Annotated in this window: 53 protein-coding genes and 1 pseudogene (1 of these 54 cut by a window edge); 30 read left to right on the plus strand and 24 right to left on the minus strand. The window is 68.8% G+C overall.

The features are described 5' to 3' along the window. A pseudogene (locus Q8N19_RS06300) lies at nt 1-285 on the plus strand (hypothetical protein); the annotation flags it as partial. 143 nt (nt 286-428) lie between these two features. Then, nucleotides 429-2,129 (plus strand): glycosyltransferase family 4 protein, encoded by a 1,701-nt coding sequence (locus Q8N19_RS06305; protein ID WP_305588734.1) that lies wholly within the window; start codon nt 429-431, stop codon nt 2,127-2,129. A gap of 227 nt (nt 2,130-2,356) precedes the next feature. Here Q8N19_RS06305 and Q8N19_RS06310 read toward each other — a convergent pair whose 3' ends face one another. Together Q8N19_RS06310 and Q8N19_RS06315 are read right to left on the minus strand one after the other, a co-directional pair. Further along, nucleotides 2,357-3,373 (minus strand): M23 family metallopeptidase, encoded by a 1,017-nt coding sequence (locus tag Q8N19_RS06310; protein WP_305588735.1) that lies wholly within the window; start codon nt 3,371-3,373, stop codon nt 2,357-2,359. A 58-nt stretch (nt 3,374-3,431) separates the two neighbouring features. Then, nucleotides 3,432-4,274 (minus strand): sulfotransferase domain-containing protein, encoded by an 843-nt coding sequence (locus Q8N19_RS06315; RefSeq protein ID WP_305588736.1) that lies wholly within the window; start codon nt 4,272-4,274, stop codon nt 3,432-3,434. A gap of 53 nt (nt 4,275-4,327) precedes the next feature. On the opposite strand from Q8N19_RS06315, the gene Q8N19_RS06320 reads away from it, so the two are divergent. From Q8N19_RS06320 to Q8N19_RS06350, 7 genes are read left to right on the plus strand one after another with little or no spacing between them, the layout of a single operon-like run. Continuing rightward, the gene (locus tag Q8N19_RS06320) at nt 4,328-5,095 is read left to right on the plus strand and encodes a cephalosporin hydroxylase family protein (RefSeq protein WP_305588737.1); all 768 of its coding nucleotides are present in this window, start codon (nt 4,328-4,330) and stop codon (nt 5,093-5,095) included. A gap of 26 nt (nt 5,096-5,121) precedes the next feature. Beyond that, the gene (gene rfbF, locus Q8N19_RS06325) at nt 5,122-5,895 is read left to right on the plus strand and encodes a glucose-1-phosphate cytidylyltransferase (RefSeq protein ID WP_305588738.1); all 774 of its coding nucleotides are present in this window, start codon (nt 5,122-5,124) and stop codon (nt 5,893-5,895) included. Beyond that, complete coding sequence (rfbG, locus tag Q8N19_RS06330) at nt 5,892-6,950, plus strand: CDP-glucose 4,6-dehydratase (RefSeq protein ID WP_305588739.1); 1,059 nt, start codon at nt 5,892-5,894, stop codon at nt 6,948-6,950. The genes rfbF and rfbG overlap by 4 nt, the downstream gene beginning before the upstream one ends. Then, nucleotides 6,950-8,188 (plus strand): class I SAM-dependent methyltransferase, encoded by a 1,239-nt coding sequence (locus tag Q8N19_RS06335; RefSeq protein ID WP_305588740.1) that lies wholly within the window; start codon nt 6,950-6,952, stop codon nt 8,186-8,188. The genes rfbG and Q8N19_RS06335 overlap by 1 nt, the downstream gene beginning before the upstream one ends. Then, a complete protein-coding gene (locus tag Q8N19_RS06340; RefSeq protein WP_305588741.1) occupies nt 8,188-8,739 on the plus strand; it encodes a dTDP-4-dehydrorhamnose 3,5-epimerase family protein in 552 nt (183 codons plus the stop codon). The genes Q8N19_RS06335 and Q8N19_RS06340 overlap by 1 nt, the downstream gene beginning before the upstream one ends. Continuing rightward, nucleotides 8,739-9,233, plus strand: coding sequence for a DapH/DapD/GlmU-related protein (locus Q8N19_RS06345; RefSeq protein WP_305588742.1), 495 nt, complete (start codon nt 8,739-8,741; stop codon nt 9,231-9,233). The genes Q8N19_RS06340 and Q8N19_RS06345 overlap by 1 nt, the downstream gene beginning before the upstream one ends. Next, nucleotides 9,230-10,045 carry an NAD(P)-dependent oxidoreductase gene (locus tag Q8N19_RS06350; protein WP_305588743.1) on the plus strand — a complete coding sequence of 272 codons (816 nt, stop codon included), beginning with the start codon at nt 9,230-9,232 and terminating at the stop codon, nt 10,043-10,045. Before Q8N19_RS06345 ends, Q8N19_RS06350 begins: the two co-directional genes overlap by 4 nt. Here the strand turns inward: Q8N19_RS06350 and Q8N19_RS06355 are convergent. From Q8N19_RS06355 to Q8N19_RS06370, 4 genes are all read right to left on the minus strand, one after another. Beyond that, the gene (locus Q8N19_RS06355; RefSeq protein WP_305588744.1) at nt 10,037-12,352 is read right to left on the minus strand and encodes a glycosyltransferase family 41 protein; all 2,316 of its coding nucleotides are present in this window, start codon (nt 12,350-12,352) and stop codon (nt 10,037-10,039) included. The genes Q8N19_RS06350 and Q8N19_RS06355 overlap by 9 nt on opposite strands. 61 nt (nt 12,353-12,413) lie before the next feature. Beyond that, nucleotides 12,414-12,746 carry a SemiSWEET family sugar transporter gene (locus tag Q8N19_RS06360; RefSeq protein ID WP_305588745.1) on the minus strand — a complete coding sequence of 111 codons (333 nt, stop codon included), beginning with the start codon at nt 12,744-12,746 and terminating at the stop codon, nt 12,414-12,416. Nucleotides 12,747-12,749: 3 nt separating this feature from the next. Beyond that, nucleotides 12,750-13,211, minus strand: a complete 462-nt coding sequence (locus tag Q8N19_RS06365; RefSeq protein WP_305588746.1) for a response regulator — start codon at nt 13,209-13,211, stop codon at nt 12,750-12,752. A 13-nt stretch (nt 13,212-13,224) separates the two neighbouring features. Next, a complete protein-coding gene (locus Q8N19_RS06370) occupies nt 13,225-14,277 on the minus strand; it encodes a histidine kinase dimerization/phosphoacceptor domain -containing protein (protein ID WP_305588747.1) in 1,053 nt (350 codons plus the stop codon). A 188-nt stretch (nt 14,278-14,465) separates the two neighbouring features. On the opposite strand from Q8N19_RS06370, the gene Q8N19_RS06375 reads away from it, so the two are divergent. From Q8N19_RS06375 to Q8N19_RS06410, 8 genes are all read left to right on the plus strand, one after another. Beyond that, nucleotides 14,466-15,908 (plus strand): cell wall metabolism sensor histidine kinase WalK, encoded by a 1,443-nt coding sequence (locus tag Q8N19_RS06375; protein ID WP_305588748.1) that lies wholly within the window; start codon nt 14,466-14,468, stop codon nt 15,906-15,908. A 115-nt stretch (nt 15,909-16,023) separates the two neighbouring features. After that, on the plus strand, nt 16,024-17,466 hold the full coding sequence (pstC, locus tag Q8N19_RS06380) for a phosphate ABC transporter permease subunit PstC (protein WP_305588749.1): 1,443 nt from the start codon (nt 16,024-16,026) through the stop codon (nt 17,464-17,466). Beyond that, nucleotides 17,459-18,760: a phosphate ABC transporter permease PstA gene (gene pstA / locus Q8N19_RS06385; protein ID WP_305588750.1), complete on the plus strand. Its 1,302-nt coding sequence runs from the start codon at nt 17,459-17,461 to the stop codon at nt 18,758-18,760. The genes pstC and pstA overlap by 8 nt, the downstream gene beginning before the upstream one ends. 40 nt (nt 18,761-18,800) lie before the next feature. After that, on the plus strand, nt 18,801-19,610 hold the full coding sequence (gene pstB / locus Q8N19_RS06390) for a phosphate ABC transporter ATP-binding protein PstB (RefSeq protein ID WP_305588751.1): 810 nt from the start codon (nt 18,801-18,803) through the stop codon (nt 19,608-19,610). Between the two features lie 16 nt (nt 19,611-19,626). Next, nucleotides 19,627-20,325: a phosphate signaling complex protein PhoU gene (gene phoU, locus Q8N19_RS06395; protein WP_305588752.1), complete on the plus strand. Its 699-nt coding sequence runs from the start codon at nt 19,627-19,629 to the stop codon at nt 20,323-20,325. A gap of 14 nt (nt 20,326-20,339) precedes the next feature. After that, complete coding sequence (phoB, locus tag Q8N19_RS06400) at nt 20,340-21,029, plus strand: phosphate regulon transcriptional regulator PhoB (protein ID WP_305588753.1); 690 nt, start codon at nt 20,340-20,342, stop codon at nt 21,027-21,029. Between the two features lie 44 nt (nt 21,030-21,073). Next, on the plus strand, nt 21,074-22,345 hold the full coding sequence (gene purD, locus Q8N19_RS06405) for a phosphoribosylamine--glycine ligase (protein WP_305588754.1): 1,272 nt from the start codon (nt 21,074-21,076) through the stop codon (nt 22,343-22,345). A gap of 142 nt (nt 22,346-22,487) precedes the next feature. After that, complete coding sequence (locus Q8N19_RS06410) at nt 22,488-23,564, plus strand: phosphotransferase (RefSeq protein ID WP_305588755.1); 1,077 nt, start codon at nt 22,488-22,490, stop codon at nt 23,562-23,564. A 9-nt stretch (nt 23,565-23,573) separates the two neighbouring features. Here Q8N19_RS06410 and lpxK read toward each other — a convergent pair whose 3' ends face one another. From lpxK to Q8N19_RS06435, 5 genes are read right to left on the minus strand one after another with little or no spacing between them, the layout of a single operon-like run. Then, nucleotides 23,574-24,596, minus strand: a complete 1,023-nt coding sequence (lpxK, locus tag Q8N19_RS06415) for a tetraacyldisaccharide 4'-kinase (RefSeq protein ID WP_305588756.1) — start codon at nt 24,594-24,596, stop codon at nt 23,574-23,576. After that, nucleotides 24,593-25,888, minus strand: a complete 1,296-nt coding sequence (locus Q8N19_RS06420; protein ID WP_305588757.1) for a 3-deoxy-D-manno-octulosonic acid transferase — start codon at nt 25,886-25,888, stop codon at nt 24,593-24,595. Before Q8N19_RS06420 ends, lpxK begins: the two co-directional genes overlap by 4 nt. Then, nucleotides 25,885-26,865: a cation diffusion facilitator family transporter gene (locus Q8N19_RS06425; protein ID WP_305588758.1), complete on the minus strand. Its 981-nt coding sequence runs from the start codon at nt 26,863-26,865 to the stop codon at nt 25,885-25,887. The genes Q8N19_RS06420 and Q8N19_RS06425 overlap by 4 nt, the downstream gene beginning before the upstream one ends. Nucleotides 26,866-26,870: 5 nt before the next feature. Next, nucleotides 26,871-27,593: a lysophospholipid acyltransferase family protein gene (locus Q8N19_RS06430; protein WP_305588759.1), complete on the minus strand. Its 723-nt coding sequence runs from the start codon at nt 27,591-27,593 to the stop codon at nt 26,871-26,873. Then, nucleotides 27,590-29,371 (minus strand): ABC transporter ATP-binding protein, encoded by a 1,782-nt coding sequence (locus Q8N19_RS06435; protein WP_305588760.1) that lies wholly within the window; start codon nt 29,369-29,371, stop codon nt 27,590-27,592. Before Q8N19_RS06435 ends, Q8N19_RS06430 begins: the two co-directional genes overlap by 4 nt. Before the next feature lie 119 nt (nt 29,372-29,490). Between Q8N19_RS06435 and Q8N19_RS06440 the strand changes: the two genes are divergently transcribed. Beyond that, on the plus strand, nt 29,491-30,156 hold the full coding sequence (locus Q8N19_RS06440) for a protein tyrosine phosphatase (RefSeq protein ID WP_305588761.1): 666 nt from the start codon (nt 29,491-29,493) through the stop codon (nt 30,154-30,156). A 17-nt stretch (nt 30,157-30,173) separates the two neighbouring features. Here the strand turns inward: Q8N19_RS06440 and Q8N19_RS06445 are convergent, their stop codons facing one another. Continuing rightward, nucleotides 30,174-30,449, minus strand: coding sequence for a hypothetical protein (locus Q8N19_RS06445; protein ID WP_305588762.1), 276 nt, complete (start codon nt 30,447-30,449; stop codon nt 30,174-30,176). Between the two features lie 351 nt (nt 30,450-30,800). Between Q8N19_RS06445 and Q8N19_RS06450 the strand changes: the two genes are divergently transcribed. Then, entirely contained in the window at nt 30,801-31,541 is a 741-nt protein-coding gene (locus tag Q8N19_RS06450) for a hypothetical protein (RefSeq protein ID WP_305588763.1), read from the plus strand. A 10-nt stretch (nt 31,542-31,551) separates the two neighbouring features. On the opposite strand, the gene Q8N19_RS06455 is transcribed toward Q8N19_RS06450, so the two are convergent. Both Q8N19_RS06455 and Q8N19_RS06460 read right to left on the minus strand, forming a co-directional pair. Continuing rightward, on the minus strand, nt 31,552-32,454 hold the full coding sequence (locus tag Q8N19_RS06455; protein WP_305588764.1) for a PIG-L deacetylase family protein: 903 nt from the start codon (nt 32,452-32,454) through the stop codon (nt 31,552-31,554). Continuing rightward, nucleotides 32,444-33,691 (minus strand): pyridoxal-dependent decarboxylase, encoded by a 1,248-nt coding sequence (locus tag Q8N19_RS06460; RefSeq protein ID WP_305588765.1) that lies wholly within the window; start codon nt 33,689-33,691, stop codon nt 32,444-32,446. The genes Q8N19_RS06455 and Q8N19_RS06460 overlap by 11 nt, the downstream gene beginning before the upstream one ends. 155 nt (nt 33,692-33,846) lie before the next feature. Here Q8N19_RS06460 and Q8N19_RS06465 point away from each other — a divergent pair, with 155 nt between their 5' ends. Continuing rightward, nucleotides 33,847-35,127, plus strand: coding sequence for an MFS transporter (locus Q8N19_RS06465; RefSeq protein ID WP_305588766.1), 1,281 nt, complete (start codon nt 33,847-33,849; stop codon nt 35,125-35,127). A gap of 259 nt (nt 35,128-35,386) precedes the next feature. Beyond that, entirely contained in the window at nt 35,387-36,175 is a 789-nt protein-coding gene (locus Q8N19_RS06470) for a hypothetical protein (RefSeq protein WP_305588767.1), read from the plus strand. Between the two features lie 308 nt (nt 36,176-36,483). Here the strand turns inward: Q8N19_RS06470 and Q8N19_RS06475 are convergent, their stop codons facing one another. Continuing rightward, nucleotides 36,484-37,518, minus strand: a complete 1,035-nt coding sequence (locus Q8N19_RS06475; RefSeq protein ID WP_305588768.1) for a serine hydrolase — start codon at nt 37,516-37,518, stop codon at nt 36,484-36,486. 107 nt (nt 37,519-37,625) lie between these two features. Between Q8N19_RS06475 and Q8N19_RS16940 the strand changes: the two genes are divergently transcribed. The 3 genes from Q8N19_RS16940 (at nt 37,626) to Q8N19_RS06485 (ending at nt 41,786) form a co-directional block, all read left to right on the plus strand. Then, a complete protein-coding gene (locus Q8N19_RS16940; RefSeq protein ID WP_371133803.1) occupies nt 37,626-38,627 on the plus strand; it encodes a phosphoenolpyruvate carboxylase in 1,002 nt (333 codons plus the stop codon). A gap of 32 nt (nt 38,628-38,659) precedes the next feature. After that, nucleotides 38,660-40,336, plus strand: a complete 1,677-nt coding sequence (locus Q8N19_RS16945; protein ID WP_371133804.1) for a phosphoenolpyruvate carboxylase — start codon at nt 38,660-38,662, stop codon at nt 40,334-40,336. 73 nt (nt 40,337-40,409) lie between these two features. Then, nucleotides 40,410-41,786, plus strand: coding sequence for an L-serine ammonia-lyase (locus tag Q8N19_RS06485; RefSeq protein ID WP_305588769.1), 1,377 nt, complete (start codon nt 40,410-40,412; stop codon nt 41,784-41,786). 67 nt (nt 41,787-41,853) lie between these two features. On the opposite strand, the gene Q8N19_RS06490 is transcribed toward Q8N19_RS06485, so the two are convergent. The 4 genes from Q8N19_RS06490 to Q8N19_RS06505 all read right to left on the minus strand — a co-directional run bounded on the left by Q8N19_RS06490 (nt 41,854) and on the right by Q8N19_RS06505 (nt 45,563). Further along, nucleotides 41,854-42,312, minus strand: coding sequence for a chemotaxis protein CheW (locus tag Q8N19_RS06490; protein ID WP_305588770.1), 459 nt, complete (start codon nt 42,310-42,312; stop codon nt 41,854-41,856). A 188-nt stretch (nt 42,313-42,500) separates the two neighbouring features. Beyond that, the gene (ahpF, locus tag Q8N19_RS06495) at nt 42,501-44,087 is read right to left on the minus strand and encodes an alkyl hydroperoxide reductase subunit F (protein ID WP_305588771.1); all 1,587 of its coding nucleotides are present in this window, start codon (nt 44,085-44,087) and stop codon (nt 42,501-42,503) included. Nucleotides 44,088-44,318: 231 nt separating this feature from the next. After that, nucleotides 44,319-44,882 (minus strand): alkyl hydroperoxide reductase subunit C, encoded by a 564-nt coding sequence (ahpC, locus tag Q8N19_RS06500; RefSeq protein ID WP_305588772.1) that lies wholly within the window; start codon nt 44,880-44,882, stop codon nt 44,319-44,321. Nucleotides 44,883-45,026: 144 nt separating this feature from the next. Further along, nucleotides 45,027-45,563 carry a hypothetical protein gene (locus Q8N19_RS06505; RefSeq protein WP_305588773.1) on the minus strand — a complete coding sequence of 179 codons (537 nt, stop codon included), beginning with the start codon at nt 45,561-45,563 and terminating at the stop codon, nt 45,027-45,029. 218 nt (nt 45,564-45,781) lie between these two features. On the opposite strand from Q8N19_RS06505, the gene Q8N19_RS06510 reads away from it, so the two are divergent. Continuing rightward, nucleotides 45,782-46,327 carry a hypothetical protein gene (locus tag Q8N19_RS06510; protein WP_305588774.1) on the plus strand — a complete coding sequence of 182 codons (546 nt, stop codon included), beginning with the start codon at nt 45,782-45,784 and terminating at the stop codon, nt 46,325-46,327. Between the two features lies 1 nt (nt 46,328). On the opposite strand, the gene Q8N19_RS06515 is transcribed toward Q8N19_RS06510, so the two are convergent. Then, nucleotides 46,329-47,678, minus strand: a complete 1,350-nt coding sequence (locus Q8N19_RS06515; RefSeq protein ID WP_305588775.1) for an NAD(P)/FAD-dependent oxidoreductase — start codon at nt 47,676-47,678, stop codon at nt 46,329-46,331. A gap of 257 nt (nt 47,679-47,935) precedes the next feature. Beyond that, the gene (locus tag Q8N19_RS06520; RefSeq protein WP_305588776.1) at nt 47,936-48,700 is read right to left on the minus strand and encodes a hypothetical protein; all 765 of its coding nucleotides are present in this window, start codon (nt 48,698-48,700) and stop codon (nt 47,936-47,938) included. 249 nt (nt 48,701-48,949) lie between these two features. Here Q8N19_RS06520 and Q8N19_RS06525 point away from each other — a divergent pair, with 249 nt between their 5' ends. Continuing rightward, complete coding sequence (locus Q8N19_RS06525; RefSeq protein WP_305588777.1) at nt 48,950-49,501, plus strand: OmpA family protein; 552 nt, start codon at nt 48,950-48,952, stop codon at nt 49,499-49,501. 112 nt (nt 49,502-49,613) lie between these two features. Next, complete coding sequence (locus Q8N19_RS06530; RefSeq protein ID WP_305588778.1) at nt 49,614-50,408, plus strand: DUF2189 domain-containing protein; 795 nt, start codon at nt 49,614-49,616, stop codon at nt 50,406-50,408. 5 nt (nt 50,409-50,413) lie between these two features. Here the strand turns inward: Q8N19_RS06530 and Q8N19_RS06535 are convergent, their stop codons facing one another. Then, entirely contained in the window at nt 50,414-51,205 is a 792-nt protein-coding gene (locus tag Q8N19_RS06535) for an EAL domain-containing protein (protein WP_305588779.1), read from the minus strand. A gap of 96 nt (nt 51,206-51,301) precedes the next feature. Beyond that, a complete protein-coding gene (locus Q8N19_RS06540; protein WP_305588780.1) occupies nt 51,302-52,333 on the minus strand; it encodes a hypothetical protein in 1,032 nt (343 codons plus the stop codon). Between the two features lie 179 nt (nt 52,334-52,512). Here Q8N19_RS06540 and zigA point away from each other — a divergent pair, with 179 nt between their 5' ends. From zigA to Q8N19_RS06555, 3 genes are read left to right on the plus strand one after another with little or no spacing between them, the layout of a single operon-like run. Beyond that, on the plus strand, nt 52,513-53,730 hold the full coding sequence (gene zigA / locus Q8N19_RS06545; RefSeq protein WP_305588781.1) for a zinc metallochaperone GTPase ZigA: 1,218 nt from the start codon (nt 52,513-52,515) through the stop codon (nt 53,728-53,730). A 29-nt stretch (nt 53,731-53,759) separates the two neighbouring features. Next, nucleotides 53,760-54,134, plus strand: coding sequence for a MerC domain-containing protein (locus Q8N19_RS06550; protein ID WP_305588782.1), 375 nt, complete (start codon nt 53,760-53,762; stop codon nt 54,132-54,134). Continuing rightward, nucleotides 54,118-54,759, plus strand: coding sequence for a DUF3299 domain-containing protein (locus tag Q8N19_RS06555; RefSeq protein WP_305588783.1), 642 nt, complete (start codon nt 54,118-54,120; stop codon nt 54,757-54,759). Before Q8N19_RS06550 ends, Q8N19_RS06555 begins: the two co-directional genes overlap by 17 nt. Here the strand turns inward: Q8N19_RS06555 and Q8N19_RS06560 are convergent. Then, nucleotides 54,756-55,657, minus strand: the 3' portion of a protein-coding gene (locus Q8N19_RS06560; protein ID WP_305588784.1) for an acyl-CoA dehydrogenase. 847 nt of this gene lie beyond the right edge of the window; 902 of the gene's 1,749 nt are visible here — the last part of the coding sequence; its start codon lies beyond the right edge, outside the window; it ends in the stop codon at nt 54,756-54,758. The two genes, Q8N19_RS06555 and Q8N19_RS06560, sit on opposite strands and share 4 nt — an antisense overlap.

Consider the following 55,657-nt stretch of genomic DNA (forward strand, 5'->3'; position numbering starts at 1 on the left):
TCGATCGACCGGATCACCGACTTCACCGCGGCTGATGACACCATCGGCTTCGGGATCACCGGTTCGGCCACGAACTACGCCGAGATCAGCGTGGGCACCTACGCCCAGGCCCTCTCGGACGCCTCGGCTCTGATCACCTCCGGCTCGCGCGACATCGTCGCGGTCCAGGTCGGCGCCGACGTCTTCGTGTTCGCTGACATCTCCAGCAACAACACGGTGACCGGCACCGTCCAGCTGATGGGCATCACGCTCGCCGGCGTCTCGGAAACCAACTTCACCGCCTAAGGCGAAGCTGCTTCGAGACAAGACTATGGGGGCCGTCCTTCGGGGCGGCCCCTTTCTTGTGTGTTGAGCCCTGCTCCATACGACACCAGGCGCCCGCAAGCCTGACCTTGCGCCGACGCGCCAAGCCGCTAAGCCAGTCCCCTATGACCAATGCGGCCATCTATCTGCATCCCGACGGCTACCGGACCGATCGCGCCACCCTGATGGGCCGCCACTCGGCCGGGGAGAGCTTCCTGCGGGGCTTCCTCCGCCACGCCGAGGTCGACCGATTCCATTTCTGGAAGGGCGGCGCCCTGGAGCATGAGGCCTATGACGCCCTGCTCGCGGGCTCTCTGCCCCTGCGTCGAGACGGCCGCTGGATCGCCCCGCGCAACCGCCAGGGTCTGTCCGACCCCGGCTGCGTCTTCATCCCCAGCCCGACCATTGGCCAGGAATCCTGGTGGCGCCGGCGCTACGGTCCGGCCCACTACAGCCTCTGCGGCCTGACCCACACCACCGCAACCCACCGGGCCATCGCCGCCCTGGAGGAGCTGCTCACCTGCCCGACTGAAAGCTGGGACGGCCTGATCTGCACCTCGGCCGCGGTCCGCGCCGCGGTGGAGACTCAGCTCGCCCTGATCGCCGATGATCTGCGGGGCCGCCTGGGCGCCAGCCGCCTGCCAAGCCCGCAGCTGGCGACCATTCCTCTGGGCATCAATGGCGACGACTTCGCCTTCGACCCCGCCGCCCGCGCCGCCTGGCGGACCCGCCTCGACATCCCAGAAGACGCCGTGGTCGCCCTCTATGTCGGCCGCCTGAACGCCCGCACCAAGATGAACCCGGCCCTGATGGCCATGGCCCTGGAACAGGCCGCCCAACAGACGGGCAGGCCCGTCTATTGGATCGTGTCCGGCTGGGCCGGGACACAGGAGGCCTGGGACAGTTTCCACGCCGCCACCCAGGCCTTCTGCCCGTCGGTCGCCTACCGCCCCATAGATGGCCGGGAGCCCGCCACCCGCTTCTCCATCTGGTCGGCCGCTGACCTCTTCATCTCCTTCTCCGACAACATTCAGGAGACCTTTGGCCTGACTCCGGCCGAGGCCATGGCCGCAGGTCTGCCCTGCGTCGTCACCGACTGGGACGGCTACCGCGACACGGTCCGCCACGGGGTCGATGGGTTCCGTATCCCTACCTATGCCCCACGCCCCGGACTGGGGGAGGACCTGGCCTTCAATCACGACAATGGCTGGGTCAGCTATGACAACTATGTGGGCGCCGCGGCCCAGATGACGGCCATGGACCTGCCGGCCGCGGCCAACGCCCTGACGGCCCTTATCAACAGCCCCGACCTGCGCCGGCGGATGGGGGAGGCCGGCCGCCAGCGCATAGCCAACGACCTCGACTGGTCGCAGGTCATCCCCCGCTACCAGGCCTTCTGGGGGGAGCTGGCTGAGCGCCGCGCCGCCGCCGCGCCAGAGGCCGCCGACCAGGCCCGGCGCCGGGTCAATCCCCGGCGCAGCGACCCCTTCGTGCTGTTCGCTGGCTATCCCACCCGCGCCCTGCAGGCGAGCGACCGCCTCGTCCCGGGCGCAGCGTCTGACTGGGCGGCCGCCAGGGAGATCCTGTCGCGCAACCTCGCCATGACCGGCCGCTGGGCCCTGGCGCAAGACGAGGAATGCGAAGCCGCCTTTACGGCCGTGAACGCCACCGCCCGCGCCACCGTAAGCGAAATCCTGGCCGGGTTTCCCATCCCCCGGCGCCCCTATGTGGAGCGGTCCCTGCTCTGGCTGATGAAGTTCGACATCCTGCGGCTGGCTGAGGCCGCGCCCATTGTCCCCCTGGACGACGAACAGGGCCCAGCCTGAACCGCTGAGCGACCGGGGCCTGCCATCGCAATGTCATGATGAGGGGATAGTCAGCGAGGCCGCAAAGGCCGGGCCATAGCTGGCATGGATGCTATGGCCCGGCCGAAGCGACACAGCCCTGGAGAGCTAGGCTGACACTAAACTGTAGCTTACTCCGAGGCGCCGGGAAAGGCCCTGAGCCCCGCCGCGGCAAGATCACGCAAATTTGTGCCGCTCGCTGGCCACCCTCAGAAGCGGATCTGAAACACCTGCTCCAGGGCGCGGCGTCCGCCCCGCTCGACCCAGTATTCGGCCCTGTAGGTCCCCGTCTTCCAGCCCTCGGCCGGCGTGCGGCGGCCGGCATAGAGCAGGTACTGGGCCTTGGCTCGGTCCAGGGGATCGATGCGGGTCTCGGCCACCAGATCGCCATTGGGCGCTGTGACCTTCAGGTGCTGAACATCGCCCGCCTCCAGGCCGATGGCCCGCACATAGGCGACCAGGGCCGGGGCGGACCCCGAGGCCTGCGGAATGACCGCCTCTTCCACCGACTCCATGGAGACGGCGCCCGAGGCGAATCCGAAATTCAGCACCGCGCCGCGACGATAGACCATGCGGTCGCCGGCTTCCCGCGACCAGAGGGCGCCGCGGGCTTCGCAGACCCCAGCGTCGGCGCCCGGCGCGAAGGGGTCGATCACGGCCCCATCCCGCCGCACGGTGAAGTGCAGATGCGGATATTCGGTCTGGCCTGACAGTCCGATCCGGCCCAGGGGCTGACCGGCCTTGACCTCATCGCCCTCGCCCACCACCAGGCTGCCCTGGGCCAGGTGACAGTACTGGGTCTCCCAGCCGTCCCCGTGATCGATCACCACCCCATTGCCGCATTCGGTCCCGTCCACCGCCGCCAGGCCCACGGTCCTGACCGAGACGTCGGGCACGCCGTCCCGCAGCCGGCTGACCCGACCGGCCGCCGCGGCCAGGACGTCGACGCCCGCGCGCTGAGCGGCGAGGTTGGGGATGCGGAAATCCACCCCGTTGTGGTCCTGATAGCTCCGCGTGGCGCAGAAATAGTCCTGGGCGCCGGGGCCAGGATCGCGGTCCACATAGTTCTGGATCTCGCAGGTCTGGCCGAGCACGCAGTCGACGGGCAGGACCAGCTCTGGCCCGATCCTGGGCGTCTCATCCACCGCGGCGCTGTCGCGGGGCGAACAGGCGCCAGCCAGCAGGATGGCCGACAGGAGCAGGGGGACGCAGGAGAGCCGGGGCATGGCTCCTTGTCTGGGCCGGTCCCCTGACAGAAATATGGCGCGCGACCCGCCAAGGTCCCTAAGGGTAGGCGATCCCGGTCAGGGCCTCTAATCGCGCCATGTCCTGGGCGTAGAGCCGCCGCAGCAAGGCCTCATCGGCCGGCGTCAGCGCCGAGGGATAGGCGATGTCGCGGCCCACATGCACCCGCCGCGGCGCAACCGGCGGCGGGGCAGGGGCGCCGAGGAAGCCGCTGACCTCGGCCAGGACGGCGTCGGGCGCGGTCTCCAGGTTCTCGGCCCGCAGCACCAGCAGCTGATCTGCCGGAAACAGGCTCAAGAGATGTTCGATCTGGGCGCCATAGAACCCCCGCTCCACATAGCTGAACTCCCGGTGGAAGCCCCAGGGCTCGGCGTCGAACAGGCGCTGACGGCCCTCGCGGATGCACCAGTCGAAGGGATGGGTCTCCGCCCCGCGGGCGAACTCCATCTTCCAGTGGGAAAAGGCCCGCCCTACGGGATCGCGCAGCAGGACGATCAGCCGGATGGCCGGGTTGTAGGCCCTGATCCGCGCCAGGCTGTCCTTCCAGTAGAGATAGATGGGCGTCGCCTCGCCCCACGTCCGCCCTGTGTCGGCGAGGTCGAAATGGGCGTGATAGGCGCCATAGTCGGGCGCGCTCCAGTTCTGGCCCTCATCGTCGAAGAAGTGGACCTCCTTGACGTCCGACAGGCCGATCTGCGGCTGGTCGCTGAGATAGTCGAACAGGGCCGTGGTCCCGGCCTTCTGGGCGCCGGCGATGATGAAGTCGATCCGCGGCTTCAAACCCTGTCCCTCACTGCGCCCCAGTTCCTGCGCCGGGTCGGCGCCCCCATTGCGGGATACGGCTTCATCGCCGCGCCGACACGCGATAAGAGGGATCGACATGGCGGGCCAGAGCCAAAATCGGTCCGCAGCAAACGGCATACAAGGTCGGGGTCTTGATCACCATCATCGACGAAGAGCGCGGCGAAGTCGTCGTCCGCGACGGCGACACTGAAACGCGCCACAGCCTCTCCACCGCCGAAGGCTTCGCCGCGGCGTCCAAGGCCTGGGTCCGGGCGACCTGGGATTCCAAATACGTCTATTCCTTCGCCTGGATGGGCCGGCCGATCATTCAGTTGCCGGAGGACATGGTCCGCCTGCAGGAAGTGATCTGGGACCTTCAGCCCGACGTGCTGGTGGAGACCGGCGTCGCCCATGGCGGGTCCCTGGTCTTCTACGCCTCCCTGTTCGAAGCCATGAACAAGGGCCGGGTGATCGGTATCGACATCGAGATCCGGCCGCACAACCGCACCGCCATCGAGGCCCATCCGATGAAGAAGCGGATCGAGCTGATCGAAGGCTCGTCCACCGCCCCTGAGGTGGTCGAACAGGTGAAGGCGCAGATCAAGCCCGGAGAGACCGTGCTGGTGGTGCTCGATTCCAACCACACCAAGGGCCATGTGCTCGACGAACTGCGCGCCTATGCCGACATGGTGCCGGTGGGCTCCTATATCGTCGCCACCGACGGGATCATGGAGCAGGTGGTTGGCGGCCCGCGCACGGCCGAGGACTGGACCTGGAACAATCCTCGTCGCGCGGTGCATGAGTTCGTCGCCGAGGATAAGCGCTTCATCATCGAAGAGCCGACCTTCCCCTTCAACGAAGGGGTGGTGAAGGAGCGGGTCACCTACTGGCCCGACGCCTTCGTCAAGCGGATCGCCTGAGACCTGGCCAGGGGGGAGGTACTGCGATGAAAGTCGTCATCCTGGCCGGCGGCCTGGGCACCCGGATTTCCGAGGAAAGCCACCTGCGGCCCAAGCCGATGATCGAGGTCGGCGGTCGGCCGATCCTCTGGCACATCATGAAGATGTTCTCGCATCACGGCTTCAACGAGTTCGTCGTGTGCCTGGGCTACAAGGGCTATGTGGTGAAGGAGTATTTCGCCAACTACGTCCTGCACAACGCCGACTTCACCGTCGATCTCGCCAACCGGGCCATCGACTATCACGCCACCAAGCACGAGCCTTGGAAGGTGACCCTGGTGGACACCGGGGCCGACACCATGACCGGCGGCCGGCTGAAGCGGGTGCGGGAATTCCTGACGCCAGGTGAGCCGTTCTTCTTCACCTATGGGGACGGGGTGGCCGATGTGGACCTCACGGCCCTGGCGAAGTTCCATGCCGCCCACGGCAAGCGCGCGACGGTGACCGCCGTGGCGCCCCCCGGCCGCTATGGCGCCCTGGAGATGACCGGCGACCGGGTGGACCGCTTCGTGGAGAAGCCGCCGGGCGACAACGGCCTGATCAATGGCGGCTTCTTTGTCCTCGACCCCTCGGTGATCGACCGGGTTGAGGATGACGCCACCGTCTGGGAGCTCGGCCCCCTGGAAGGCCTCGCCGCCGACGGCGAGCTGATCGCCTATCGCCATGACGGCTTCTGGGCGGCCATGGACACCCTGCGCGACAAGAACCAGCTGGAGGGCCTGTGGGCGTCCGGCAAGGCGCCCTGGCGCCAGTGGGCATGAGCCGGCCAGACCCGGGCTTCTGGGCCGGCCAGCGCGTCCTGCTCACCGGCCACACCGGCTTCAAGGGCGCCTGGACGGGCCTCTGGCTCGCCCGCATGGGAGCCAAGGTCACCGGCCTGGCGCTCGCGCCCGACCAGACCCCGGCGCTCGCCGATCTGGCCGGCTATGACCATCTGGCCGCCTCGCACCTCGTCGATCTGCGCGACCGCCGGGCCGTGCTGGACGTGGTCGGCGGCCAGCCCTTCGACCTCGTGCTGCACATGGCCGCCCAGCCCATCGTGCGCGCGGCCATCGAGGATCCGGTGGGCGCATTCGCCACCAACATCATGGGCACCGCCCATCTGCTGGAATCCCTGCGGGACGAAGACGCCCTGCGCGGGGTCCTGGTGATCACCTCGGACAAGGTCTACGCCAATAACGATGGCGGCCGGGCCTTCCAGGAGGGCGACGCGCTCGGCGGCAAGGATCCCTATTCGGCGTCCAAGGCCTGCGCCGAGATCGTGACGTCCAGCTTCGCTCGCTCCTATTTCGACAAGGCCGGCGTGCCGGTGGCCACCGCCCGGGGGGGCAATGTGATCGGCGGCGGGGACTTCTCCCGCGACCGTCTGGTGGCCGATATCGTCCGCGCCGCCCGGGCCGGCGAGACCACCGTCCTGCGCCATCCCGAAGCCACGCGCCCCTGGCAGCATGTGCTCGACTGCGTGGCGGGCTATCTCGTCTTCGCCCAGGCCCTGGTCGAGCGGTCCGACACCCCGCGCGCCCTGAACTTCGGCCCCCGTCCGGGCGCGGCCGAGATCACCGTGGGCGAGCTGGCCACTCAGGCCATCGCCGCCCTGGACGCCCAGCCCTGGCGCCATGAGCCCGACCCGGCCTCCATCGAGGCGAAAAGCCTGGCGGTGGATGCGAGCCTCGCCCGCAAGACTCTCGACTTCGAGAGCCGGCTCGACGGGCCTGCGGCCGTGGCCTGGACCATGGACTGGTATCGCCAGCAAGGGCAGGGCGAGGCCGCCCGCGACCTCTGCCTGGCGCAGATCGAGACCTACGAAAGCCTGTGATGACGACCCCTGTCTGCCGTTTCTGCCGCACGCCGCTCACCCACACCCTGGTGGACCTGGGCCGTCAGCCCCTGGCCAACAGCAACCTGACCGCCGAGCAGTTGGCCGCCGGGACTGAGAAGACCTACCCCCTGCACGCCCGGGTCTGCCCCGCCTGCTTCCTGGTGCAGGTGGACGATCCGGTCGCCGCCGACGAGATCTTCGATTCCGGCTACGCCTATTTCTCCTCCTATTCGGCCAGCTGGGTGGATCATGCCCGCCGCTATGCCGAGGCGATGATCGCGCGGTTTGGCCTGGGCGCGGACTCCCTGGTGGTCGAGGTGGCCTCCAACGACGGCTACCTGTTGCAGCACTTCAAGGCCGCCGGCGTGCCGGTGCTGGGGATCGAGCCCACGGGCAACACCGCCCAGGCCGCCATCGAGAAGGGCGTACCCACCGAGGTCATGTTCTTCCACGGCGAGACCGGCAAGGCCCTGGCCGCCCGCGGTGTGCAGGCCGACCTGATGGCCGCCAACAATGTGCTGGCCCACGTCCCCGACATCGGCGGCTTCGTGGCCGGCTTCCGCGAGGTGCTGAAGCCGGAAGGCGTGCTGACCTTCGAGTTTCCCCACTTCCTCAACATGCTGGAGATGGTGCAGTTCGACACCATCTATCACGAGCACTTCTCCTACCTCTCCCTGCTGGCGGTGGCCCAGGTGCTGCGGGCCAACGGTCTGCGGGCCTTCGATGTGGAGCTTTTGCCCACCCACGGCGGGTCGCTGCGCCTGTTCTGCGCCCATGAGGCTTCCAGCCATCAGGAGACCGCGGCGCTCAAGACCCTGCGCGCCCGCGAGGCCGCAGCCGGTCTCCATAGGCTTGAGACCTATGAAGGCTATGCCGCCCGGGTCGATGAGGTTCGCGCCAGCTTCCTGGCCTTCCTTCGTCAGGCCAAGGCCGAGGGCAAGACGGTGGCCGCCTATGGCGCGGCGGCCAAGGGCAACACCTTCCTCAACTATGCCGGTGTGGGGCCCGACGACATTGTCTGCGCCTTCGACGCCAATCCGCACAAGCAGGGCCGCTACCTGCCCGGCAGCCATGCGCCCATCTATGGCCCCGAAAAGGTCGCCGAGGTGAAGCCGGACTATGTGCTGATCCTGCCCTGGAACCTGAAGGACGAGATCATGGGCCAGCTGGCCTATATCCGTGACTGGGGCGGCCGTTTCGTCATCGCCTCGCCGACCACCCAGGTTCTCGACTGATGCGGTTCTCGCCCACGGAGATCGCGGGCGTCGTGGTGGTCGATTCCGACCCTGTCCTGGATGACCGCGGCGCGTTCGCCCGGCTGCATTGCCCCGCCGAGTTCGCCGACGCCGGCATAGCCTTCGTCCCGGCCCAGACCAGCCTGTCGCGCAACACCGCGGCCTTCACCCTGCGGGGCATGCACTATCAGCCGGCGCCGCATGGGGAGACCAAGCTGGTGCGGGTTGTCCGTGGGCGGATCTTCGATGTTGCGCTCGACCTTCGTCCCGGCAGCGCCACCCTTGGTCGCTGGACTGGAGTGGAGCTGGACGCCGAGCATGGCCGCGCCCTGTTCATCCCCGAAGGCGTCGCCCACGGCTTCCTGACGCTCGAGCCCGGCGCCGATGTGCTCTATCAGATCGCACCCATGTTCGAGCCCGGCCATGGGGCGGGCGTGCGCTGGAACGATCCGGCCTTCGCCATCGCCTGGCCGGCCCCGCCCCAGGTGATCTCCGAGCGGGACGCAACCTATCCGGATTTCGCGCCGCACGCAGAGCCAGGAGGCCGCTGATGCTGAAGATCGATCCCACTGCGACGATCTCCCCCCTCGCCGATATCGAGCGGTCGGTGCGCGGCACCTTGATCGAGATCGGCGCCCGGGTGCTCATCGACTCCTTTGTGAAGATCAAGGCGGTCGGCGGCTCGGGCGAGGTGACCATCGGCGCGGACTCCGCGGTCAACTCTGGAACGGTGATCTACACCGGCAATGGGGTTCGCATCGGCGAAGCGGTGCTGATCGCCGCCAACTGCACGCTGGCGCCCACCAATCACGAGATCACCGACCGCCACGCCCGCATCCGCGACCAGGGCTTCATGGAGAGCCGGGGCGGCATCGTCATCGAGGACGACGTCTGGCTGGGCGCCGGCGTCGTGGTGCTGGACGGCGCGGTGATCGGCAAGGGCTGTGTGGTGGCCGCCGGCGCCGTCGTGCGCGGCAAGCTTGAGCCCTACGGCATCTATGCCGGCGCACCGGTCCGTCGCATCGGCGAGCGCGGCAAGGGGTGAGCGGCTGGACCATCATCGGGGCCGGCGGCTTCATCGGCGGCCGGCTGGCCCAGGCCCTGCGTGACCGGGGCGAGGCGGTCTATGCGCCGGCCCGAGGCGAGGCTGCCCTGTTTGACCGGGACCTCGGCCGGGTCTTCTACTGCGCGGGCCTCACCGGCGATTTCGCCGTCCGGCCGTTCGATACGGTGGAGGCCCACGTCACCCTGCTGGCCCAGGTGCTGGCCAAGGCCCGGTTCGAGCGGCTGATCTATCTGTCGTCCACAAGGCTCTATGACAGCCTGGGCGCGGCCGGCGGGCGGGAGGACGACATCCTGGCCTTCGATCCCGCCGCCCCGCGCAATGTCTATGACCTCTCCAAGGCCCTGGGCGAGAACCTGACCCTGGCCAGGTCCGATGGCCGCGGCGCCGTGGCGCGCCTCTCCAACGTCTTTGATCTCGCCGAGGGCGCCAGCGGCTTCCTGCCCGAGCTGTTGCAGAAGGCGCGGCGATCTCGGCTCATCACCCTGGACTCCGTACCCGGCGCGGTGCGCGACTACATCCACGCCGATGACGTGATCGCCGCCCTGCTGGCCATGGGCGAGGGGGCCGCGCCGGGCGTGATCAATGTAGCCAGCGGCCGCAACGTCTCCAACGCCGACCTGGCTCAGGTGTTCGGCGAGGCCGGCTGGACCCTCAACCTGGCGCCCGACCGCCCCATGCCGGCGGCCCCGCGCTGCGCCACCGACCGGCTCCGCGCGCTCGGGGTTGAACCGCAGGACCCCCGCCGCCTGATCGCTCAGGCGTTGGCCGCCCCCGGCTTTTTCCTAGGCTAGGACCGGCGAGGGCGCCTGCTCGGCGGCCCGGTGGCTCACCACGGCGGCTTCCAGCATCCTGTAGAAGTCGGCGGCGAAGGCCTTGGTCTGGCCCAGGCGGCTGGCCTTGAGGGTCGGCCGCAGCTCGCGGCGCAGCTTGCGCAGCCGCTCCACATCGCCAGCCAGTCGCACCGCGGCGTCCTGGTAGCCATCCAGGTCCCCCGTACAGAGGTCATGCAGCCCGGCATTGCCGAGGATCGAGCAGCTCAGACGCTCGAACAGGCCCGGCCCCACCAGGGTGACCACCGGCACGCCCATCCACAGGGACTCGCACGTGGTGGTGCCGCCGGTCTGCGGGAAGGTGTCCAGGGAGATGTCCATCTCATTGTAGAAGGGCATGTGCGCGCCGCGCACCGCTTCAAAGCGCAGGCGATCTCGGCTGACCCCCTCGGCCTCGAAGATGGCCGAGATATTGTCCCGAAAGGCTGCGGTGCCGCCCTCGGGTCGCACGAACATGAAGCGCGACCCTGGGACCGCGGCGGTCACCTTGGCCCACTCGGCCACCATGGCCCGGCTGTACTTGTAAGGATTGTTGGCCGTCCCGAAGGTGACATAGCCGTTCGCCACCACCGGCGGCTCGGCGGCCATAGTCCGCTCGGGGAAGGCCAGTTCCCCCATGGCGATCCAGCTCGACGGCATCAGCAGGGGCTTCTCGATCAGCAGTTCGCGCCTCGGCGGCACGAGGTAGGGGTCAAGGATCAGATAGTCGATGCTGTCCAGACCCGAGGAGTGCGGATAGCCCAGCCAGCTGGCCTGCAGCGGCGCGGCCTTCCAGGCCATGACATTGATCTTGTTCATGTGGGTCGAGCCGCCCAGCTCGATCAGCATGTCCAGCTGGTCGTCGCAGATCATCTGCGCGGCGTCGAAGTCGCTGATCTCCTGCTCCCAGCGGAACACGTCCACCAGCTCGGTGATGCGCTTCTGCAGGCTGTCTTCCTGCCCCTGGTAGTAGGAGTAGCAATAGAGCTCGAAACGGTCCCGGGGGATGTTCTCGAACAAGGGCAGGGAGAAATAGGCCACCGGATGCATGCGCAGGTCCGACGACATGATCCCGATGCGGATCTTGCCATTGTCGGGGCGGGGCGTCTTTGGCCGACGCAGGGGATAGCGTTTCACCCGCTCCTGCACGAACTCGCCCCAGGCGCGATGCTGGTGGATCAGTTCGTCGCGATCCTCCGGCGTCTTGACCCGCGACAGCTGGCTCAACAGTGCGGTGTGGCGGCCCTGCTCGGCCCACAGGCGGCCCGTTTCCTTGAAGTCGCATACCTCGTCCAGGCCGGCGAAATCGGCGACCCGGGACAGGACCTCGGAGGCCACCTTCAACTGCGCCGGCCCCGCCAGGGCTCCCACGGCGCGGGCCGCCTTCAGTTCGGCATAGGCGTCGTCCAGGTGAGCGGCCTCATCCCCATGCCTTGAGCGCACCAGGCTCTCCACCAGGGCCATCCGGTAGTCGAGGTCGTCCGGCTTCATCTCTACGGCCCGGCGCAGGTGGATATTGGCCCGCGGACGGTCGATATCGCTGAGGACCCCGCCCAGCTGATAGTGCGCCCAGGCCTCGTCCGGATGGGCCTCGAGAACCTCCTGCAGATAGGCCTCGGCCTGGCGAAGCTTCTGGCCGCGCCGGATGGCCACCGCCTTGGCCTCCATCAGCCGGGGGGTCGGATTGATCTTGAGGGCCTCGTCCAACACCGCCACAGCAGCGTCGGACGTCTGGGTTTCGGCCAGCAGGGCCGACAGGTCGAGCCAGGCGTCGACCAAGTTCGGATTGAGCCGGGTGGCCAGGCGGAAACGCATCTCGGCCTTGTCGAACGCTTCAGAACGCCACAGGCCGCGCCCCAGAGCCCGCTGCATCTCGGCATTGGTCGGCGCCTTGCGGACCAGTTGGGTGAAGATGGCGACCGCGCCTGGCCCATCTTTCAGATCATTGAGCACATTGCCCTTGTTCTGCAGCAGGCCGTCGTTCTTGGGTTCGATCTTGAGACCGGCGTTGAGGGCCTTCAACGCCTCCTCCGGCTCGCCCGTCCGCCGGAGGCAGACGCCCAGAACGTTCCACAGCTCCGTGTCGCGGGGATAGACCTCAAGTCCGGCCCGGCACCACTGGGCGCCCTTGGCGTACATGGCCTTGCGGTACAGCAGACCGGTGAAGTTCCGATAGAGCTGCTGGGCCGAGCGCGGCTCATCGGTGAGATGGGCCTCGATCAGGGCGACGCCCTCCTCGAGACGGCCAGCCCTCAAGGCGGCGTCGGCTTCGGCGATCCGATCGGTCATGACCTGGTCCTGGGAAACGGCGTCCTACGCCCACGCCCGGGGCGCGGGAGTCGCCTTGATCCTAATGACCTGCCGTGCCGGCGCCAACCGCATCGCCCGCGCCCCGGCGCCTCGCCACATAGTCGGGGCGCGAGAAGCGCCACTTCATGGCCAGGATCAGGGCCGAAAGAGTCAGGCACACCGAATTGGTCACCATGACCGGCAGGCTGCCGATCATCACGCCATAGGTGACCCACAGGCTGAAGCCCGTCACCGTCACCACATACATCCGCAGCGAGATGGATGTGGCGTCCCGCTCCCGCCAGGTCTTCAGGATCTGCGGGGTGAAGCTCATCATGGAACAGAGGCCGGCGCAGAAGCCGATCACTTCAGGAAGCAGGGCGTTCTCATCCATCTCCTAGACCGCCTGCGCCATCTGCTCGACGCCCCAGCGGCCGACGAAGCTGTCTGACAGGGCCAGACCCGGCGGCGGGGGTCCCGGGGCCGCCCCATCCTGGAGGCAGCGGGCGAGGAATGTCAGGGCCCGACGAACGGCGCGGTCGGAATAGGGCTTGCCGATCACCCCACAGGCGCCGGCCAGGTCGTCGGGCAGACGCTTCACATTGGCGGTCATGAACAGGACGATCGCGCCGGCCCGCTCGGCGATCTCCCGGGCGGCGTCCACCCCGGTCGGACCGTCGGAAAGATGAACATCCACCAGGGCGATATCGGGCTTCAGAACCTTGGCCAGGCGAACCGCATCAGCGGAATCCAGCGCGTGGCCCACCTCGACGCAGCCGGCCTCGCGGACCAGAAATCCAAGCTCGACGGCGAGCAGGACCTCATCTTCGACGATCAGCACTGACAGGGGTCGTGACATGGGAATGGCCGGCCTATCCATGGGCGGGGAGCTTCAGAATGGCCCGCAGGCCCGGCTCACCGGCTTCGAATTGCAAGGTGGCGCGCAGCTGTTGCGCCAGCAGGTTGGTGATGGTCAGGCCGAAGCCCGGCTCGAAGACGCCGTTTTCCGGCAGTCCCGGCCCGTCGTCACAGACCTCGATCACATAGTGGCCGTTCAGCCGGCGCACCTGGATGCGCAGCCGACCGGGCCGCCCCGGCGTCAGGCCATGCTTGAAGGCGTTGTCCACCAGTTCGTTGACGGCCAGGGCCAGGGGCGCGGCCTGGGCGGCGGCGATGTCCACCCGCTCAAGATCAAGGCGGATGTCCACCTCTTCGCGGCCGGAGGAGACATCGCCCATCAGGTCGCGGATGAAGGTGGCTACGTCGAACCGCTCCAGGTCATGGCTCTGAAAAAGGCGCCGGTGCACCGTGGCGATGGCGCTGACCCGCGACAGCATGCTCTGCAGGGCCGCCCGGGTGGCGTCATCCAGGGTGCGCCTGGTCTGCAGGACCAGGAGGGAGGTGATGAGCTGGAGGTTGTTCTTGACCCTGTGGTCCACCTCATGGAGCAGGGCGGTGCGGTCAGCCAGGGCCTGCTGGGCCGTGCGGGCCTGCTCGGCGGCGGCGGCCTCAAGCGCGGCCTCGGCCGCCTTGCGGGCGGTCACGTCCACCTGCGAGCCAATGTAGTAGACGATCAGGCCAGCGGCGTTGCGGACCGGGCTAATCTGCAGGGCGTTCCAGAAGGGTGTCCCGTCCTTGCGGTAGTTCAGGAGGTCTTGGTTCGTCGCCTCACCCTTGTTGATGGCCTGGGCCAGCGCCTTGACGACCGGCCCCTCGGTGTCGGGGCCCTGAAGGAAACGGCAGTTGCGGCCGAGAACCTCGTCGCGTCGGTAGCCGGTCATATTGAGGAAGGCGTCATTGACGAAGACGATCGGCAGGTCGGGCGCCTGGGCGTCGACGATCGTCATCGACATCCGGGTGGCGTGAACGGCCGCGGCGAATGGATCGTCGATCCCCGCACGAGGAGCCAGAAGGCTATCGGCCAAAAATCTGTTTCCTTGTTCCGACATGCCCGACGCCGACCTGCCCCCGGATGCTGCAAACGCCGGTTTTCGGGCCGGGTTCCCTGCTGGCGCGACGGCGAACGCGCGGCTGGACGACCAACATCTGTCGTGTCACGCCAATGTCACACCCGTCCGGCTTGGTGGATGATCCGGCGAACGGAGATTCGATAGTGCCGCAGCCGCCCCAGTCCCTGCCTCTCAGACCCCGTCGCGGCTTTGTGGCGCAGCCGGTCGTCCTCACCGGTCTGGCGGGCGGCCTCGCTCTGATCGCCCTGGCCCTGGCCAGCGGGGCGCACCTTCTGCTGGTCCTGGTCCTGGCCTGCGCCCTGGCCGCCGTCACCCTCGTGCAGGCTAGGCGGGCCCGGGGGGAGGCTGGCCGGCTTCGCGCCGAAGTCGCCCAGACCCATGTGGAAGTGGCCGACGGCGCCCTGACCCTGCCCTACACCTCGGTGCTGAACGCCCTGCCGGACCCGGTGATGGTGATCTCCGCCCATGAGCCTGACGATCTCACCGGCCGTCGTTTCGTCATGGTCAACCGGGCTGGGCGCCGGGTGCTGAAGATCCAGCGGGAGGCCGGGCTGCTGGTCACCGCCATCCGCGATCCAGACGTGCTGGAGGTGGTGGACGAGGCCCTGTTCGGCGGCCTGGAAGGCGAGGCGGTCTACGAGACGGGCGGGGTGCAGGAGCGGATCTTCCGCGCCTATGCCCGACCCCTGGGCGCATCTGGCGACGGCGCGAGACTGGCCCTCCTGGTGCTGCATGACGAGACCGATATCCGCCGGGTGGAGCGGATGCGCGCCGACTTCCTGGCCAATGCCAGCCACGAACTGCGCACCCCCCTGGCCTCGCTCTCAGGCTTCATTGAGACCCTGCGGGGCCACGCCCGGGGTGATGAGGGCGCCCGGGACAGGTTCCTGGGGATCATGCATGTCCAGGCCGAGCGGATGTCGCGGCTGATCGACGATCTCATGTCGCTCAGCCGTATCGAGCTGAACGAACACGTGCGGCCCCTGGAGGATGTCGATCTTGTCGCCGCCCTGCTGGACGTGGTGGACGCCCTGGCGCCCCTGGCCCGCGATAAGGGCGTGGCCCTGGAGGTGGAGACGCCGCCCCGGGGCGCGGTGACCATCACCGGGGACCGGGACCAGGTGATCCAGGTGGCCCAGAATCTGGTGGACAACGCCCTGAAATACTCGCCGGCCGAGGGACGTATCCGCATCCTGCTGCAGAGCGATCTTAGCGCCGAGGCCTGCGTCGCGCCGCGCATGGAGCCGGCCGCCAGGATGTCCCTGCTGACTCCCGATCATGGGCCTGAGCGGTTCGCCGCCCTGTCTGTGATCGACTCAGGGCCGGGCATGGACCGCGAGCATCTGCCCCGGCTGACCGAACGCTTCTATCGGGTGGAGGGCCAGAAGAGCGGTGAGAAGCTCGGCACCGGGCTTGGCCTCGCCATCGTCAAGCACATCGTCAACCGTCACCGCGGCGGCTTGGCCGTGGAGAGCCGGCCCGGCCACGGCGCCGTCTTCACGGCCTATTTCCCCCTCGCACGCACGTCCGCCGAGGTTGGCGGCGCGCCGGACGAGGCCCCTGACGATGTAATAAAACTGTCATGAAACTGTCGCGTTTGATCAGCAAAGGGAGGGCAGTTTCCGCCCGGCGCGGACAGGGGCGGTGTTTGTCCGCCCGAACCGCATGACGCGCGCGACGAGCGGCAAGACGAAGGCCTGAATGCTCATCTGGATCGCCCTTCTGGGGCTCATCCTGTTTTCTGTCACGGCCTATGCGGCCGGCCGCCGCAAGGTGCTGAGCGCCGCGGGCGGACGGGCGCGCCTGATGCACTCCCTTCCGGGGTATCACGGCGCCTATCTGGCCCTGTGGACGGCGGCCCCTGCCATCATCCTCCTGCTCCTGGTCAGCCTGTTCGGCGCTCAGATCGAAGAGATTGTGCTGCGCGCCGACCCGCCGGCGGCCGTCTCGACCCTGCCCGACAGCACCCAGGACGTCTTCTATAACGACGTGGTGGCCACCGTGACCGGCGGCCAGGTCAGCCAGACCATCTATGACGGCGCGCTGGGCTCAGCCTTCGCCGAAAAGCTGGTCCAGGCCCGCGACATCCACCGCAGCCTGACCACCGGCGCCCTGATCGCCGCCTTCATCCTGGCCCTGGCCGGCGCCGCCATGGCCTGGCCGCGGCTCAGCGCCGACTTCGCCGCCCGGCCCCGGGTGGAGCGCTGGATCGCCGTCCTTTTCCTCGCCTGTTCGGTGGTGGCGGTCCTGACCACCCTGGGCATCGTCGCCTCCCTGGTGTGGGAGAGCTGGCGCTTCTTCCAGGCCGTGCCGGTCTTCGAATTCCTGTTCGGTCTCACCTGGGACCCGCAGATCGCCATCCGCGCCGACCAGGTCGCCTCGTCCGGCGCCTTCGGGGCCGTGCCCCTGTTCATGGGCACCTTCCTGATCATGATGATCGCCATGACGGTGGCCGCGCCGGTCGGTCTGTTCGCCGCCATCTATCTCTCGGAATATGCCGGGCCGACCGTGCGCGCGGTGGTCAAGCCGCTGCTGGAGATCCTCGCCGGCATCCCGACGGTGGTCTACGGCTTCTTCGCCGCCCTGACCGTCGGCCCCCTGTTCCGCGGCGCCTTCAACAGCCTGGGCGCCCAGTTCATCGGCGGGCCCCTGGACGGCCTTGGCCTCTATCTGATGCAGGTGCAGAACCAGATGGCCCTGGTGGCCGGGGCGGTCATGGGCATCATGCTGATCCCCTTCGTCTCCTCCCTGTCCGACGACATCATCAATGCGGTGCCCCAGTCCCTGCGGGACGGGTCGCTCGCCATGGGCGCGACGCGTTCGGAGACCATCACCCGGGTGATCATGCCCGCCGCCCTGCCGGGCGTCATGGGCGCCCTGCTGCTGGCCGTCTCGCGGGCCGTGGGCGAGACCATGATCGTCACCATGGCCGCCGGTCTTCAGGCCCGCGCCACCTTCAATCCGCTGGATACGGTCACCACGGTGACGGTGCAGATCGTCACCCTGCTCACCGGCGACCAGGAGTTCGACAGCCCCAAGACCCTGTCGGCCTTCGGTCTTGGCCTGACCTTGTTCCTGATCACCCTCATGCTCAACATCGTCGCCCTGCGGATCGTGCAGCGCTACCGGGAACAGTATGACTGACGCGGCCCTCACCCCCGCCCAGAGCGCCAAGGCCCGCGCCCGGGCCGAGTCCGAGGCCCGTCTGAAGCGCCGTTACCGGGCCGAGGCGCGATTCCGCTTCTATGGTCGCGCGGCCATCATTCTGGCGCTGGCCTTCCTGGTGCTGCTGCTCGGACGTATCGGCCTGCAGGGCTATTCCACCTTCACCGACTACCGGGTCAGCCTGCCGGTGCAGGTCAATGCCGACCGGGTGGACATGGCTGATCTGGGCGGCTCGAACTTCAATCTGACGGTCGCGGAGTCGGCCCTGGCCCTGCTGGGCGAGACCGATGATCCGTATGGGGAGGCCTCAGCTGAGATGATGGCGATCCTGTCGGGCGACATGGGCTTCCAGATCCTCGACCGCCTGCGGGAAGACCCGTCCCTGGTGGGCCAGACCATCACGGTCCAGGGGCCGATGAAGGCCAATGCCAGCCTCTACTACAAGGGCCAGATCAGCCGCGACACCGAGGTCGGCGGCCGGCTCCTGAGCGACCGCCAACTGGACTGGCTGGACGAGCTGCGCGAGCGGGGCGTGGTCTCCGGCGGCTTCAACTGGACCTTCCTGTCCCGGTCGGACTCCACCGAGCCCGAGCAGGCCGGCGTCTGGGGGGCCGTGGTCGGCTCGGCCATGATGCTGTTCGTCACCGCTATGCTGGCCGCCCCCATCGGCGTGCTCGCGGCCACCTATCTCGAAGAGTTCGCGCCCAAGAACCGGTGGACCGACATCATCGAGGTGAACATCAACAACCTCGCCGCCGTGCCCTCGATCATCTACGGCCTGCTTGGCCTGGCGGTGTTCATCAACTGGCTGGCTGTGCCCAGGTCCTCGCCCCTGCTGGGGGGCCTCGTCCTGGCCCTCATGTCCCTGCCGACCATCATTATCGCCACCCGATCGGCCCTGCGCGCGGTGCCGCCGTCGATCCGCGAGGCGGCGCTCGCGGTGGGCGCCTCACGCACCCAGACCGTCTTCCACCACGTCCTGCCGCTGGCCATGCCCGGCATGATGACCGGCGTCATCCTTTCGCTGGCCCATGCGCTGGGTGAGACCGCCCCGCTGCTGATGATCGGCATGGTCTCCTTCGTGCCGGGCGTGCCTGAAACCCTGACCAGCGCGGCCACCGTGCTACCGGTGCAGATCTTCATCTGGGAGAACGCCTCGGAGCGGGCCTTCCATGAACGGACCGCCGCGGCCATCATCGTGCTGCTGGTCTTCATGGTGCTGATGAACCTGGTCGCGGTGCTGGTGCGCCGCCGCTTCGAACGCCGCTGGTGATCCCATGACCCCCATGTCCAACCCCCGTTCGAGCTTCAAGATGACCGCCCAACGCGACGACGCCCTGGCCTCGGCTGGAACGAGCCGCGCCGCGGTCGGCAAGGTCTCGGCCACTGATGTCAGCGTCTTCTATGGCGACAAACAGGCCCTGTTCGACGTCAGTCTCGACATGCCTGACCGCATGGTCACCGCTCTGATCGGTCCGTCGGGCTGCGGCAAGTCCACCTTCCTGCGCTGCATCAACCGGATGAACGACACCATTCCCGGCGCCCGGGTCGACGGGAAGATCATCCTGGACGGCGAGGACATCAACGACCGCAAGGTCGATCCGGTCCTGCTGCGCGCCCGGGTGGGCATGGTCTTCCAGAAGCCCAACCCCTTCCCGAAGAGCATCTTCGAGAACGTGGCCTATGGCCCGCGCATCCACGGTTTCGCCGACAACAAGACCGAGCTGGCCGACATCGTCGAATCCTCGCTCAAGCGGGCCGGTCTCTGGAAAGAGGTCGCCGATCGCCTGCAGGCGCCGGGCACCAGCCTGTCGGGTGGTCAGCAGCAGCGCCTGGTCATCGCCCGGGCCATCGCCGTCAGCCCCGAAGTGATCCTGATGGACGAGCCCTGCTCGGCGCTCGACCCCATCGCCACGGCCAAGATCGAAGAGCTGATCGACGACCTGCGCAGCCAGTACTGCATCGTCATCGTCACCCACTCCATGGCCCAGGCCGCCCGGGTCTCCCAGCGCACCGCCTTCTTCCACATGGGCGCGGTGGTCGAGGCCGGCGCCACCGACGAGATCTTCACCAACCCGCGTGACACCCGCACGCAGGATTACATCACCGGACGCTTCGGCTGACCGGGAGGACGCCGCCATGAACGAACACATCGTCAAGGCCTACGAAGACGAGCTCAACACGCTCACCGCCGAGTGCGCGCGGATGGGCGGGCTGACCGAGGCCGCCGTCGCCGACGCCCTGGAGGCGGTGGTCCGCCGCGACCAGCAGATGGCCGATTCCGTGGTCGCCCGGGACGAGCGCCTCGACGCCCTGCAGGCCGATATCGAACGCAAGGCGATCCGCATGATCGCCCTGCGCCAGCCGCTGGCCAACGACCTGCGCCGCACGGTGGCGGCCATGAAGATCGCCAACAATCTCGAGCGCGTCGGCGACCTGGGCAAGAACATCGCCAAGCGCACCATCGTCATCATCGACTCCGACCCGATGGTCCCCCTGACCCGCTCCATCGAGCGCATGGGCCGGCTGGTGGTCACCCGCCTGAAAGAGGTTCTGGACGCCTACACCGCCTCGGACCTGGAGCGGGCCATGTCCGTCTGGTCCCGCGACGACGAGGTGGACGAGCACTACAACAGCCTGTTCCGCGAACTCCTGACCTACATGATGGGCGATCCGCGCACGATCACCGCCTGCGCCCATCTGCTGTTCGTGGCCAAGAACCTGGAACGCATCGGCGATCACGCCACCAACATCGCCGAGATCATCCACTACGAAATCACCGGGGACGAGGCGATCGCCACCGCTCGTCCCAAGACCGACGCCCTGCAGCGTCCGTGACGGGAGTCCGCCCCATGACCCCTCATATCCTGGTCGCCGAGGATGAAGACTCCCTCGCCACCCTGCTGAACTACAACCTTGAAAAAGAGGGCTACGCCGTGGCGGTCGCCGCCGATGGCGAAGACGCCCTGATGATGATCAACGAGAAGCTGCCGGACCTCATCCTGCTGGACTGGATGCTGCCCAAGGTGTCGGGCATCGAGGTCTGCCGCCGGCTGCGGGCGCGGACCGAGACCCGCAACATCCCGATCATCATGTTGACCGCCCGGGGCGAGGAGACCGACCGGATCCGCGGCCTGGACACCGGCGCCGACGACTACATCGTCAAGCCCTTCTCCATGTCCGAACTGTCGGCCCGAATCCGCGCGGTCCTTAGGCGCCTGCGGCCGGGCCTGGCCGAGGACCGGGTCCGCATCGGCGATCTGGTCATCGACCGGGTGGCCCACCGGGTGCGCCGCGGCGGCCAGGAGATCCACCTGGGCCCCACCGAATTCCGCCTGCTGGACTATCTGATGCAGCATCCAGGCCGGGTCTTCTCCCGCGAGCAGCTGCTCGACGCCGTCTGGGGCTCGGATGTCTATGTGGAGGCCCGCACGGTGGACGTCCATGTGGGCCGCCTGCGCAAGGCTCTGAACCGCGAGGCCGCCGCCGACCCGATCCGCACCGTGCGCTCGGCGGGCTATTCGCTGGACCTGGAAGGCTAACCCCCCGGCTTGACGCTTGGGACCGGGCGCGGCAAAGCCCGCCCATGAACATCCTCCTCGTCGGTTCAGGCGGGCGCGAGCATGCGCTGGCCTGGAAGATCGCCCAGTCGCCCCTGCTCAGCCGCCTGGTCTTGGCGCCGGGCAATCCCGGCATGGAAGCCCTCGGCGAGACCCGGCCGGTGAAGGCCACCGACGTCGAGGCCCTGGTCGCCCTGGCCCGGGAGATCGCGGCTGATCTGGTGGTCATCGGTCCGGAATCGGCGGTGGACGCCGGCCTCGCCGACGCCCTGGCGGCGGCTAATATCCCCTGCTTTGGCCCCAGCCGCGCGGCTGGCCAGCTGGAGTCCTCCAAAGCCTTCACCAAGGCCTTCTGCGTCCGCCACGGCCTGCCCACCGGCGCCTATGTGGTCTGCGACGAGGCGGCCGCAGCCAAGGCGGCCCTGGCCGACTTTTCCCCGCCCTATGTGATCAAGGCCGATGGCCTCGCCGCCGGCAAAGGTGTGGTGATCGCCCAGACGAGGGCGGAGGCTGAGGCCGCCATCGACGACGCCCTGGGGGGCCGCTTCGGGGCGGCCGGCGCCCGGGTGGTGATCGAGGAATTCCTGGACGGCGAGATTGGCTCCCTCTTCGCCCTGTGCGACGGAACCCATGCCCTGGTCTTCGGCCACGCCCAGGACCACAAGCGCGCCTATGACGGCGAACAAGGTCCCAACACCGGCGGCATGGGCACCTATGCGCCCGCGCCGCTGTTCACTGACGACCTCGTCGAGCGCGTGCGCAAGGAGCTGGCCGAGCCGGCCTTCGCCGCCATCGCCGCCGAGGGCCACCCCTATCGCGGGGTGCTGTTCGTGGAGTTCATGGCCACGGCGCAGGGCCCCAAGCTCGTCGAGTTCAATGTCCGCTTCGGCGATCCGGAATGCCAGGTGCTGATGCTGCGCCTGGAAAGCGACCTGGTGCCCTATCTGATGGCCTGCGCCAAGGGCGAGCTCGACCGCCTGCCGGCCCCGGTCTGGCGCGACGAGTCGGCCGTCTGCGTCGTGCTGGCCGCGCAGGGCTATCCCGATGCGCCGGTCACCGGCGCGGCCATCACCGGGGCCGAGGCCGAGCTGGGCGCCGATGTGGCGATCTTCCACGCGGGCACCGTTCGCGATGAGGCCGGCGTTCTGCGGGCGGCGGGCGGCCGCGTGCTGAACGTCTGCGCCCGGGGTGAGGACCTCGTCCAGGCGCGGACCCGCGCCTATGAAGCGGTGTCGCGCATCGACCTGCCCGGCGGCTTCCACCGCACCGACATCGGCTGGCGCGCCCTGGCCCGCTGAGGCCGCTGACCTCGCCCTTTCCAGAGCCCGGTATGGCCTGACGCTGAACGCCTTGCGGCGCCCCGCCGCAGGTCGGTAAGGTGGGTTCAAACAAGCGTAAGACTCCAACCGCACCCAGAGCCTTAGTAAAGGGAAGACGCCCATGGCCGTGGACGCCGCCGAACAAGAGCGCGAACAGCTGAACACCGGCACCAAGGAGGTCGCGGAGTCCCATCGGTTCGACGAGACGCGGCTGGCGGCCTGGATGCAGGCCAATGTGGAAGGCTATGAGGGCCCGCTGGAAGTACGCCAGTTCAAGGGCGGCCAGTCCAACCCCACCTACCAGCTGGTGACGCCGAACAAGAAGTACGTCATGCGCCGCAAGCCGCCGGGCAAGCTGCTGCCCTCGGCCCATGCGGTGGACCGCGAGTACAAGGTCATCAGCGCGCTTTATCCCACCGGCTTCCCGGTGGCGCGCTCCTACGGCCTTTGCACCGACGAAGAGGTCATCGGCACCGTGTTCTACGTCATGGACATGGTGGAGGGCCGCATCCTCTGGGACCAGCAGCTGCCGCAATATGAGCCGGCCGAGCGCCGCGCCATCTACATGGCCAAGCTCAAGACCCTGGCCGACCTGCACAACACTGACCACGAGGCCATCGGCCTGGGCGACTACGGCAAGCCCGGCAACTATATGGGCCGGCAGGTGGATCGCTGGACCAAGCAGTACCGCGCATCGGAGACGGTCCAGCTCGAGGAGATGGAGCGGCTGATCGAGTGGCTGCCCAGGACCGTCCCGCCCCAGGAGCGCACCTCGGTGGTCCACGGGGACTACCGTCTGGACAATATGGTGCTGCACCCCACCGAGCCCCGGGTGATCGCCGTCCTGGACTGGGAGCTCTCGACCCTCGGCGAGCCCCTGGCGGACTTCACCTATCTGCTGATGAACTGGGTCAACGGCTCCATCGCCAACATTCCGGACCTCGAGGCCCACGGGGTCCCGTCCATCGACGAGTATGTGGCCGAATACTGCCGCCTGACCGGCCGCGACGGCCTGCCGGACCTGAACTGGTACTTCGCCTACAACATCTTCCGCCTGGCCGGCATCATCCAGGGCATTGTCGGCCGCGTCCGCGACGGCACCGCCAACAGCCCCCAGGCCGCGGCCATGGCTGAGCGGGTGCCGCTGCTGGCCAAGGCCGGCTGGAACTTCGCCCAGAAGGCCGGCGCGACGGCCTAAGCCGCCCGTTTAGGCAGGCGGCGTCATCGCCCTGGACAGCAGCGCGTCCAGGGCGGCCTCGTCCGAGAACTTCGCCCGCACGGGCCAGGCGCTGATCCGCCCCCGCCAGTCGGCCGGCAGCCGCGCCCAGTCCTTCTCGGTGGTCACCAGTCCTGCGCCGAAATCCTCGGCCCGGGCGGCCAGCCGGTTCAGGGTGGCGGCGTCATAGGCGAAGTGGTCGGGGAAGGGCGCAAAGTCGGCCAGCTCGCAGCCGGCCGCCTTCAAGGCCCGCTCCACCTTCCAGGGTTTTCCGACGCCGGCGAAGCCCACCTGCGGCCCCGGCGGCGGGGGCGCCACAGCGCTCAATCGCGCGATCAGCACCGGCGTGGCGCCGAACAGGGCGAGCAATTCCGGATCGGCGGCGGCCACCTCGTTTGGCAGCATCAGCACCACCGCATCGGCCCGGGCCAGGCCCGCGGCCAGGGGCTCGCGCAAGGGCCCCGACGGAAACACCGCCCCGTCGCCGAACGGCCATTCCCCGTCCCGGGTCTCCCCGTCCACGACGATCAGCGACAGCCGCTTGGCCAGGCTCGGATTCTGATGGCCGTCGTCCATGACCACGGCCTGGGCCCCGGCCAGGACCGCCACCCGGGCGCCTTCCGCCCGGTCCCGGGAAATCCAGATGGGACCGTCCTTGGCCATCATCAGGGGCTCGTCCCCCACATCGGCGGCGCTGTGGACGGCGAGGTCAACCAGGATCGGACCGCTCAGCCGACCGCCATAGCCCCGCGACAGGCCATGGGCCTCGACGCCGCTGGCCCGCAGTCTTGCCAGGATTTCCCGCACCACCGGGGTCTTGCCGGTCCCGCCCATGGTGATGTTGCCGACGCAGACGACCGGCGCGCCGGGATCGACAGGGGTCGCCCGAGCGATCTTGCGCGCCGTCACCGCCGCCCAGATCCAGGAGATCGGCTTCAGCAGGATGCGGGTCATGGGCATGGCGGCCCGGTCCCGTTCGCGGACATACCACCAGCGCGGTGTCGACAGTTTCACGGAGCCTCCTGCGGCGGCAGCAGGGGCGCAAGCTGCGCCAGCGCCGCCTCCAGGGCCGCGCCATACTGGGCGGCGTGGGCGAGTGCGGCTTCACCCATGCGTCGGGCGATGGCCGGATTGTCCAGCAGGCCCCGCAGGTGGCGGGTCAGGGCCGCGCCATCCGGCGCGCACAGGGCGGCGACCTCCTCGAACATCGCCTGATAGGTGGCCTGCGCATTGAACACCGAAGGGCCGGTGAGGATGGTCGCCCCCAGTCTCGCGGGCTCCAGGGGGTTGTGGCCGCCGACGCCCGGGGCATAGCCGCCCCCCATCACCACCACGTCCGCCAGCCGGAAGAAGAGGCCAAGCTCGCCCAGGGTGTCGGCCACATAGGCGGTGGTGAGCGGTCCCGGCGCCTCGCCGTCGCTGCGCCGGGTGGTGTTGAAACCCGCCTCGGTGAGCAATTCGGCCACGGCGCCGCCGCGCTCGGGGTGGCGCGGGGCGATGATCAGCAGCAGGCCGGGTTGATGCTCGCGCAGCTTGTGGACGGCTTCTGCGATCAGGGCCTCCTCGCCGGGATGGGTGCTGGCGGCCAGGATCACGGGCCGCCCGGCGGTGAGCCCCCGCAGCCTGTTCAGCTCGTCTTCGTCGCAGGGCAGGGGCTCGCCCACCTGTTTGAGGTTCAGCTGCGGCCCGGTGACTCCGCCGAGCCTCTGCAACCGCTCGGCGGTGGCGGCGTCCTGCGGCAGGATCAGGTCAAAGCGCCCCAGCAGGGCGCGGGCCGCCGCCGGCGCCCTGGCCCAGCCGTCAGCGCTCTTCTGCGTCATCCGGGCCGAAACGAGCGCCAGACGAACGTCGCGTTCTGCCGCGGCCGTGATGAGGTTGGGCCAGAGCTCGCTTTCCACCAGCACAGCCGTCGCCGGACGCCAGTGATCGAGGAAGCCGGCCACCGACCGGGGTCCGTCCACCGGGGCGTACTGGTGGATCACGCCCTCCGGCAGTCGCCGCGCCAGCAGCTCGGCCGCCGTCCGGGTGCCCGACGTCACCAGCAGGGTCAGGTCGGGCCTGCGCGACTTCAGCGCCTCGGCAAGGGGCAGCAGGGAGACGCTTTCGCCGACGCTGACCCCATGCAGCCAGACCAGTTCGCCAGGCGGGCGCAGGGCCTGGGGCCGGCCCAGGCGTTCATCCAGGCGCTCAGCGTCCTCCTTGCCCCGGCGGGCGCGGGCCTGCAGCAGGGCAGGCGCCAGGGGCTCCAGGGCCGCCAGCGCCAGACGATAGGCCGCAAGGCCTGGGGAGCGGGGCGCAGGCTTCACACCACCTCGGCGGGCGCCAGACGGCAATGTGCGGCCTCGCCCATCTCCACCTGCAGGGTGGCGTGGCCGATGCCGAACCTCTCCTGCAATCCTTCGCAGGCGGCGTGCAGGAAGGCGTCAGGCTCGGTGTTTTCCGGCCGCGTGATGTGGACGGTCAGGGCCGTTTCGGTGGTGCTCATGGCCCAGATGTGCAGGTCGTGGACGCCGGTCACCCCGGGCAGGGCGTTCAGCCAGGCGCGCACCGCTTCGACATCGATGCCCCGCGGCGCGGCGTCCAGGGCCAGGTCCACGGAGTCCCGCAATAGGCCCCAGGTGCCGATCAGGATCACCGCCACGATCAGCAGGCTCAGCGCCGGATCGAGCCAGTAGAGGCTGGTCAGCGCGATGACGCCGGCCCCGATCACCACGGCCAGGGAGACGGCCGCATCGGCGGCCATGTGCAGAAAGGCGCCGCGGATGTTCAGATCCCCCTTGGCGCCGCCCATGAACATCAGCGCTGTGGCCGTGTTGATGATCACCCCGATGGCCGCGACGATCATCACCGGAGCGGCGGCCACTTCGGCGGGCTCGGCGATGCGTCGGATGGCCTCTGAGACGATGGCGCCCACGGCCACCAGCAGCAGGATGGCGTTGGCGAGCGAGGCCAGGATGGTCGCCTTGCGCAGGCCATAGGTGCGCCGTCCCGAGGGCTGGCGCTTGGCCAGAGCCACCGCCCCCCAGGCCAGCAGCAAGCTCATCACGTCCGACAGATTGTGTCCGGCGTCGGCCAGCAGGGCGAGCGAGCCGAACCACAGGCCAGCAGCCACCTCGGCGACGACGAAGCCGGTGTTGAGGACCACCCCAACGGCGAAGGCCCGGCCAAAGTCCTTGGGCGCATGATGATGGTGACCGCCCAGCCCGTGGGTGTGGCCATGGTCGTGGTTGTGATCGTGATGATGGTCGTGATGGTGGGGGTGGGCGGCGTGGTCGTGGGCCATGGGCTTCAGGCCTTCGCTGCCTTGGGGGGCAGGGCGCCCACCAGGGCCTCGGCCTGGCGGGTGGCGGCCGACAGCCTGGCCGACCAGTCTGCGCCCAGGGCGGCGATCTCGGCCTCACCGGCGTCCGGCGGCACGTGCAGCGGGCCCGCCCACACCACCACGCCTCGCCCGAAGGGGGCCGGAAGATTGACCTGGTCCCAGGTGTCCAGCCGCAGGGCGGGGTGGGCGGCCATGCCCATCAGGAAGACCGGAGCGGCCGTGCGCTTGGCGATCTGCAGGGCGCCCGAGGCGATCACCTCATGGGGTCCGCGGGGGCCGTCGGGGGTGATGATCAGGGCGCCGCCGCCGCCGACAAAGTTCAGGGCCTCGCGGAAGCCGGCCACGGCGGCCCTGGCCTTGGAGGCGTCGCCCTTTTTGGCCGAGGACATGCGGATGGCCGGAAAGCCCGCCCGCTCCAGGGCCTGGGCGACGAATTCGCCGTCCGCCGAGGGCGAGATCAGGGCCTTGGTCCCCGCCTTGCGCCACCACTGCGGCGCTACCGACAGGCACAGGGGAATGCGGCCGTGCCAGAACAGGGCGACGGCCCCCGATGGCCCCGACAGCACTGGCTCGACGCAATCGACGTTCACATGCCGCCAGCGCACCGTGCGCAGGACCAGCTTCAGATAGGCCGCCAGCAGCCAGCCCAGAAAGCTCTGGACGCCCGGTCGGCGCAGCAGCCCCTTCACGCGGCGCTCTCCGTCTCCAGGTCCTGGCTCTTGGCCAGGCGGGCATAGAGGCCCTCGGCCCGAACCAGGCTGGCATGGTCGCCGGTCTCCACCACCTGGCCCTTGTCGATCACATAGATGCGGTCGGCGCCGCGCACGGTCGACAGGCGATGGGCGATCAGCATGGTGGTCCGACCGGCCATCAGGCGGGTCAGGGCGGCCTGCACCTGGGCCTCGCTCTCGGTGTCCAGCGCGCTGGTGGCCTCATCCAGCAGCAGGATCGGGGCGTCCTTTAGGAAGGCCCGGGCGATGGCGATCCGCTGGCGCTGGCCGCCGGACAGCCGCGCCCCGGCCTCGCCCACCAGTGTGGCGTAGCCCTCGGGCAGGCTTTCGATGAAGTCATGGGCCGCGGCCGCCCGGGCGGCGGCCTCGATCTCGGCCTGACTGGCGTCGGGGCGCGCATAGGCGATGTTGGCCCGGATCGTGTCGTCGAACAGGAAGGGCTCCTGGGTCACCAGGGCGATCTGGTCGCGCAAGGACGCCAGGGCGAGATTGCGCACATCGGTTCCGTCCACGCTCACCTGGCCGCCCGTCACGTCATAGAAGCGCGGGATCAGGTTCAGGATGGTGCTCTTACCCCCGCCCGACGGTCCGACGAGCGCGACGGTCTCGCCGCGGCTGGCGGTGAGGCTCACCCCGGTCAGGGCCGGGGCGCCCTCCCCATAGGCGAAGCTGACATTCTCGAACGCGATGGCGCCGTCGCTGCGGGTCAGGGGCCGGGGGCTGACCGGCTCGCGGATCAGCGGCTCTACATCCAGGGCGGCGAACAGCCGGCGCGCGCCCGCCAGACCCTCGGCGAAGACGGTCTGCAGATTGGCCAGCTGCCGCAGGGACTGGGACGCCATGCCGAGCGCGCCGATGAAGGCCACGAATGCCCCCACATTCATCGCACCGCTGGCGGCCCGCCAGCCGGCATAGGCCATGACCGCGGCCACGATCAGGGTCATCAGGGTCTCGGTGGCCGGCGCCGCGGCGGCGCGGGCGTTGGCGCCCTTGACCAGATGGGCCTGGCGCCTGGCCACCACCTCGGCGACGCGCGCCTCTTCGAAGGCCTCGCGGTTCTCGATCTTCACCACCCGAACCCCGTCCAGGCTCTCCATGATGGCGGTCGAGAGCGCCGAGGTCTCGGCCATGGCGCCCCGGGCGGCCTTGGTGGTCTTCTTGGAGAACCGCCGCATGATGCCCGTCGCCAGGGGCGCGGCCAGCAGGATGGCCAGCGTCAGGATCGGGTCATTGGACAGCATGACCAGCACCGCGCCGATCACGGTCAGGAAGTGCTGGGTGTAGTTGACCAGCCCCGAAGTCGCCGCCTCGCGGATCAGGCCGGCGTCATAGAGCACCGAGGAGACATAGGCGCCCGAATGCTGCCCCCGCAGCCGGGCGAGGTCGGCCCGCACCAGCTTGCCAAACAGCTGCACCTGCACATCGCCCACCACCCCATTGCCGATCCGGTTGACCAGGGAGGCCTGGGTCACCTGGGCGACCCCGCGCAGGATGGCGTAGCCGGCGATGGCCAGCGGAATGGCCCAGATGGCGCCGGGCTTCTGCTCCACCAGCAGGTCGTTGATCGCCGGCTCCAGGATCTGCACCAGCTTGGCGCTGGAAAAGGCGACGATGACGGCGGCCACCAGCGCCAGGGCGAAGCCCTTCCAGCGCGGCTTCAGATAGACCTGCGCGATGCGGCCGATCAGGACGCGGGCGGGCGTCTGGACCGGCTCCGGTGTGGCCGTGGAACTCATGGTCCTGGCGTCGTCCGTCACGGCCCGCAAGTCAAGTAAGCCCCGGGGCCAGACGCGGCCTCAAGGCTTCCGTTCAGGCCCCCGACCGCCTAGTTATGCGGCAAATCCCGGAGCGCCCCTTGGCCCAATTCGACCTCAGCACCCCCGAAGGCCGCAAGCGCGCCCGGCGGGACTATATGTGGAACGACCACGCCTTCCTGCGCCTGCGCTTCCAGAACGCCCACTGGATCAGCGACGAACTGGTGCGCACCAACCAGCCCTCGCCCGAGCAGCTGGCCGGCTGGAAAGCTCGCGGTATCAAGACCATCATCAACCTGCGCGGCGGTTTCGACGGCAGCTTCTATGTGCTGGAGAAGGAGGCCTGCGCGCAGCTGGGCCTGACCCTGGTGGACTTCACCATCACCTCGCGCGAGGTGCCTAGCCGCGCCCGCGTCCTGGGCGCCCGCGACCTCTTCCAGTCCATCGAGTACCCCGCCCTGATGCACTGCAAGTCCGGGGCGGACCGGGCCGGCATCATGAGCGTCTTCTACATGCACTTCCGCAAGGGCAAGCCGATCGCCGAGGCCCTCGACCAGCTGCACCTGCGCTACCTGCACATGAAGGCCGGCAAGACCGGCGTGCTCGACTATGTGTTCGAACGCTACCTGGCCGAGGGCGAGCCCGCCGGCCTGTCCTTCGTCGAATGGGTGGAAAGCCCCGCCTACCAGCCCGACGCCATGAAGGCCGACTTCCGCAGCCAATGGTGGGGCAACTTCTTCACCGAGCGCCTGCTGAAGCGGGAGTAGGGAGCGGGGGCCGCCTCCTACCGCACCGTTTCCTTCTCCTTCGGCGCCGATACCTTCTGGGGCTTGGCCTGGGCCTTAGGCTTCGGCAGCAGGCGGAACCTCGACTGGCACCAGGCGAAGTCGATGCCGACATCGATCAGGGCGTCTGAGCGGCCGCAGGGGCAGACGAAATCCATCACCGCCCGGACCCGATAGGTCTCGCCGGCCTGCAGGGGCACGGGGCGTCCCGTGGCGTGATTGGGGGCCGCATTGACGCACAGAACCAGATCGCCAGGGCCGACCGCGTCGCTCATCGCATCCATCCATTTCGTCGGCGGCAGTCTAAACCTATCGCCGCCCGCGACAAAGGCCGTCTCGGCCCAGCCTTCAAGGGCCAAAGCCGTCTTCGTGTCCTTCGCGCCCCTTCGTGCCCTTCGTGTCCCCCTCTTCCCCCAGCCTCCGCCCCCCCACCGCCGGTGACGGTCCTGTGTCCGATGGGCGACAATTGGCGCCGTGACGCTCCCTGATCCCCGTGCCAGGATGCCTGGGTCGGCCGTCGCGGCCAGTGGGGCGCGGGCCGGCCAGGGTGTCGGCGGCTTCGTCGATGATCCTGCCCAAAACATAAGAAGCCCGGCGACATGATCGGGCGCGGGAAGGAAACGAAGATGCGCGTCGCACATGAGGCGACGGGGGAGGGGACGACTCTGGTCGGTCCGTCCTTCCCGTCGCGCCACCGCGCCGGTCCCCTGAGCGGGGCGGCCTATCTGGACGCCTTCGTCCCCCTGCTGGTCGATCTCTACGGCGAGGGCTGGTGCGCCGGGGGCAATCTCTCGGTCCTGTTCAAGGCCGCCGCCCAGGACGGCGAGATGCTGAGCGCCCAGGCCACGCCCGGGCGGGAGCGGGCGAGGCTAGAGATGCGCAGCGCGGCCATGGCCCTGATCTGCCAGGGCACCGGCGCCGACCATGCCGATGCGGGCTCGGAGCTCTCCCGCCGGCTGCTGACCCAGGAGGCCGCGCCCCGCAGCGCCATCCGCATCCTGGCGGGGGTGAGCATCGGCGCCGAGATCCACGATCTGGCCCTCAGCCTGCCGGGCGCCGCCGCCGGCGCGGCCCTGTCGCCCTCTGAGGTGGTCGAGCTGGCGGCCGCCGCCCTCTCGCCCGTCGTTGGCGCCGACCTCGCCCACAAGGGCCAGCTGGGCGGGGTGGAGATCCAGTTCCTCGAGGGTCCCCTGCGCGCAGGCGCCGCCTATCTCGCCCGCACCCGCCTGCACGCCATCACCGAAAGCCCCGAGGCTGAGGCCTGCTGGTTCGACGTGCTGATCGCCGATCCTAAGGCCGGCAAGGATCAGGCCCGGGTCACCTTCTGCCTGCGCTTCATGAAGACCGCCTCGCCGCTCTGGACCTGAACCCTGGCCTTCAGCGCCGGCGCAGCTGGACGAAGTACTCCCGGTCGAACAGCCGGTAATAGAGCCAGGCCGGCAGGCGGTCATAATAGGGCTGCACGTCGGCGATGATCCTGGCCTGGGAGGCGTGCACGTCCAGCAGGGCCCGCTTGGTCAGGGCCTCACCGGCGATATTCACCGCCATCTGCGGCGCCGGCAGGCCCGTATCCTTGCCCTTGGGATAATTGTTGCGGAAGGCCTCCACCAGCCGCAGGGCCAGCCGCACCAGGGCCTTGGGCAGGGTCACCTGATAGAGCAGGCGCGGCCAGGCGCCCTCGCGGGTCGGGGTCTCGAACAGCTCGCGCACCCACACGCCGGTGCGCACATGGTCGGGATGGCCGTAGAAACCGACCTTCTCGTCAAAGCTCACCAGCACCTGCGGACGATAGCGGCCGATCAGCTCGGCGATGGCCGCCTTGGGTTTTGCAGGATCGATCCGCGACAGGCCGCCATCGGGAAAGTCCAGCACCTCGACCGCGTCGGCGCCCAGCAGGGCCCCGGCGGCCTTGGCCTCCTGGATGCGCACCTTGGCCAGTTCGGCCGGCGCATAGCCCGTGTCCTGCGCCGCCTCGCCCCGGGTCAGATAGACCAGCACCACCCGGGCCCCGGCCTTGGCCATCTGGGCGAGCGCACCGGCGCAGGTGATCTCGTCGTCCGGATGGGCCCAGATGGCCAGCACGGTGACCCCCTCGCCAACGCCCGGCAGGACATGGGTCTTGGGCACCGACTCGTCGTTCAGCTGACCCCTGGCCAGCAGGAAGCCGCCCACCAGGGCGGTGGGCAGGGCCACAGCGGTCAGCAGACCCCAGGGCAGGCCGCCCCGTCGGTCGCCTGCGCCTGTCCGTCCGGCCCTGGCTCGCACAGCCCTATCCCCCATAGCGCGCCTCCGCCGGACGGGCGCCGTCGTCCCTGGCCATCTGGGTCGCCCAGGCCAGGTCCGCCAGATAGGTATCGGCGACGGACTTGTGAACCGGCGACAGCATCAGGTGCAGGCCGGCCGGCTCAGTCACCGCACTGGTCACCCAGCCGCGCCCATAGAGGTGCTTGAGCACCGCGAACGGATTCACATCCTCCCGGGTAAAGGACAGGATGCCCAGCTGCGGATCGCCCAGCAGGCGCCAGCCTTGGGCCTGCGCCCCCTCGCCGATCGCGCGGCGGGCGTCGGTCACCTCGGCGTGCTTGGCCCGGTAACCCTCGATCCCCAGCACATTCATCACCGCCCAGGCCGCGGCGATGGCGCCGCCGGGCCGGGTGCCGGCCAAGGTGGGGGTGACCATCTTGCCCGCCGGCCAGTCGCCGACCTCGAAGATCATGTGCGCCCGCAGATCCTCGCTGCGGAAGAAGACGGTCGACGCCCCCTTGGCGCAGTAGCCGTACTTGTGGAGGTCCGCCGACATCGACCAGACGCCGGGAACCTCGAAGTCGAACGGCGGGACATCCCCGCCGTTCATGCGCACGAAGGGGGCGATATAGCCGCCGACACAGGCGTCCACATGCAGCCAGACGCCCCGCCGCTCGGCCAGCGCGCCGAGCGCCTCTATGGGGTCGATCAGGCCATAGGGAAAACAGGGCGCCGAGCCGACCATCATGATCGTCTGGCCATCGATCGCCGCCTCCATGGCCGCCGGATCGGCCAGCAGGTCCTTCAGCGGCGTGCGCCGCACCTCGATCTCCATCACCGCGCACGCCTTGTCGAAGGCCGGATGGGCCGAGCGGGGCAGGACGAGGTTCAGCTTACCCGTCAGGCCGCGCACCTTGCGGGCATGGTCCCGGGCGGCCTTCACCGCCATCAGGATCGAATCGGTGCCGCCGCTGGTCATGTTGCCGACGCACCCCGCCTCGCCGTGGAGCAGGCCAAGGCCAAAGCCCACCACCTCGGCCTCCATCTGCTTCAGGCTCGGAAAGGCGGCCGGCCCCAGGCCGTTCTCGGAGGCGAACTTGGCGTAGGCCTCCTTCTGCACCTGCTCGATCTCCGGGCCGGCGTTGAAGACATAGACCGCAGCCTTGCCCTCGCGCCACTTCACGTCGCCCTGGCCCATCTGGTCCATGCGGGCGGACACCTCGGCCCAGGGCGCGCCCCCATTCGGCAGGCCCTTCGTCGGCAAGATCGTCATGGGTTGGCCCTCCCCGGGGCTGGTCGGCCGCTTTGCGGCTCTGATCGTTTCAGCCCCTCAAGGTGGCACAACCCAGGGGGTTCGCAAGAGCAGGCAGGCTTGACCTCGCCGGCGGCGGAGGCCAAGCCCTTTGGCCTCGACGGGAGGGGGACACCATGTCGCAAGGGATCGAGGCGCTGAAGGCGCCCTCCAATCGCCGCGTGCTGGGCGCAAGCCTGGTGGGCACGGCGGTGGAATTCTACGACTTCTACATCTACGCCACGGCCGCGGCCCTGGTGTTCGGCCCGCTGTTCTTCCCGGCGGCCTCCCCCTCGGCCCAGCTGCTCTCCTCCTACGCCACCTTCGCCATCGCCTTCTTCGCAAGGCCCGTGGGCGCGGCGCTGTTTGGCCACTATGGCGACCGGATCGGCCGCAAATCCACGCTTGTCGCCTCCCTGATGCTGATGGGGGTCTCGACCTTCGCCATCGCCTTCCTGCCCACCTACGCCACCGCCGGCTGGATCGCCCCGGCCCTGCTCTGCCTCCTGCGGTTTGGCCAGGGGCTGGGCCTGGGCGGCGAGTGGGGCGGCGCGGCCCTGCTGGCGGTGGAGAATGCGCCGCCCGGCTGGAAGGCGCGCTTTGGCATGTTCCCGCAGCTTGGCGCGCCGGTGGGCTTCATCGCCGCCAACGGCCTGTTCCTCATCCTGGGCCTCCTGCTGACCCCGGAACAGTTCATCGCCTGGGGCTGGCGGATCCCCTTCCTGCTCAGCGCCGTGCTGGTGGGCGTCGGCCTCTGGGTGCGCCTGAAGCTCACCGAGACCCCGGCCTTCTCCAAGGCCCTGGAGGAAGCCCCCCCGCCCAAGACCCCCCTGTTCGAACTCCTGGCCCGTCATCCCCTGGAGACGTTGGGCGGCACCTTCGCCGTGGTGGCCTGCTTCGCCACCTACTACCTCTCGACCTCCTTCGCCCTGGGCTACGGCGTCACCACCCTCGGCTATTCGCGGGAAGCCTTCCTGGCCATCCAGCTGGGCGCCATCCTGTTCATGGCCGTCGGCATCATCATCGCCGGCTACTGGTCGGACGCCACCACGCCGCGGGGCGTGCTCATGTGGGGCTGCGGCATGGTGATCGTCGCAGGGCTCCTGCTGGCGCCCATGCTGGGCTCGGGCTCGCTCCTGCTGGTGTTCGGCTTCCTGTCGCTCAGCCTGTTCTGCATGGGCTTCGTCTATGGGCCGCTGGGCGCCTTCCTGCCGGGCCTGTTCCCGGCGCGGGTCCGCTACACCGGCGCCTCGGTCGCCTTCAACGTCGGCGGCATCCTGGGCGGCGGCCTCGCCCCCCTGGTGGCCCAGCTCCTGGCCGACCGCGGCGGCCTGGTCCCCGTCGGCTTCTATCTCGGCGCCGCCGCCCTGGTCAGCCTGGTGGCGCTGGCGCCCCTGCGCCGGACGGTGGAGGACTGACCCCTAGCGGAAGGGGCCGAGATACGTTGGACCATCGCGGTTCGGCAGGTCTGCTTTCTGGCTGTGCGCTGCGGTCCGCGTTCGGCTCCGGGCTCGGTGACGGGATTCGACCCCAGTCGGACGTTGGCAGCGTCTGTTTTCGGGGGCTGTTCATCTAGCAGGGGCCAGCTAGGCTCTGGTCATGTCAGGCTTCACAATTCTTGGAACTTCCCGCCTTGGCGCAGAGTCGGCTTGCGACGCGTGTGGAGCCGGGGCGACCGTGTCGTTCAACTGGCGCTACGCTCAGGAGCGTCGATCGGCGGAGGATGTGGAGCGAATCAACCTTTTCGCGGGGTGGAAGAACCTGCGTCGAGGCAGGTTGTATCGCTGCCTTACCTGCCAGGCTGTGTGGCATCTCGACGGTGACTCCGAGTGCATGACCCACGTCAATGATGAGCGGATCAAGCTGGTGCTGGACTGGAACGCGGCCCCAATCACACTGCCAGCTGACTTGGTCGCCATCGTCCAGCAGATCGGCCCAACGCCTCCTGATGTCTACGGCAACGGTCGCGAACGGCGCGTAACGCCTTGCGCTGTCGAAACGAACTCCGGTGAGATCTTCGAGCGGGCAATGATCTGCGTCCAAGCCGATGCACCGGTCGAAGATTACCTGCAGTTTCGGCTGGGTAGCGAGATAGCCAGAATCCACGAGAGCGCTTTCGCGCTTCCCGCTGAAGTTCGCCGCGCCAGTAGCCGCGCGCCAGAAATGCGCATGGGCTTCTATCCCACATTGATCGAGATGCCCGACGGCCGTCGGCTCGTCATGAACGGGATGACCAGCTTCATGATTATGGACGGGTACGCCGCTAAAGACGCCAAGGTCGCAAACGGCAGCTACTTCGAAGAGAACCCGCCGCCCGGCTTCATCGAGACCCCGAAGGACATCGTCTACTTCATCGTGGATGGAGAGCCCGGTTGGGTCCCGGAGGAACCAGAGATGGCATACTCTTCAGCGGTCAGGTCCGCTCCGAAGCGCCGCACCTGGTTGAGTAGACTGTTGGGGCGCTAAGGCAATGTCCGCTTCCCACCCTTCTCAGCCGCTCAGAATGTCGGCTACCGGAGCGTGAGGGAGAATGCACTATCGGCTGCTCCCGGGCAGGGTGGGGGCCAAGGCGCTCAATTCTATGCACGTGGGATGACGGGTGGCGCGTCGCCCTCACAAGCTTCTGGCTATCAGCCACGACTGACCGCAGGCGCTGAGAGGCGCGAGGGGCATTCTCGCAGTCCGCTGATTTTCCGCTCCGTGAGAGCCCCATCGTGCGGTTTGCGGCAAAGCGGCGACCTCCGACAGGTGAGTTTGCAAATTATACGGTCACTCTACCGGAAGGCGTCGACCACCTGGGCGATCCAGGCTTTGACGTTGTCCTTCTTGTCCAGCGGCGTCTTGCCGTGGCGGACGACGATCAGGTCGAGGTCGGGGACCAGGACCGTGTACTGGCCCTCATAGCCATTGGCGCTGAACGAGCCCGGGCCGGCGATGTTCAGCCACCAGTGGGCGCCATAGTCGCCTTCGCGCACCGCCGGCTGCGGGGTCGGCGTGCGGGCATAGTCGATCCAGTCGGCCGGCAGCAGCTGGCGATCCTCCCAGCGGCCGCCGCGCAGATAGAGCAGGCCAAAGCGCGCGAAGTCCCTCGCCGTCGCAAAGCAGAAGGACGAGCCGATGAAGGTCCCGGCTGCGTCGAACTTGGGGACCGGGCTCGTCATGCCCAGCGGCTCAAACAGACGCTCCCGCATGAAGGCCTCAAACCCCGCCCCGTCGACGTTAGCTGCCCGGGCCGCGCAGCGGGCGACGATGTTGGTCGTGCCGCTGGCATAGGACCAGGCGGTCCCCGGCGGATGGGCCAGCGGCCGGGTCGCCGCATAGTGGGCCACATCGGCCTTGCCGGAGCCGAACAGCATCTCAATCACATCGGAGACGTGGCCCGGCACATAGTCCTCCACGAAGGACAGGCCGCTCGACATGCGCAGCAGTTGATTGAGCGTGATTTCGGCGCGGGGATCATCCGGCGTCTCCCGCCATTCCGGAACGTCGGCCGGGGCGTGGATATCGAGCTTTCCCTCGGCGACCAGCAGGCCCACCAGGGCCTGGGTGATGCTCTTGGCCTTGGACCAGGAGGGGTAGGTGGCCTCAGGCCCGAAGCCCTCGCCATAGCGCTCCAGGACGATCCGCCCGCCCTGGACGACCAGCGCAGCGTGGGTCTCGCCCAACAGCTCGGTGTCGGGGGCGGCGAAGGCCGTCGCCATCAAGGCCTCCAGCACCGCGTCATCGGCGTGTTCGGGCTGGCCCTGCGGCCAGTCTTGGGTGGGCCAGGGGGTGTGGGCGGGTTGGGTCGGCAGGATGGGCAGGCTCATGGCCACAGGTGAGCGCGGCGCGCCTTCGATGTCAAAGGCGGCCCTAGGGTCAAGTTCCCGCGCGCCGCCCCCTGTCCCCCGGGCGCCGTTGGAGTCAGGATGGGGCCATGGAAACCCCCGACACCCGATCGCCTACCCATCCCCTGGACCTCGGCGGCGAGGCCGGCGACGACGCCCGCGAGGTCCGCCGCCAGGCCGACCTGCTGGCCCAGTTGCTGCGCGAGGCCATCGCCTATCTGGACGGCGAGGCCGCGGCCGCCGGCGTCGATGCGGCCCGGGCGGCCGAGGGCCTGCGGCCCTATGAGGAGCTGTCGGCCGACGAGGCGGAGTTTCTGGCGCGCGCCTTCGCCTGCCATGCCCTGCTGGAGAACATGGCCGAGGAGGTGACGGGGCGGCGCCGTCAGGCCGAGGGCCGTTCGGCCGGGGCCAGTCGCGCCGTGACCCTGCGCGGGGCCGTCGAGGGTCTGGCCAAGGCCGGCCGCAGCGCGCGCGAGATCACTGAAGCCCTGGCGCGGCTGCGGGTCGCGCCGGTCTTCACCGCCCACCCCACCGAGGTGCGCCGCCGGGCCCTGGTGGACCGGGAAGGGGAGATCACCCGGCTCATGGCGCTGCGCCGCCACCGGCTGCCGCCGGCCCTGGAGGCCGAGGCCCGCGAGGCCCTGTTCCGGGAGGTGGCCCTGCTCTGGCGCACCCGGCTGAACCGGCCCGAAAAGATCGCCGTGGCCGACGAGATCCGCAACGTGCTCTCGGTGGTGCGCCAGTCGGTGCTGCCGGCCGTGGCCGCCCTCTATGCCGACTGGCAGGGCCTGCTCACCGACGCCGAGACGCCCCCGGTGCTGAGCCTGGGCTCCTGGCTGGGCGGCGACCGGGACGGACATCCCGGGGTGGATGCGGCCGCCCTGCGCACCGCCCTGGAGGCCCAGGCCCGGCTGATCTGCGACTTCTATGCCGGCGAGCTGCGGGCCCTGTGGCGGGACCTGGCCATCTCGTCCGGCTTCGCCGAGGTCTCGGCCGAGATCCGCGAGCTGGGCGCGGCCATGCCCGATCCTTCCCCCCACCGGCGGGACGAACCCTATCGCTGGCGCTCGAAGCCATCTTCGACCGGCTGAGCGCGGTCTCCCAGAAGCTCACCAGCCAGCCCGTGGCCTTTGCGCTGACCCCGTCGGAGGCCGAACCGTATGTTGATCCCGAGGCCTTCATCGCCGACCTGCGCGCGGTGGCCCAGTCCATCGAGGCCCATGGGGGCGAGCGCATGGTCGGGCCGCGGCTGAAGCGGCTGATCCTGGCGGTGCAGGCCTTCGGCTTCCACCTGCTGACCATCGACCTGCGCCAGAACGCCGACGTCCATGCCCGCGTCGTGGCCGAACTCTTGGCCCGGGCCAGCGCGGTGGCCGACTATGAGGCCCTGGATGAGGCCGCCCGGGTGAAGGTGCTGCTGGCCGAACTCGCCCATGAGCGGCCCCTGCGTTCGCCCTATCTCGACTATTCGGCCGAGACCGCCAAGGAGCTGGCCATCCTGGATGCGGCGGCCCGGGCGCTGGACCTCTACGGCCCCAAGGCCCTGGGCGCCTATGTGATCTCCAAGGCCGCGGCGGTGTCGGATATCCTGGCCCTGCTGGTGCTGATGAAGCAGGCGGGCCTGGCCAGGGGCGGGGCGCGGCCCGAGACGCGGATGCGACTGAGCCCGCTGTTTGAGACCATCACCGACCTGGAGCAGGCGCCCGACATCCTGCGGGCCTGGCTCGCCCTGCCGCCGGCCCGGGCCATCATCGGCCAGGCGGGCTACCAGGAGGTGATGCTCGGCTATTCGGACTCCAACAAGGACGGCGGCTATATCGCCTCGCGGCTGCATGTGGCCCAGGCGGCCAGCGCGCTCTCGTCGGCCTGCCTGGAGAACGGGGCGGCCCTGCAGATCTTCCACGGTCGGGGCGGCTCCATCGGCCGCGGCGGCGGGCCGGCGGCGGCCTCGGTCATGGCCCAGCCCTTCGAGGTGATCCCCAGCCGCATGCGCTGGACCGAGCAGGGCGAGATGATCTCCCGCCGCTACGGCGACGAGGAATCCGCCCGCCGCCGCATGGACGAGCTGGTCGGCGCCGTGCTCGCCGCCGGCGCCCGCCAGCAGATCTCCCCCAGCGAAGCCCACGCCGACCGCCTGGCCCGTCTGAGGAAAGGCGCCTTCGCAGCCTACCGGGAGCTGGTCTATGAGAACGCGGCGTTTGAGGATTTCTTCTGGTCGGCGACGCCGATCGGGGAGATTGCGGAGCTGAACATCGGCAGCCGGCCGGCCTCGCGGACGAAAAGCCGGAAGATTGAAGACCTTAGGGCCATTCCGTGGGTGTTCAGCTGGACCCAGTCGCGGTTCATGCTGCCCGGCTGGTTCGGCTTTGCAGGGGGGGTGAAGCGGGCCGGACTCACCGGTTCAGAACTGGCCGAAATGGCCCATTTCGGGCGCATTTTCCCCGCTTTATTGGCCGATATGGAGCTGGCTTTGGCCCAGGCCGACATGGAGCTGGCGGGCGCCTATGCCGAGCTGTCTCCCGACCGCGACGCCGCCCGGGCGATCATGGACGTCATCCGGGCGGACTATGAGCAGGCCTGCGAGCTGGCGGTGTCGATCCGCAGGGGGAGCCGCCTGCTGGATGATCGCCCGGCGCTCGCCGAATGGGTGCAGGTAGCGTCTGACTCTATCGCGCCTTTGAACCGGCTGCAGCTGGAGCTGTTGGCCAGGCGGCGCCGCGGGGACGACGATCCGCGTCTAAAACGGGCGGTGGAGTTCACTGTAGCAGGCATTTCCGCCGGACTTCGCGGCACGGGCTGAGCCGGCCCTGGCCAGGGCTTGGCCAGCCCCTATGGTCCCGCCTCTTACGCATCCCAAAGTCTTGAGAGCTTCCATGAGCGCCGGCGTCTTCGACCTCTTCAAGCTGGGCGTCGGGCCTTCCAGTTCCCACACCATGGGACCGATGACCGCGGCGGCCCGGTTCCTCAGCGCCCTGGCCGAGCAGGGTGTGCTGGCGGGCGTAGCGCGGGTGGAGACCACGCTCTATGCCTCCCTGGCCATGACCGGCCGGGGCCACGCCACCGACCGGGCGGTGATCTTAGGGTTGGCGGGGTTCGAGCCGGCCACCATCGACCCGGACGACGCCGAGGCGCAGCTGGCCCATATCGCCGAGTCCGGCCGTCTGACGCTGGGCGCCGGGGGGCCGGAGATCGCCTATTCGGCGGCCGACGACATTGTCTGGGAGGGGCGCACCCGCCTGCCGCAGCATCCCAACGCCCTGCGGTTCCGGGCCCTGGACGGGGGCGGGCAGGTGCTGGCGCAAGCGCTCTACTTCTCCATCGGCGGCGGTTTCGTGGTGGACGAGGCGCAGTTCGACGCGCCGCCTGCCCCGTCAGGCCCGGCCATCCCGTTCGACTTCGCCAGCGCCGATGAGCTGCTGGTCATGGCTGAGCGCGAAGGGGTGAGCATCGCGCAGCTGATGTGGCGCAACGAGATCGCCCGGCGCACGCCAGATGAGGTGAACGCCGGCCTCGACGCCATCTTCGAGGCCATGGAGGCCTGTATCGAGCGGGGCCTGCGCCAGGACGGCTGCCTGCCGGGCGGCCTGAAGGTCCGGCGCCGGGCCCGCCAGCACTTCAACGAGCTGACCAGACGCATGGAGCGCAATATCAGCGACCCGCTGGCGGCGCTGGACTGGGTGAACCTCTGGGCGCTCTCGGTGAACGAGGAGAACGCCTCGGGCGGCAAGGTGGTCACCGCGCCGACCAATGGGGCGGCAGGGCTCCTGCCCGCGGTGCTGCGCTTCTATGACCGGTTCCACCGGGGCGGGGCCGAGGGGCGGCGGACCTTCCTGCTGACGGCGGCGGCCATCGGGGCGCTCTACAAGCGCAACGCCTCGATCTCCGGCGCCGAGGTGGGCTGTCAGGGGGAGGTGGGCGTGGCCTGCTCCATGGCGGCAGCCGGGCTGACCGCGGCGCTGGGCGGGACCAACGCCCAGATCGAGAATGCCGCCGAGATCGCCATGGAGCACAATCTGGGGCTCACCTGCGATCCCATCGGGGGACTGGTTCAGGTGCCCTGCATCGAGCGCAACGCCATGGGGGCGGTGAAGGCCATCGACGCCTCGCGCCTGGCCCTGCTGGGGGATGGCCAGCACTCGGTCAGCCTGGACAAGGTCATCGCCACCATGAAGCGGACCGGCGAGGACATGAACGAGATCTACAAGGAGACCTCGCTGGGCGGGCTGGCCGTCAATGTGGTGGAGTGCTGAAGCGAGCCTTGGAGTTGGCGCGCGTTTTGATCCGATAACCGGTTCCCACTTATCGGAACGCGCTCGCCTAGGCCGCCGCCAGCTCCGGCGCAGGCAGGATGCCGCTCATGTCGATCAGGGTGATGATGCCCTCATCGGTGGTGATCATGCCGCGCGCCAGACCTTTGGAGGAGGCCGCGCCGATGACGGGCGCCGGCTGGATCTCGCCCTCGCCCACATTGATGATGTCGGAGACGGCGTCCACCAGCAGGCCCACCGTGCGGCCCACCAGATCGACGACGATGACCACCGAGGAAGAGCGGGCCTCGCTGGCCGGCAGGCCAAGCCGGGCGGCCAGGTTCAGCACCGGCAGCACCGCGCCGCGCAGATTGATGACGCCCAGCACATAGTCGGGCGCATTGGGCAGGGGGGTCGAGGTGGTCCAGCCGCGGATTTCCCGGACCAGTTGGATGTCGATGGCGAACCGCTGCTCGCCGATGACGACAGTGATCAGTTCGCCGCTGGTCGCGAGGGGCTGTCCGGTCATGCTCAGAACGCCTCCCAGCGTTCGTCTTTGGCCCTCAAGGGGCCGGCTTGAGATGGGCTATCCCGAATCCACGCCCGTGATCGCACTTTGGCCGAGGATGAATGAGGCGAAGTTAACGAGACCTCACTGGCCAAGCTTTTTGCTGCGACCCTTTGTCGGGGTGGGGTGGGAGCTGCGCCCCTACGCCCCTATGCCGCCTGGCGGGCTTCGACGGGGGCGAGGCGGATCAGGTAGTCGAAGGCTGAGAGGGCGGCCTTGGAGCCTTCGCCCATGGCGATGACGATCTGCTTGTAGGGCGTCGTCGTCGCATCGCCGGCGGCGAAGACCCCGGCCACCGAGGTCTGGCCCTTGGCGTCGACCTCGATCTCGCCCCGCTGGGACAGGGCCACGCCGCCCTCGGCCAGCCATTCGGTGTTGGGCACCAGGCCGATCTGCACGAAGATGCCGTCCAGCTCGACCTTGTGGCTCTCGCCCGTGCCGCGGTCGTTATAGGTGAGCGCGGTGACCTTGGCGCCGTCGCCGATCACCTCGGTGGTGAGCGCCGAGGTGATGATGTCCACGTTCGGCAGGCTCTTGAGCTTGCGCTGAAGAACCTCGTCGGCGCGGAGCTTGCCGTCGTATTCGATCAGGGTGACGTGGGCGACGATGCCGGCCAGGTCGATGGCGGCCTCGACGCCGGAATTGCCGCCGCCGATCACCGCCACGCGCTTGCCCTTATAGAGGGGGCCGTCGCAGTGCGGGCAGTAGGCCACGCCCTTGTTCCGATACTTGTCTTCGCCGGGCACGTTCATCTGCCGCCAGCGGGCGCCGGGCGCCAGGATGACGGTGCGGGACTTCAGCGAGGCGCCGTTCTCCAGCACGATCTCCACCAGGCCGCCGGTCTCGGTCGCCGGGATCAGCTTGGCGGCCTTCTGCAGGTTCATGATGTCGACCTCATAGTCGCGCACGTGGCGCTCCAGGTCGGACGCCAGCTTCGGGCCCTCGGTGTGCGGGGTGCCGGTCAGGTTTTCGATGGCCATGGTGTCGAGCACCTGACCGCCGAAACGCTCGGCGGCGATGCCGGTGCGGATACCCTTACGCGCGGCATAGATGGCCGCGGCCGCGCCGGCCGGGCCGCCGCCGATGACCAGAACCTCGAAGGGCTCCTTGGCCTTGATCTTGGCCGCGTCCCGGGCCGCAGCCCCGGTGTCGAGCTTGGCCAGCACTTGTTCCAGGGTCATGCGACCCTGACCGAACTCGACGCCGTTCAGCATGATGGTCGGCACGGCCATGATCTGGCGCGCGGCGACTTCTTCCTGGAAGAGCGCGCCGTCGATGGCGGTGTGACGGATGCGCGGGTTCAGCGCGGCCATGGTGTTCAGCGCCTGCACCACGTCGGGGCAGTTCTGGCACGACAGCGAGAAATAGGTTTCGAACACGAAGTCGCCTTCCAGCGCCTTCACCTGTTCGATGGCCTCGGCATCGACCTTGGGGGGATGGCCGCCGACGTGCAGCAGGGCCAAAACCAGGGAGGTGAACTCGTGGCCCATGGGGAGCCCTGCGAAGGTGACCGCCACATCGGTCCCGGCCCGGCGGATTTCGAAGGAGGGCTTGCGCGCGTCATCCCCGTCGGTGCGCAGGGTGACCTTGCCGCCCGACACCGAGACGATGTCCTCCAGAAGTTCGCCCATCTCCGCGGCCTTGGGGCCGTCGCCCAGCGAGGCGACCAGCTCCACCGGCTGGGTCACGTTCTGCAGATAGCCCTGCAGCTGGCTCTTCAGCGTGGCGTCCAACATGGCTCGGGTCCGGTTCTTCTGATGCGGCGCGCGCAAGGCCGTTCGACGGCGCGCACCCCGCAGGCGGGGAGGGCGGGAGAGGGTCTGAGATAGAGAGCGACGGCGCGAGCCCGGGCGTCCAGGGGCGCCGGGGCCGGGGAGGGACGCCGCCGCCCGCCTGCCAGCCGCAAGGCCAGTTGGCGGGGGCGGCGCCCCCTATTCCGTCAGTTCGCAGGCGAGGCTTTGAAGCCCTTAGATCTTGCCGACGAGGTCGAGGGAGGGCGACAGGGTCTTTTCGCCTTCTTCCCACTTGGCCGGGCAGACTTCGCCCGGATGGGCGGCCACGTACTGGGCCGCGCGGATCTTGCGCAGCAGCTCCATGGCGTTGCGGCCGATGCCCTCGGCGGTGACTTCCATGAACTGGATCACGCCTTCGGGGTCGATCAGGAAGGTGCCGCGGTCAGCCAGGCCCTGGCCGGCGCGCATCATGCCGAAGTTGTTGGTGACCAGGCCCGAGGGGTCGCCGATCATGGTGTACTGGATCTTGCCGATGGCCGGCGAGGAGTCGTGCCAGGCCTTGTGCGAGAAGTGGGTGTCGGTCGAGACCGAATAGATCTCCACGCCGAGCTTCTGGAACTGGGCGTAGTTGTCGGCCAGGTCCTCCAGCTCCGTCGGGCAGACGAAGGTGAAGTCGGCCGGGTAGAAGAACACCACCGACCACTTGCCCTTCAGGTCGGCGTCGCTGACCTCGACGAACTTGCCGCCCTTATAGGCCTGGGCGGTGAAGGGAAGAATGGTCGTGTTGACGGAAGCCATGCGCGATCTCTCCGGGCGTTGGGTGGGTGGATAGGGGGAGGAAACACCGCCTTCCTACCACCCCATGCTGCATCGCAGAAATCGATTTTATCTGGGGGGTCGATAGAGGGGGTCGATGATATGCGGGCATCGCTTAGGAGCGGCCTAGCCAAACAGCTTCGGGGGGTTCTTCTCAACCCTGGCGCGGTAGAAGCCCAGGATGTCCCCCTCATAAAGATATTGCGCTCTCGATAGCCCTTGGTCACCGAAGCGTTCGCGGGGTTCCTCCTCGTAGCCTTCGCGGTGGTCCAGCGCTCCGTCGATGTAGAGCCAGACCTTCTCAGCCTCGGCCTCGCGGTCCTTGCCCTGGGCGAGAGCTCTCAGCGTGAGCTCGCGCACATGTTCGCCGCCCACGTCGGCGAGCGCAAGTTCGCCCCGCAGCGTCCGCATGAATCCGGCTCGGACCAAGCGCCAGCTAACTTCCTCATGGTCCAGGTTGCTCGTCATAGCACTTAGGCCAAGCGCAGTTATTTTGGCCCGATCTTCTAAGTTATCCCGTGCAATACCATCCGTAATTGCGCCCAAGCAGCCCGCAAACGTCGCAGCCTTCTCTTCGATCATGCGAGCTTTGGCTCGTAACACGGCAATCCCCAGGGCAATAGCCAGCACCACGTTGAGAATAACTGAGATGGTAACAACCATGAGCATCCCCCTGCCAAGCGCTGTACCTTAGCCCAGCTTTTTCGACTTGCGCTCCTTAAACTTAGGTCGGGTTCTTCGTAGAACCGGCCGCGCGGGCGTCCGCCTTCGCGCTTGGCGATGAGGGCCCCCACCTCGGCCGGCGGCGGGCGTATACTCAGGCTTGTTCCTGTGCGATTTTCACGTTTTGTTTTCGGGCAGGCGGGAGGCGCGGCAGGGCGGTGCGGAAGACTGACGAGACCATGGGGCGGCGCGTGGCGCGCTACTTCTCCGAAGGCGTGGGTGAGGCAGGCGCGCGGGTTCCAGCGTCGCCGGAGGTGTTCGACCTCTGGGAGCGCATTCGCCCGGCTTTCTGGGGCGTCTTCGCCGTCATGCTCCTGATGTCGTTGATCGGCGAGTCGTCAGGAATGATCGACGACCTGGCGGGCGCGCCCGAGATGGCGGTCATTGCGACCGTCAGCAGTCTTTTGATCGCCCTGGGCGTCGCAGGCCTCTTTCTGAGCCTTCGCGCCATCATCTGGATCTTGGCGCGGCGGTCGTTTGGCCGGTCGCAGGAGGTTGAGGTGCGCGGGTGGGCGCGGCGCGAGTTCGACGACGCCATCGAGACGGCGGAGAGCGCGGCCAACACGTCGGGGGAGAGGCGACAGCGCCAGTATCGCCGCCATATCGCCTGGCTCTACAAGGAGCGGGAGCGGACGCACGGCGTGCCCATACCCGACCGCCTGCGCGAAGACGTACTCAGCCTGGCTGGCCCGGGCGCTCGCTGACCTAGGTGGCGGCTTCCGCTGGGGCTGGTCGCGCGTGCCGCGCCCTTTTCTCCCCCCGCCCGATCTCCTTCAGCAGGTCGTGGACGTAGAGCCCGAAGTCGACCTGGATGGTGTGGCGCTGGCTCTTGTAGAAGTGGCCAAGGTGGGCGGCTTCGTCCTTGGCGATGATGGCTTCCATCTCCTCTGGCGGCGGCGGGACGTAGCGGCCGGTGAGGCAGGCCGTGGCCAGCTTGGCCTGCTGCTCGGCGAAGTTGACGAGCGTCGGCAGGGGCTGGGCCAGGCCCATGAAGAAGAGGTTCGGCACGCCGGGCTTCATCATCCGCTTGAACAGGGGGAAGCGGTGCTCGGCGTCGGGCCGGAGGTCCGGGTCGTCGAAGAAGGGGAAGCTGATCTGGTAGCCGGTGGCGTAGATGATGGCGTCGACCGCCTCCACGCTGCCGTCCTCGAAGCGCACCTGGTCGCCCATCAGCTCGGCGATATTCGGCTTGAACCTGATGTCGCCGCAGCCGGCCCGGGTGAGGAACTCTCCGGAGACCGAGGGGTGGGCGGTCAGCGGCTCATGGTCGGGCTTGGGCAGGCCATAGTCCTCCATGTTTCCCACCAGCTTGCGGATGCGTTTGGCGGCCAGGCGAAGGCCGAGCTTGCGCGGCATCCAGTGGGGCATGGCGGCTTTGTCGGCGACGCGGCCGTTCATGTATTTGGGCAGCACCCAGACGCCCCGGCGGGCGGCCACCCACAGGGTCTTTGCGATCGGCTTCTGGGACAGCTCCGAGGCGATATCCATGGCCGAATTGCCCATGCCGACCACCACCACCTTCTTGCCGCGCATATCGATGGGGTCGAAGGGGCTGCGATAGGCATGCGCGTGGAAGGCGGTTCCTGAGAATTCGCCGGGATAGTCAGGGTAACGCGGGTTCCAGTGGTGGCCGTTGGCGACGAAGAGGACGTCGTAGGTCTTGGTTTCCCCAGTCGAGAGCGTGACGGCCCACCGGCCGTCGTCTGTGCGGACAGCCTTGGTCACGGCGGTGTTGAAGGTGATGTGCGGGCGCAGACCAAAGTGGTCCACATAGTCGCGGAAGTAGGCCAGCAGCTGGCTGTGATGGGGGAAGTCTGGCCAGTCGGCGGGCACGGGATAGTCCTCGAAGGCCAGGCGCCATTTCGAGGTGTCGATGTGCAGGCTCTCGTAGCAGGCCGACATCCCGTTGGGATTGTTGAAGTACCAGTTGCCGCCCACGTCGTCGGACATCTCGAAGACGTCGAAGTCGATGCCCTCGTCCTGCAGCCGCTTGGCCGTGGTGAAGCCCGAGGGGCCAGCCCCGATGATGCAGGCGGTGGGGGGCGTGGTGGTCATGGCGTCTGGTCCTCCCGCGCCGATGTGGCCTCGGCTGTGGTGGCGGGAAGGATGGCGCCGTTTCCCCTAGGGTCGGCAACTGCGGCGGCGGTGCGAGGAAGAGGGGACACGAAGGGCACGAAGGACACAAAGCGCCCTCCACTCCACCCCCGTCGCCCTCGGACTTGATCCGAGGGCCGATGAACTCCGCGGCCGGCCCCTGTGTGCAGGGATGCTCGGGTCAAGCCCGAGCATGACGGCGGGAGGGGCAGGGCTCCCTAGCGCCGGGCTTCCAGGAGGTCGGACCAGCGCCAGCTCGCTTCGCCGAGCGCGATGCGGGGCGCGCCGGCGCCGTCGGCGAGGCTGAGGACCACGTGGCCGGAGACGGGATCGCGGCGGCAGGCTTCGGGGGCGAAGGCCACCTCCACGGCGATGGCCTGGCGGACGCCCGCCAGCCCCTTGCCCGCCTGGCCCGGGGTCTGGACCCAATCCCCGTCCCAGAGATGCAGGGCGCGGCCCCGGGCGCCGGCCTGCGCACTCGCCTCCGCCACCGTGGCGCGCAGCCTGGGATCTTTGCGCAGCGCAGTCTGCAGGCGGGCGATCATGCTGCAGGAGGCCCCGCCGCCGCCGGCTCCGTCGCCGGTTCCGGACCCTGAGCTTCCCGTACCGCTCAAGCCCCCGCCGGGGCCGTCTCCCACCGTGGTCGCGCCGGCGGTCTGGGCGGCCGTGAGCAGGGCGTAGGTCGGGGCCTTGGGCGACGGCGGCACGGGCAGGGGCGGGATCTCCGGCGGGTGAGGCGCAGGCCTGGCCTGCCGCGGTGGCGGGGCGGGCGGCGCGAGCTTCGGCGCAGGCGCCGGCGGCGTTGCGGCGGCGGGCGGGCTCGTATCGTTCTCCTCCGGCGCCTCGGCGGGCTCCGGCTCCGGCGGTGGCTCTGGCTCGGGCGGGGTCGGCGGGATCAGGGCCACGAGGATGGAGCGCGGCTCTGGCGCCGGCTCGGGCGGGCGGGCCAGCGCCAGGGCGCCGAGGATCAGGCCGTGCAGCACCAGACTTGCCAGTCCTGCGGCCCCGCGCGCCGTCCTGTTGCGCCGCCCTGACATGAACCTCTCGCCGCCGTGATCGGGACCCAAGAGACCCACGGCGATGCGTCGAGAAGGTGGCGGGGGACGGGCCGCCCTATGGTCAAGGCGCCATGTTGAGGCCACGAACGCGCCTTCACGGGGCCGTGATGGGGCGAGCCAATGCCGGTTCCACGGCAGATGGGGATGGGATCTGCGTTGCAGAAAGGCGCTTACATGACGAAATCCTCACTCCGGTCGGCGGCGACCGTCAGCGTTCTGGTGATGGCCGGCCTCGTGGCCAGCGGCTGCGCCACCAAGAGCTTTGTCCGCGACGAGGTCGCCGTGGTCGATGGCCGCGTCACCCAGGTGCAGGGCACCGCCGGCGAGGCCCTGGAACGCGCCAATGCGGCCCACAAGCTGGCCGAGGGCAAGTTCCTCTATGAGGTGGTGCTGTCCGACGACTCGGTGAAGTTCCCGTCCGACCGCCACGCCCTGTCGCCGGAAGCCGAGGCGCGGCTGGCCGAACTGGTGCAGCGGCTGACCTCGGAAAACCGCAACGTCTATCTGGAAATCCAGGGCCACACCGATTCCACAGGCCCCTCGGGCTATAATGACCAGCTGGGCGAGGCCCGGGCCGAGGCGGTGCGCAAGTATCTCAGCCAGCAGGGCATCGCGCTGAACCGCATGGCCACCATCTCCTATGGCGAGGAGTCGCCGGTGGCGCCCAACACCACGGCCGAGGGCCGGTCCCAGAACCGCCGCGTGGCGATCATCGTCTTGACCTGATCGTCGCACCCCCACTTGCGGGCGCCTGACCCGTTGGACAGGCGCCCGCGCCCGGCGTTAAGCTTCACTGTCGAAGACGGCGAAAAGCCGCTGGGACTGTGGGAGCGAGACGATGGATGCCAATGGCGGACTGCCCGGCGTGCGGCGCGTGGGCTTGAGTGACCCCTTCCTCTGGCTGGGCCAGGGATTCTCAGACCTGTTGCGGGCGCCGGTCCCCATGCTGGCCTACGGCATGATCATCGCAGGCCTGAGCTCTGGCCTGCTCTACGGGCTCTATGTGTCGGACGCGGCCTTCTGGGCGCTGACGCTCACCTTCGGCTTCGTCTTTATCGCCCCCATGCTGGCCATGGGTCCCTATGAGGCCGGTCGTCGGCTGGAGGCGGGCGAGGCGCCGAGCCTCACTCAGATCGCCTTCGTGCGGCCGGCCTTCCGCCAGGACGTGGCCTATCTGGGGCTGGCCCTGCTGCTCATCTATCTGTTCTGGGGCCGGATCGCCCAGATCGTGTTCGGCCTGTCCACCTACCAGATGTACGACACGATCGAGGCGTTCACGGCTTTCGCCCTGACCACGGCCGAGGGGCACAACATGCTGCTGGCCGGGACCCTGGTGGGCGGGGTGATCGCCTATTTCACCTACATGCTGATCGTGGTCTCGGCGCCGATGCTGCTCGATCCGCGCAGCAATGTGTTTGTGGCCACCATCACCAGCTTCCGCACGGTGGCGATGAACCCCTTGCCCATGACCCTGTGGGCGGCCCTGATCGCGGCCCTGCTGATCGCCAGCGCGGCCACGGGCTTCCTGGCCCTGGTGGTGGTCTTCCCGTGGCTGGGCCTGGCCAGCTGGCGGGCTTATCGCGCCCTGGTGGCTGAGCCTGAGCCCGTGCCCACGGGCGCCCAGCCAGCCTGAGGGCTTCAGCCGGTCGCGGCGATCTTCGGAGCGGCGAGCCGGACGATGGGCAGGGCCTCGAAGGCGGGCCTGGCCAGCAGGTAGCCCTGGATGTAGCGCACGCCGATCTGGCGCAGGGCGGCCAGTTCGCCTTCGGTCTCGATGCCCTCGGCGATGACGGTGATCCCCAGCTCGGCGCACATGCGCGCGACGGCGGCGACTATGGTCCGGCGCGGCAGGCTCTCGTCCAGGCCGCGGATCAGCTCCATGTCCAGCTTGATGATGTCGGGCTGGAAGCGGGCCAGCAGGTTCAGCCCCGCATGGCCGGCCCCGAAGTCGTCGAGGGCGGTGCCAAAGCCCATCTGGCGGTAGCTGGCGACGATGTTGGCCACATGGGCCGGCTCGGCCATCTGCTCGTTCTCGGTGAACTCGAAGATCAGCCGCTCCGAGGGCAGGTTCGCGGCGCTGGCGGTCTTGAGCGTCAGGCGGATGCAGGCCTGGGGCGAATAGACCGCATTGGGCAGGAAGTTGATCGACAGCCGCGCAGGGCCATCCAGCAGGCCGGCGCGGACGGCGGTCTCGATGGCCTTGACCCGGCACTGCTGGTCGAAGGCGTAGCGGGTCTCGTCGGTGACCTGTGACAGCACGCTCCAGGCCGATTCCTCGGCCGGACCCCGCACCAGGGCCTCATAGGCGAAGGGCTGGGCGGTCTCCATGTCCATGATCGGCTGGAAGGCCATGGAGAAGTCGAAGTCGAGGCCGGCCCCGTCGCGGCACCCCTGGCAGCGGACGGCGGCGGGGGAGGAGGTGGCGGTCATGCGAACTGATCCCGGAAATGGCCCGCAACCCTGCCGGGAAAGTTTGAATCAAGGGTGGAGACCCCCTGCGACCGGCCGTCGCAGGGGGCCTCGCGCTCACGTCCCCTGACGCGCCTTGCCGCCGGGCGCCGACTGGATCAGATCCAGGATCGCCTCGGTGACCTTGGGTTCCAGGCCCTCGGTGTGGCCCTTGTTGATCCGCACCACGTCGGCGACCACCCGGCCGTCCTGGCAATCGGGGAAGGCGTAGATCTCCGCCGTGCCGGGCGCAGCCGCCAGGCCCCAGACCTTGTAGGTGGAACGGGCATAGTCCCAGACATGGCCGGGCGTCTCATCGACGACGTCGGGACGACGGACCCGGGGGCCGCAGGCGTACTTCTCGGCCCAGGGCGAGGTCTCCGGCAGGGACTCAATCTCATGCTCGCCGATGGCGAAGATGTGGGAGATGTCGCAGGCGATCTTCATCTCGCCACGCATGGCCGCCCGCGGCGGCGGCGGGGAGCCATCGGCCAGCGGCGGGCCAAAGGCGGCGACAAAGGGCGCCTGGCCGATGCGGCCCCCCGACAGGCTGAGCCAGCCGTCGACCTTGTCCTTGAAGAAGTCTGAGCAGACGATCCGGCTGGAGGTGAAGCCCCCCTGGCTGTGACCCGCCAGCCAGAAGGCCGCGATGTTGGACAGGCCGACCTTCTCGAAGACCATCTCGGTGATGTTCTGCAGGTGGGCGTCGTCGGCCGCCCCGTCCCAGCGGCGCACGGGCGGGCCGCCTGGCCACATGGCCGTCTCGGTGGCCGCCGTCGGGGTGGCGATCACCAGCCGGCGCTGGTCCTTGTAGTCGGCGGCCGGGAAGTAGTGTCGCTGCCAGTTGCCGATGGAGCCGGCGCCGTGGAGGTTGAGGATGAAGGTCACCTCTTCCCCCGGCTTCAGATCACACGGCATGTCGAGGAAGAAGCTGCGCCCGGTTTTAGGATCGGTGATGTTCCCCAGCTCCGCCAGGGCGCCGGTTGTGCTGGCGCATTCGGCGCCCGAGCATCGCGCGGTCGGCGGGGCGTCGCAGGTCTGCGCCTGAACGGCGGCCGGCGCGGCCAGCAGCGCCCCGAAGGCGGCGAGCATCATCAGTCTGGTCTTCATGATCTTGTTTTCCCCTTGGCCCGAACTCCCGCCGGGCGCCTGTCACATCTTAGGCGAACAGCGGTCGCGGAGTCTCGTCTCTATGATGCGGTATGGCGGTGTTATAAAGTTGCAAGAAGCCGCTTGACCACCGCGCGCCGCCTATAGATGTTATAGTGTAACATCATGAGGATCGGGCCATGCGGCGACTTCCGGTGACAGTGCTCTCAGGCTTCCTGGGCGCGGGCAAGACCACTCTTCTGAACCACGTCCTGCGCAACCGCGAGGGCCTGCGGGTGGCGGTCATCGTCAACGACATGAGCGAGGTGAACATCGACGCCGAGCTCGTCAGGGATGGCGGGGCCGAGCTGTCGCGGACCGAAGAGCGGCTAGTGGAGATGAGCAATGGCTGCATCTGCTGCACCCTGCGCGAGGACCTGCTGGCCGAGGTGCGCCGCCTGGCCGCCGAGGGCCGGTTTGACTATCTGCTGATCGAAAGCACCGGCATTTCCGAACCCATGCCGGTCGCCGCCACCTTCGACTTCCTGGAGGAGAGCGGAGACTCCCTGCGCGACGTGACCCGCCTCGACACCATGGTCACGGTGGTCGACGCCCTGAACTTCCATCGGGACTATGCCAGCTATGAACGCCTGGCCGACCGTGGGGAGAGCCTGGGGGAGGATGACGCCCGCTCCATCGTCGACCTGCTGGTGGACCAGGTGGAGTTCGCCGACGTCATCGTGCTGAGCAAGATCGACCTGGTGGAGCCCCGCATCGCCGATGAGGTGGAGGCGGTGTGCCGCGCCCTGAACCCCGGGGCTCGCATCATCCGCGCGGTGAAGGGGGAGGTTCCCCTGGCCGACATCCTCGATACGGGCCTGTTCGACATGGAGAAGGCGGCCAGCGCGCCGGGCTGGCGTCAGGCCCTGGAGTTCGGCGCGCCGTCGGAGTCGGAGGAATATGGCGTCTCCACCTTCGTCTATCGCGCGCGGCGACCCTTCCATCCGCAGCGGCTGAAGGCCCTGCTCGAGCAGGAATGGCCAGGGGTCTGGCGCTCCAAGGGCTTTCTGTGGCTGGCCACCCGCATGTCCAAGGCCGGCGCCTGGAGCCAGGCTGGCGCGGCCATGAGCTTCGAATGGGGCGGCTACTGGTGGGCGGCGATCCCGCCGGAGCGGCGACCGCAGGACGAAGAGACCCGCCAGGCCATCTCCAGCCGCTGGCGCGCGCCCTATGGCGATCGCCGCCAGGAGCTGGTGCTGATCGGCAAGGACATGGACCAGGCCGCCCTGACCGCCCTGTTCGACGCCGCCCTGCTGACGCCGGAGGAGACCCGCCGGGGGCCCGATGTCTGGCGGCGACTGGCCGATCCCTTTCCGGAATGGGGGCCTGCGCCCCAGCCGCAAGCCGTGCTCGCCTGAGCGCCCTGTCTGTAGAAACGAGTCCCCTGATGAAAATCCTCCCTGCCCAAATGCTCGACGGGTCCGCCATCGGCCTGTCGGGCCTCTGCCTCGTCCATTGTCTCGCCCTGCCGGTGGCTGCGGCGGTCTCGCCGATGCTGGGGGTCTGGAGCGAAGCCGAGTGGGTGCATCTGACGTTTGTACTGCTGGCGGCGCCCCTGTCAGCCGCCGCCCTGGTGATGACGCGGCCCCGCCGGCCGGCGGCCATGGCCCTGGCTGCGACGGGCCTCGCCCTGCTGGCGGCGGCGTTGTTCTTCCATGAGGCGGAGACCGCCATGACCGTGGCGGGGGGCCTCATCCTGGCCTCAGGCCACCTGGTGAACTGGCGGGGCCGCCTGCATCCGCCCCATGCGCATGCGGCCTGACACGGTCCTGGCCCTGGGGCTGCTGGCGCTCGCCGCCTGCGGCCAGCCGCCCGAGGCGCCGGACCCACCGGCGGCCCGGCCGGTCGTCGCGGAGGCGCCGGCCTTGACGGCTGAAGCTGATCTGACCCCCCTGGGTCCCGGCCAGGATGAGGAGATGTGGGCTGAGTTCGAGTCCGGCCAGGCGCCGATGGCAGACGAGCTGGCCAGCGAGCGGGCCCTTCAGCTCACCCTGCCGACGGCCGATGGCCCCCAGTGGGCGAAGCTGCGCAAGACAAAGGTCTGGGTGGACGAACCAACCCAGCTGTTTCGCGCCAGCCATCCGGCCGAGGTCCGGGCCCTGGCGGGCAAGCCGTTCAAGATCCAGGGCTTCATGCTGCCCCTGGAAATGGCCGAGCGCACCACGCGCTTCCTGATCTCACCCTATACGCCGGTCTGCTTCTACCACCCGCCCGCCGAGCCGAACGAGGTGATCGAGGTCTGGCTGAAGCGCCCGATCCGCGCCGGCTATCACCTGGTGGAGGTGGAAGGCGTCCTGGCCCTCACCGACAATGGCGAAAAGGGCCTGTTCTTCCAGATCCGCGACGGCGCGGCCCGGGTCGTCCAGGAGGTGGACGGCGCGCTCTAACCCGCCAGGGCCGAAGCGCTGACCGCCTCCAGATCGCCGGCCCCTTGCGTCACCGCTGCGACCAGGCCGGGGGCGCCCGCCAGGACCTGGCCGGCATAGAGCCGCAGCAGGGGCAGGCGGGCCTGCATCCAGGGATCGTCAGAAGCTGCTGCGACCAGGGCCTGGCGGGCCAGGACGAAGCCGCCGATGACGTCGCCGGCCAGCTTCAGATAGGGGGTGGCCCCGGCGGCCGAGGGGGTTCCCCGGTTCTGCAGCATCCAGTCGGTGGCGGCCTCCAGGGCGCGGACGCCCTCGGCCAGGCGACGGCCGGCCTCGGTCAGGTCGGCCCGCTCGGTCAGCGCCTCGGCGGTCATGGCCATCTCGGCGCACAAGGCGTCCATCACCGAGCCCTCGCCCATGGAGAGCTTGCGGCCGGCGAGATCCAGGGCCTGGATGCCGTTGGTGCCCTCATAGATCGGGCCGATGCGGGCGTCGCGATAATGCTGGGCCGCTCCGGTCTCCTCGATGAAGCCCATGCCCCCGTGGACCTGGACGCCGAGGGAGGCCACCTCGACCCCCACATCGGTGGACCAGGCCTTGGCGATGGGGGTCAGCAGGTCCTGGCGGGCCTTGGCGCTGGCCCGGGCCTCGGGCGTGGGCGCCAGGCGGGCATGGTCGGCGAGCACGCCGGTCATGAAGCAGATGCCCCGGGCCGCCTCGATCTTGGCCTTCATCAGCATCAGGGTGCGGCGGACGTCGGGATGGTCATAGATGGGGGCCGGCGAGGCGCCGCCCCAGGCGGATTTTCCCTGCGTGCGGTCCTGGGCGTAGGCGAGCGCCTGCTGGAAGGCCCGTTCGGCGATGCCGACGCCTTCGACGCCCACCTGCAGGCGGGCGGCGTTCATCATGACGAACATGT

The organism is Phenylobacterium sp. (genome assembly GCF_030693405.1).
Lineage (GTDB): Bacteria > Pseudomonadota > Alphaproteobacteria > Caulobacterales > Caulobacteraceae > Phenylobacterium.

Bases quoted from the DNA above. Each gene is read 5' to 3' on its own strand.
- rfbG (WP_305588739.1), top strand. From the start codon at position 5,892: ATGAGCCGGCCAGACCCGGGCTTCTGGGCCGGCCAGCGCGTCCTGCTC.
- Q8N19_RS06555 (WP_305588783.1), top strand. From the start codon at position 54,118: ATGCGCATGCGGCCTGACACGGTCCTGGCCCTGGGGCTGCTGGCGCTC.
- ahpC (WP_305588772.1), bottom strand. From the start codon at position 44,882: ATGGCTTCCGTCAACACGACCATTCTTCCCTTCACCGCCCAGGCCTAT.
- pstA (WP_305588750.1), top strand. From the start codon at position 17,459: ATGACTGACGCGGCCCTCACCCCCGCCCAGAGCGCCAAGGCCCGCGCC.
- Q8N19_RS06540 (WP_305588780.1), bottom strand. From the start codon at position 52,333: ATGAAGACCAGACTGATGATGCTCGCCGCCTTCGGGGCGCTGCTGGCC.
- Q8N19_RS06305 (WP_305588734.1), top strand. From the start codon at position 429: ATGACCAATGCGGCCATCTATCTGCATCCCGACGGCTACCGGACCGAT.
- Q8N19_RS16940 (WP_371133803.1), top strand. From the start codon at position 37,626: ATGGAAACCCCCGACACCCGATCGCCTACCCATCCCCTGGACCTCGGC.
- Q8N19_RS06530 (WP_305588778.1), top strand. From the start codon at position 49,614: ATGGATGCCAATGGCGGACTGCCCGGCGTGCGGCGCGTGGGCTTGAGT.
- Q8N19_RS06340 (WP_305588741.1), top strand. From the start codon at position 8,188: ATGCGGTTCTCGCCCACGGAGATCGCGGGCGTCGTGGTGGTCGATTCC.
- Q8N19_RS06475 (WP_305588768.1), bottom strand. From the start codon at position 37,518: ATGAGCCTGCCCATCCTGCCGACCCAACCCGCCCACACCCCCTGGCCC.
- Q8N19_RS06490 (WP_305588770.1), bottom strand. From the start codon at position 42,312: ATGACCGGACAGCCCCTCGCGACCAGCGGCGAACTGATCACTGTCGTC.
- Q8N19_RS06410 (WP_305588755.1), top strand. From the start codon at position 22,488: ATGGCCGTGGACGCCGCCGAACAAGAGCGCGAACAGCTGAACACCGGC.
- Q8N19_RS06550 (WP_305588782.1), top strand. From the start codon at position 53,760: ATGAAAATCCTCCCTGCCCAAATGCTCGACGGGTCCGCCATCGGCCTG.
- Q8N19_RS06525 (WP_305588777.1), top strand. From the start codon at position 48,950: ATGACGAAATCCTCACTCCGGTCGGCGGCGACCGTCAGCGTTCTGGTG.
- Q8N19_RS06535 (WP_305588779.1), bottom strand. From the start codon at position 51,205: ATGACCGCCACCTCCTCCCCCGCCGCCGTCCGCTGCCAGGGGTGCCGC.
- Q8N19_RS06445 (WP_305588762.1), bottom strand. From the start codon at position 30,449: ATGAGCGACGCGGTCGGCCCTGGCGATCTGGTTCTGTGCGTCAATGCG.
- Q8N19_RS06335 (WP_305588740.1), top strand. From the start codon at position 6,950: ATGACGACCCCTGTCTGCCGTTTCTGCCGCACGCCGCTCACCCACACC.
- purD (WP_305588754.1), top strand. From the start codon at position 21,074: ATGAACATCCTCCTCGTCGGTTCAGGCGGGCGCGAGCATGCGCTGGCC.
- Q8N19_RS06505 (WP_305588773.1), bottom strand. From the start codon at position 45,563: ATGGTTGTTACCATCTCAGTTATTCTCAACGTGGTGCTGGCTATTGCC.
- Q8N19_RS06310 (WP_305588735.1), bottom strand. From the start codon at position 3,373: ATGCCCCGGCTCTCCTGCGTCCCCCTGCTCCTGTCGGCCATCCTGCTG.
- phoB (WP_305588753.1), top strand. From the start codon at position 20,340: ATGACCCCTCATATCCTGGTCGCCGAGGATGAAGACTCCCTCGCCACC.
- pstC (WP_305588749.1), top strand. From the start codon at position 16,024: ATGCTCATCTGGATCGCCCTTCTGGGGCTCATCCTGTTTTCTGTCACG.
- Q8N19_RS06450 (WP_305588763.1), top strand. From the start codon at position 30,801: ATGCGCGTCGCACATGAGGCGACGGGGGAGGGGACGACTCTGGTCGGT.
- Q8N19_RS06515 (WP_305588775.1), bottom strand. From the start codon at position 47,678: ATGACCACCACGCCCCCCACCGCCTGCATCATCGGGGCTGGCCCCTCG.
- Q8N19_RS06435 (WP_305588760.1), bottom strand. From the start codon at position 29,371: ATGAGTTCCACGGCCACACCGGAGCCGGTCCAGACGCCCGCCCGCGTC.
- Q8N19_RS06460 (WP_305588765.1), bottom strand. From the start codon at position 33,691: ATGACGATCTTGCCGACGAAGGGCCTGCCGAATGGGGGCGCGCCCTGG.
- zigA (WP_305588781.1), top strand. From the start codon at position 52,513: ATGCGGCGACTTCCGGTGACAGTGCTCTCAGGCTTCCTGGGCGCGGGC.
- Q8N19_RS06315 (WP_305588736.1), bottom strand. From the start codon at position 4,274: ATGTCGATCCCTCTTATCGCGTGTCGGCGCGGCGATGAAGCCGTATCC.
- Q8N19_RS06360 (WP_305588745.1), bottom strand. From the start codon at position 12,746: ATGGATGAGAACGCCCTGCTTCCTGAAGTGATCGGCTTCTGCGCCGGC.
- Q8N19_RS06425 (WP_305588758.1), bottom strand. From the start codon at position 26,865: ATGGCCCACGACCACGCCGCCCACCCCCACCATCACGACCATCATCAC.
- Q8N19_RS06465 (WP_305588766.1), top strand. From the start codon at position 33,847: ATGTCGCAAGGGATCGAGGCGCTGAAGGCGCCCTCCAATCGCCGCGTG.
- Q8N19_RS06455 (WP_305588764.1), bottom strand. From the start codon at position 32,454: ATGGGGGATAGGGCTGTGCGAGCCAGGGCCGGACGGACAGGCGCAGGC.
- ahpF (WP_305588771.1), bottom strand. From the start codon at position 44,087: ATGTTGGACGCCACGCTGAAGAGCCAGCTGCAGGGCTATCTGCAGAAC.
- Q8N19_RS06365 (WP_305588746.1), bottom strand. From the start codon at position 13,211: ATGTCACGACCCCTGTCAGTGCTGATCGTCGAAGATGAGGTCCTGCTC.
- Q8N19_RS06485 (WP_305588769.1), top strand. From the start codon at position 40,410: ATGAGCGCCGGCGTCTTCGACCTCTTCAAGCTGGGCGTCGGGCCTTCC.
- rfbF (WP_305588738.1), top strand. From the start codon at position 5,122: ATGAAAGTCGTCATCCTGGCCGGCGGCCTGGGCACCCGGATTTCCGAG.
- phoU (WP_305588752.1), top strand. From the start codon at position 19,627: ATGAACGAACACATCGTCAAGGCCTACGAAGACGAGCTCAACACGCTC.
- Q8N19_RS06355 (WP_305588744.1), bottom strand. From the start codon at position 12,352: ATGACCGATCGGATCGCCGAAGCCGACGCCGCCTTGAGGGCTGGCCGT.
- Q8N19_RS06345 (WP_305588742.1), top strand. From the start codon at position 8,739: ATGCTGAAGATCGATCCCACTGCGACGATCTCCCCCCTCGCCGATATC.
- pstB (WP_305588751.1), top strand. From the start codon at position 18,801: ATGACCGCCCAACGCGACGACGCCCTGGCCTCGGCTGGAACGAGCCGC.